The sequence below is a fragment of the Methylocapsa sp. S129 genome (genome assembly GCF_009765995.1).
In the GTDB taxonomy this organism is placed as follows: domain Bacteria; phylum Pseudomonadota; class Alphaproteobacteria; order Rhizobiales; family Beijerinckiaceae; genus Roseiarcus.
In genome coordinates this window covers 156581-213435 of the sequence record NZ_LMUI01000059.1, presented here as the reverse complement: position 1 = coordinate 213435, position 56855 = coordinate 156581, and the positions used below count along the sequence as shown (strand labels likewise).

Below are 56855 nucleotides of genomic sequence, written 5' to 3'. Positions count from 1 at the left end.
GCTAGCCGAATGCGCCGCTATCTTTCGGGACAGTTCCGTCACGCGCGAGAAGGTCGCCTATGTCGAATGATCCGCTCCTTCAGCCGTATCAACTGAAGCATCTCACGTTGAAAAACCGGATCATGACCACCGCTCATGAACCGGCCTATCCGGAAGATGGAATGCCGAAGGAGCGCTATCGCGCCTATCACGCCGAGCGGGCGAAGGGTGGAATCGCCTTGACGATGACGGCGGGATCGGCGGCGGTGTCGCGCGACAGTCCACCCGCGTTCAACAATATCCTCGCTTATAAAGACGAGGTGGTGCCGTGGATGAAGGAACTGGCCGACGCCTGCCACGAACACGGCGCGGCCGTGATGATTCAACTGACCCATCTGGGTCGGCGCACGCGCTGGGACAATGGCGATTGGCTGCCGGTCGTATCTCCCTCGCATAAAAGAGAGACGGCTCATCGCGCCTTTCCAAAGAAGATCGAAGATTGGGATATTGAGCGCATCATTGAGGACTATGCGAACGCAGCGGAACGGATGAAGGCCGGGGGCCTCGATGGGATCGAGTTGGAGGCCTATGGGCATCTGATGGACCAGTTCTGGTCGCCGCTGACCAATGAGCTGGATGCGCCCTATGGCGGCTCCCTGGACAATCGGCTGCGCTTTACATTTGAGGTTCTGGCGGCGATCCGCAGACGTGTCGGGTCCGATTTCATCGTTGGCGTACGCTACACGGCCGATGAAGTTCTCGACGGCGGCTTGACCAAACAGGATGGCTTCGAGATCTCGCGAAGACTGAAAGAAAGCGGCCTGGTCGATTTTCTCAACGTCATTCGCGGCCACATCGATACCGACGCCGGACTGACCGATGTCATTCCGGTTCAGGGAATGGCGAGTTCGCCACACCTCGATTTCGCAGGCGAAATTCGCGAGGCGACGAAGTTCCCGACATTCCACGCCGCCAAGATCGCCGATGTCGCGACAGCGCGGCACGCGATCGCGGCGGGCAAGCTCGACATGGTGGGGATGACGCGCGCGCACATGACCGATCCGCATATTGTGCGAAAGATCGTCGAGGGGCGCGAAGGCGATATCCGCCCTTGCGTCGGCGCGAATTATTGCCTCGATCGAATCTATCAGGGCGGCGCCGCCTATTGCATTCACAATCCCGCGACCGGCCGCGAAACGACGATGCCGCACGACATCGCCAAAGCCAATGTCAGGCGCAAGGTCGTCATCGTCGGCGCCGGCCCGGCTGGTCTGGAGGCGGCGCGAGTCGCAGCCGAGCGGGGCCACGAGGTCGTCGTCTTCGAGGCGGCGAGCAGACCTGGCGGTCAAGTGCGGCTCACCGCGCAAAGCCCTCGGCGCCGCGACATGATGGGCATTATCGATTGGCGCATGGCGCAATGCGAAGCGCGAGGAGTCGCTTTCCGCTTCGACACCTGGGCGGAGGCGAGTGTGGCGCTCGCCGAAAATCCCGATGTCGTGATCGTCGCGACGGGCGGCTTCCCTGACACGGAGAGCCTGGCTTCCGGCAATGACCTCGTCGTATCGACCTGGGACATCATATCGGGGGATGTGAAACCCGGCATGAATGTCCTGCTGTTTGACGACGCGGGCGATCATGCGGCAATGCAGGCGGCGGAGGTCATCGCGAGAAGTGGCGCAAAGCTGGAGGTGATGACGCCGGACCGCGCTTTCGCGCCGGAAGTCATGGCCATGAATCTGGTGCCCTATATGCGCAGCTTGCAAAAGCTCGACGTGACGTTCACCGTGACCTATAGGGTTGAAACCGTGCGTCGCGGCGGCAACGAGTTGATCGCTCTGATCGGCAGCGACTATGGCGGCGTGCGAAAGGAACGGCGTTTCGATCAGATTGTCGTCAATCATGGAACGATCCCGATGGACGCGCTCTATTTCGAGCTGAAGCCGCTCTCCCGCAATCTCGGGGCGATCGACTACGACGACCTCGTCGCTGGCCGCGCGCAAAAAAGCGCCCGCAATTCCGATGGCGAATTCGAACTCTTTCGCATCGGAGATGCGGTTTCCGCCCGCAACACTCATGCCGCCATCTACGACGCCTTGAGGCTTGTAAAGGATCTGTGATCGCGCAACGCCGAGCCGTTTGCTCGCGGAGGGGCGGGGCCTCGCCTGAAACGCGTTCGATGAATCAGGCTTGAATTCGCCTGCCGGGCTTCCTCTGCAATTTTGAGCTTGCGTCCATATCTCGAATGCGTTGGCGTCCCCAAGCGCCGAGGCATAGACTGTTGCGCATCGGCTCCGTTCGATTCAGAAAAATGAAAAAGGGAGGATGCTTTGGGCGACAACCGCGGTTTGGTTTATCTCGGACCTGGCAAGGTCGAGGTGCAAAACATCGACGATCCGAAGTTTGAAGATCCGCATGGGCGAAAGATTGACCATGGCGTCATTCTCAAAGTCGTCTCGACCAACATCTGCGGGTCGGACCAGCATATGGTGCGCGGCCGCACGACCGCGCAGCCGGGCCTGGTGCTCGGGCACGAGATTACCGGCGAGGTGATTGAAACGGGGTCGGACGTCGAACTCCTGCGCAAAGGCGATATCGTCTCGGTGCCGTTCAACGTCGCCTGCGGCCGTTGCCGAACCTGCAAGTCGGGCGATACCGGCGTTTGCCTCCACGTCAATGATGCGCGCGCCGGCGGCGCCTATGGCTATGTCGACATGGGCGGCTGGATCGGCGGACAGGCGCGCTATGTGATGGTCCCTTACGCGGACTTCAATCTGTTGAAATTTCCCGATCGCGATCAGGCCATGGCGAAAATCCGCGATCTCACTATGCTGTCGGATATCCTGCCGACCGGCTTTCATGGCGCGGTCAGGGCAGGGGTGGGCGTCGGTTCCGTCGTCTATGTCGCCGGCGCTGGGCCAGTCGGCATGGCCGCGGCCGCCTCGTCTCGGATTTTGGGCGCGGCCGTGACGATGATCGGCGACTTCAACAAGGAGCGCCTCGCGCATGCGAGCAAGATGGGCTTCACGCCGATCGATCTTGGCAAGCATGATCGTCTGGGCGAGATGATCGCCGAAGTGGTTGGGGCGCCTGAGGTCGACGCGGCGATCGACGCGGTCGGTTTCGAGGCGCGCGGTCATTCGGGCGCCGAGCAGCCCGCCATCGTGCTGAACCAGATGATGGAAATCACGCGCGCGGCGGGCTCGATCGGCATACCGGGCCTTTATGTCACCGAGGATCCGGGCGGCGTCGACCCTGCGGCCCAGAAGGGGAGCCTCAGTCTGCGGCTCGGTCTGGGCTGGGCGAAAGCGCAGTCTTTCCATACCGGCCAGACGCCGGTGATCCGCTACAATCGCCAACTCATGATGGCGATCTTGCATGGGCGGCTCAATATCGCCGAAATCGTCAACGCCAAGGTGATTTCGCTCGAGGACGCTCCCAAGGGCTACGAGACCTTCGATCAGGGCGCGGCGGCGAAATTTGTCCTTGATCCACACGGCATCGTGTCCAAGGCCGCTTAACGCTGAATCATCGGCGACTTTGAGGGCGCGCAAGAGGGGCTTGCGCGCCAAGCGCGCCGTCTGGCGGCGCATCAAGGCCGCCGATCGCAATCATCATCTCAAAAAGCCGCGGCAGCGTTGATTTGGACATGCACGGCTTTCTCGGGTGGGTTCCCGAGCCCTTTGCAAATTGGCGATGTTGCGATGCAGCCATGGTCGCTTGCAAAGGGCACATGAAAGTGTCATAGCTTGTCCAGTCAACCATATGACTGGGCCCCGATGGCGCGTGCGAACTTCGCAACTTCTGAAGCTTCCTCTGACCGGCCGCTTTACTTGCAGTTGGTCGACAGCCTTCGCATCGATATCGCGAACAAGACGCCCGGCGACAGGATCGACAGCGAACCGCAGCTCTCAAGGCGTTTTGGCGTCAGTCGTTTTACCGTCACGCGCGCGATCGAAATTCTTGTCGACGAGGGCTTAATCAGCCGTCGCCAGGGGTTGGGGACTTTCGTCGCAGCTCCGGCGCTGAAGCGGGCGCCGTCTTATCTCTCAAGCTTTTCGGAGGCGGTTTCGTCCGCCAGACGCGTCGCGTCGCATCGCGTGCTCGCCTATGGGCCGACCCCTTGGCGCGAGAGCCTGCCTTATCGCGAGGACGAGCCCTTAATTTCGCTTGATCGTTTGCGTTTCGTCGATCGCGTGCCGACAGCAATTCATCGCTCAATCATTTCCGCCGCCATAGCCGAACGCATCGGTCTGACGTCCGACGTCGTCGCGAGCCCCAGTTTCTCGCTCTATCGCCGTTTTGACGAGACGGGCTTATTCGTCGACCGCGGCGTCGAGACATTGCGGGCGCGCGGCGCCAGCCTTGAGGAATCCAGGCTGCTGCGCCTCGACGACAGCCGGGTGGTCATGGCCGTCTGCCGATGCACTTTTGCGGCCGATGGAACAATTCTCGATGTCGTCGACGCTGTCTATGACGCCCGCCGCTACGCCTATGAGGCTGAAATCCGGCGCGCTCCTGGCTTGATCCCTTCCAACCGCCATCCTCAAACTTCACGGGAGAACGATAATGTTTCGCATGCGAATGGTGAGCAGAGTTTCGGTCCTCGTCTTGGGCCTTGGGGCGATGTCGACAGCGCTGGCGGCTGAAAAGCCCGTCGCGCTGATCATCGCGCAGGGCGGCCTCGGCGATCAATCCTATAACGACCTGGCCTATGCCGGTTTCAAGAAAGCGGTCGCCGAGGCCAAGCTTGAGGGCAAGCCGGTCGAATCGAAAGACGTGGTCGCTCAGGCCGCTGATATTCTTCGCCGCGCTTCGGACGCCGGCTTCGGCCTCGTGGTCGATCTTGAATATTCGCATGGCGATGCGTTGGCGACCGTGGCCAAGGATTACGCCGGCACCGATTACGTGATCCTCAACCAGGTGAAGCCGGGCGCCAATGTCGCCTCTGTCTTGTTCCAGGAGCAGGAAGGCTCCTATCTCGCCGGCGCTTTGGCCGCGCTTGTCGCGACCGACACGTCGGTCAAGGGCATGAACGGCAAGCCGATCATCGGCGTGATTGGCGGCACCAAATCGGTCGGCATCGACAAATTCATTGTCGGTTACATCCAGGGCGCCCGCGATATGAACCCGAAAGTCGAGGTCAAGGTCGCCTATTCCAACAATTTCGGCGATCCGGCAATTGGCCTGCAAATGGCCAAGGCGATGTATGACGGCGGCGCCAATGTCGTCTATCAGGTCGCAGGCGGCACGGGCCTTGGCGTCATCCAGGCAGCTAAGGAAACCGGCCATTACGCGATCGGCGTCGACACCGATCAGGATGGCGTCGCGCCCGGCGCCGTGCTGACCAGCATGATCAAGCGGACGGACGTTGCTGTCGAGACGGTCGTCAAGGACTATGCAGCGGGCAAGTTCCCAGGCGGCAAGACGGTGACGCTCGGCCTTGCCGAGGACGGCGTCGGCCTTTCCCCGATGAAATATACGCACGACCTCATTCCGGCAGCGACGCTGACCAAAATCGAGAGCGTTAAAAAGGACATTTTGTCGGGCAAAATCAAAGTCTGGAACGTGGTCGACCAAGGTTACCCGGATTTCTTCAAATGATGGATAGGGCCCGCGTCGCCATTCGACTCGGCGCCCGCAAAGTAACGCGCAGATTCGGTCCGGTCGTCGCAAACGATCAGATCGATCTCGCGGTGGCTCCCGGAACAATCCACGCTATTGTCGGGGGCAACGGTGCCGGAAAGTCGACGCTGATGCGTATTCTGCAAGGCGTCGATCAGCCCGACGAAGGCAGCGTCATTCTCGACGACGCGCCCGTCCGGTTGACAGGGCCGGCTGACGCCTTCGCACGCGGCATCGGCATGGTGCATCAGGAATTCATGCTGGCGCCCAATCTCACGCTTCTGGAAAATCTGATCCTCGCGCGCGAGCCCGTTGGCCGTGGCGGTCTGATCGACTGGCGCGTGGCGCAGGCGGAGGCCGACAGACTCGCGGCGCTCGCCGGCGTCGCGCTCGACTGGCGCGTCAAGGTGGCGGACGCGCCGGTGCATCAGCGCCAGATTCTCGAAATCCTGCGCCTGCTTTATCGCGGCGCCGACGTCCTCATCCTGGACGAGCCGACGGCCGTTCTTGCTCCCGCGCAGGTAACGGAATTGATCGCCCTGATGCGGCGCCTGAAGGCCGAGGGGCGCACGATTCTGTTCATCAGCCACAAGCTCGACGAAGTCATGAGCGTCGCCGACGTCATCACCGTCATCCGCGTTGGCCGGGTGGTTGCGACAACGACGCCGGCGCAGACGGACAAGGCGCAACTCGCCCAATTGATGGTCGGTGAAGCGGTCGCGATGGCGAAAGTCGCGCCTTATTCACGGCCGCCCGGCGCGCCGCTGTTCTCGGCGCGAGGCCTTGTCGCGCGCGACGGACGCGGCCTCAAACGACTGGGACCCATCGACCTCGATATTTTCGCGGGCGAAATCGTCGGCATCGCTGGCGTCGCGGGCAATGGTCAGGATGAACTTGTCGCGAGCGCCGCGGGGCTGGGGGCGATCGCGGAGGGCGCCATCTCGTTCGGCGGGCGTGATTTCACGCGCGCGCCGGCCAGCCGCTTCCGCGCGGCGGGGATCAGCTATCTCAGCGCCGACCGGTCCGAGGAGGGGCTCTGTCTGACCGCGTCGATCTCCGATAATTTCATCGCCGGCCGCGAGCAGGAATCGCCCTTCTCCCGCGGCGGCTTTCTGCGCCTCAAAATGATCAACGCCGGCGCCGAGAACGCGCTTGCGAAATTGTCGGTTCGCTATGGCCGCTTGACCGATGCGGTGCGCAGCCTGTCGGGCGGCAACCAGCAACGCGTGGCGATCGCGCGGGAGCTTGAGCGCGGTCCGCGGTTGCTCGTCGCAGCGCAACCGACGCGCGGCGTCGATATTGTGGGGATCGCCTTCATCCACGAGCAGATTGCGGCGTTCCGCGATCGGGGCGGCGCGGTGCTGCTGGTCTCCGAAGAACTCGAGGAGATATTGACGCTTTCCGACCGCATCGTCGGCCTCTATGGCGGACAAGTCACCGGCCAATTGCTTCGAAGCGAGGCGAGCGTCGAGAAAGTCGGGCGTCTGATGCTCGGCCAGAAGGCGGCGTAATGGGCGTCGCCATGCTTCCTGCTCTGTCGCGAGCCGCTGGCGTCGCTGCGCCTTTTGCCCTGGCGGTCGTGATCGGCGCCATCGTGCTCGCGGCGACGGGCCATGAACCGCTTGGGGTCTATGGACTGATGGCGTCCGAAGCTTTCGGCGGCGAGCGACGCATCGCGGCGACGCTGACAGCGGCGACGCCTTTGTTGCTGACGGGCCTTGCGGCGGCGGTCGCCTTTCGCTCCGGCATTTTCAATGTCGGCGCGGAAGGTTGCTTCTATCTAGGCGGCATGGTCGCCGCGGTGCTCGGCTTTGCGCTCGGCGATTGGCCGTCGGTCCTGCTGATTCCGGTCGCTCTTGTCGGCGCGGCGATCGTTGGCGGCCTCTGGCTGGTCGGTCCCGGCGTCCTGCGCGCGCGGCTTGGGGTCGACGAAGTCGTTACAACCCTGATGCTCAACTTCATCGCTGTCGACCTGACGAGTTGGCTCGTCAATGGTCCGTTGCTCGCCCGCGGTTCCGCCAATTCCGCGACGGCGCCGATCGCGGTCGGCGCCGAACTGCCGCGATTGCTGCCGCCGACAACGCTGCATCTGGGCTTCGTCATCAGCCTGGCTTTAGTCGCTCTCTACGGGCTTTGGAGTCGATTCACCGTCGCGGGCTTCCGTTCACGCATCGTTGGGTTGAACGCCCGATTTTCCCGCGCGGTTGGAATCCACGTCTCGTCAACTTTCCTGAGGATGATGGTTCTGTCGGGCCTGATCGGCGGTCTTGCGGGAGGCATTCACGCTTTGGGTCTCGTTCATCGTTTCGTGGCGGGCTTTTCGCCGGGTTACGGTTTCACCGGCATTGCGATCGCGCTGCTCGGACGCAATTCCGCGCTTGGAATCATTCTTGCCGCCATCGTCTTCGGCGCTCTCTCTTCGGCCGGCGCGACGATGCAGCTCTTCAGTGACGTGCCGATCGAGATCGTCGAGATCATGCAGGGCGCAGTGATGATTTTCGCGGTGGCCAAGTTCGGCTTTGGTCAGGCGAGGGGCGCGCGCGCATGATCGATCCATTCATCCAGGCCGCGCTGCTGATGACGACGCCGATCCTGCTCGCGGCGATCGGCGGCCTCGTCAATCGCATCGGCGGCCTCGTCAATATCGGTTTGGAATCCATGATGCTGGCAGGCGCTCTTGTCGCCGTTGAGGTATCGGCCGCGACTGGCAGCGTGATCGCGGCGCTGGCCGCCGCGGCGCTTATCGGCGGGTTGATCGGCCTGTCGATGTCGTTGGTCGTGACGCGTTTGCAGGCGAACGAAATCATTGTCGGCCTCGGCTTCAGCGTGGCTGTCGCGGGCCTCGTGCGCTTCGTTCTGAAGAGCGCCTACGGTGTCTCCGGCACGTTCAATCCGCCTGGCGTCGCCATGCTGCCGCGGATCAATATTCCTTTCGTCTCGGACATTCCTGTGCTCGGCGCCATCCTATCTGGCCAGGACGGCCTGACATGGTTCGCCTGGGCGATGGTTCCAGCGACTGCTTTCTTGCTCCATCGCACGCGCGCCGGCCTCAGGCTTCGCGCGACCGGGGCCGCCGAGGCGACGGTCCGCGCCGTTGGGCTCTCGCCATTGAGCATTCGCGACGCCTCCACAGTTTTCGCCGGCGCTATGGCGGGCCTCGCCGGCGCGCATTTATCGATCGGGGTGGTCGGATTGTTCAACGAGGGCATCACCGGCGGGCGAGGTTTCATCGCGCTCGCCGCCTTCTATTTTGGCCGCAGCGCCCCGTGGCGAACGGCGCTCGGCGCGCTGCTGTTCGGTCTGTTCGACGCCGCGCAGATTCGTCTGCAGGGGCATGGAGCGCCGGCTGAACTCGTTCAGATGCTCCCTTATCTCATCGTCATCATCGTGCTGACCGGCCTCGGCCTCGCCGACCGTAGCCGCGTCTCGGAAAGGGCGTTGTCATGACCGCTTCTCATCCGCAATCAGGCAATAAGTCTACGGCGTTGATTCTTGTCGACGTCACCAATTCGTTCTTCCTGGAGGGGATGCCCAATTATTACCCGGCCGCCGCGGAAGTCGTCGCGCCCCTGCGCCAGCTTCTGGCGCAAGCGCGCGCGGCGCAAAAAATCATCGTCCATGCGGTCGAGCAGCATTATCCTGGCTTCGACGATTACGAATGGCGGAAACTCCCGCGCCACCATTTCATCGGCGACCCCGACGCTGCGTTTTTTGCCGGTTTTGAACCCGCTGGCCCGCGCGAAATCGTCACCGCCAAACGGCGTTACAGCGCGTTCTTCGCCACCGATCTTGCGTTGTTCCTGCACGAGCAGAAGATCGAGCGCGTCGTCATCGCCGGCGTGAAGACCAATGTCTGCATCCGCGCCAGCGCGCAAGACGCTTTCGCCAGCGGCTTCGATGTGGTGGTGCCGAGGGAGGCGACGAATTCGAACCGGCCGCATCTCGCCGAAGCTTCGCTCGAAGACATCGACCGTTACATCGGCAAAGTGATCTCGCTCGACGCCGCGCTCGGGATGCTCGCATGACGAGGGTCGTCGTCACCGGCTACGCAAGCCTCGACTACGCCATGCGGCTGGACCGCGCGCCGCAACCCGATGCGACGGCGACCATTCTCGCGCGACCGCTGGAATGGCCGCGCCTCGGTGGCTCGCCGGCCTATATCGCCTGCGCGATGGTCGCGTCTGGGCTTGCCGACGTGAAGCCTTTGAGCTGGATTGGCGACGATGCGGACGGTCGCCTCTACCGCGCCGCGCTGACCGCTCGCAACGTTGCGGTCGACGGGATTGCGCTGCGGCCGGGCCGCACGCCGATCTGCATCCTCGCCTACCAACCTGACGGCGGCTGCCATTGCTTTTATGATCCAAGCCTGTCCGGGCCAAAGACGCTCGACGAAGGCCAGCGGCGGCTCGTCGCCGGCGCGGAATGGGTCTGCCTGACCGTGGGGCCGACCGAGGCGACCGCACAGGCGCTCGCGGCGGCAAAGCCTGAGGCCAAGCTCGTATGGGCGGTTAAGGCCGATCGCCGCGCCGTTCCTCCTGAACTTGCTGCGGCCATCGCCGCGCGCGCCGACGTCGTCGCCTATAGCCGCGGCGAGGCGCCCTTCGTCGCGGAAGCGTTTAAGGCCGCGGGGGAATCGAAGCGCCGCCGCCTGCTGATCGAGACGCGCGGCCGCGATGGCGTTTTGCTGTCCTTTGACGGGCACGAACAACTCATCGCCGCCGAGCCGCTTGCCTCCGAGGACACGACCGGCGCCGGCGATACTTTTCTGGGCGGCTTGCTCGCCGCCCTTGTGAACAACCCAGACAAACCGGCCGACGCCGTCGAGGCGGGCGGACGCGCCGCGCGCGCGATGCTCGTTGCGCGCGGTTAAGCAACGAAAGGAAACCCGAGGAATGACCCGTAGCGCCTGGTATATTGGCTGTCGTGAGGATGAAGTCGGCGAAGCCGCGATCCTGGTTGGCGATCGCGCCCGGATCGACAGGATCGCTGAGCATCTTGAGAGCCCTCATTTTGTTGAGGAGAATCGCGGCCTTCGCACCGTCACCGGCGTTCGCGCCGGCCGTCGCATCACGGTTTCCGCTTTCGGCATGGGCGGCCCCATTGCCGCGATCGTGCTGCATGAACTCTTCGACCTCGGCCTGCGCACATTTCTGCGTATCGGGACGGCGATGGTCATGCCGCCCGCCAAGCTCGGCGATTTCGTGCTCGCCGACGGCGGCGTCCGCGGTGAAAATACGTCGCGAACCTATGCGCCGATTGGCTATCCCGCCGTCGCCGACTTTGACCTCAGCGCCGCGTTGCGCGCCGCGCTAGTCAAACGCAAAGTGTCCTGGCGCGCCGGGATCTTCGGCACCTATGACGGTTTTTACACCGAGATGTTCGCTCTCTCGGCGGGCGAAAAACAGATGATCGACGGCCTGCGCGACGAGGTCCGCCGTCTCGGCCTGATTGCCACGGACATGGAGACCGCGACGTTGTTGACCGCTGGGCGCGTGCTCGGCGCGCGCACCGCGAGCCTTTGCCTCGGCACGGTCGACGGCCTCACGCAGGAGAAAATCGGCGCCGCCGAACTCGAGGCCCAAGAGCGCGCGATGTTCGAGATCGCTCTCGACGCGATCGTCGCCAGCCTTTCATCCTGATTTCTGGAGCTTTTCTTTGACCTCAATCATCGACCGCTATTTCGCGTCGCTCGCCGAGCGTCTTGAAACCGTCCGCACAACCCAGATCGAGGCGATCGGGCGCGCCGCGGAAGCTTGCGCGCAATCCATCGCGAACGATAAGCTCGCTTTCACTTTCGGCACCGGCCATGGCGCATTGCCGGCGCTTGAAAGCTTCCCCCGCACTGGAACGATCGTCGGGTTCCGTCCGATCGTCGAGAGCACCATGATCTCGTTTCACCATGTCTGGGGCGATATGGGCGCGCGCCAATATCGCTTCATTCACGCAGTCGAGGGTTATGGCAAAGCGATCCTGCGCTCTCATCAGCTTGACCCCGCCGATACGATGATCCTGTTTTCGCATTCAGGCGTCAATGCGGTGATCCTCGATATCGCGCTGGGCGCCAAGGCGCTTGGGATGCAGGTCGTCGGCGTAACGTCGCTGCCCCATTCCTCGGCGAGTCCGTCGCGCCATTCGTCAGGCAAGCGGCTTTTTGAGGTCGCGGACATCGTCATCGATACCGGCGTGCCGCTGGCCGACGCGTCGCTTCGCATCGATGGCTTGGAAGCGCCGGTCGGCGCCAATTCGACCAGCATCACGATCGCCATAGCGCATGCGATCGTTTCCGCCACGGCGGAAAAATTGGTGCAGCGAGGCATCGAGCCCTTCGTGATGGTCAATCCCAACACCGCCGGCAAAGCGTCCGCCAACGAGAAGAACGACCGCAATTACGACGAGCTATGGCGCCGGCTGAAAGCGCGTTGAGAAAGGTCGACATCATGCGTGAGCGAAATCTTTTCATTGACGGCGCATGGCGCCCGTCCGTCGCGGGCCGCCGCCTGGAGATCAAAGACCCTGCGACAGGAGATCTCGTGGGGACAACGGCGCTCGCCAACGCCGCCGACGTGGACGGCGCCGTCCAAGCCGCCGCGCGCGCTTTTCCCGCATGGGCGAATATGCATCCCGACGAGCGCGCCAGAATATTGAAGCGCGCAGCCGATCTGATCGAAGAGCGCGTTGCCGCAATTGCCGATTTGCTGACGCGTGAACAGGGCAAACCGATCCCGGATTCCGAGAAGGAAATTCGCTTCGGCGTCGAGGTCATTCGCTATTATGCGGAGGAGGGGAAGCGCGTTGGCGGTTCGCTGCGGCCCTCGTCCCGGCGCGATATCCGCAGCCTGGTCGTTTCCTCGCCGGTTGGCGTCGTCGGCGCGATCACGCCATGGAACTATCCGGTCGATATTTACGCCTGGAAAATCGGCCCCGCGCTGGCGGCGGGTTGCACGATCGTCGTCAAGCCGCCGCATGAGACGCCGCTGGCGATCGCCATGATTGTTCAATGCTTCGCCGACGCGGGGCTGCCGCCCGGCGTGCTGAACGATCTGCCGGGAACCGGCCCGGAAGCGGGCGCGGCTCTCGCCGCCCATCCTGGCGTCGCTATGATCACCGCGACGGCCTCGGTCGCCGCCGGGCAATCGATGATGCGGGCCGGCGCCGACAATATGAAGCGCCTGACATTGGAGCTTGGCGGTCAATGTCCCTTTGTCGTGCTTGACGATGCTGACGTTGTGGAGGCCGCCGCCGCGGCGGCGCGCCGCTCCTTCTCGAATATGGGTCAGATCTGCATCGCGGTGAATCGCATTCTTGTCGCCGACAGGGTGCATGATTCCTTCGTCGAGGCGCTTGTCGCCGAGACGCGGCGGATCAAGCTCGGCCATGGCGTTGAGCCGGGTGTGCAATACGGCCCGGTGCTGCATGAGGGCGTGCGCAGCCGCGCCGTCAGACATGCCGACGATGCCGTGCGTCGCGGTGGAAAGCTCCTCGTGGGCGGCGCGGCTCCGCGGAGTTCGGCCTATGACAAGGGTTTCTTTTTCGAGCCGACGCTGATCGACGATGCGCCGGACGCGGCGCTGGTCATGACCGAAGAAAGCTACGGGCCGATCGCCGGCATCCGCCGCGTTTGCGACGACGCTGAGGCGTTGGCGGTCGCCAACGCGCTACCGTTTGGGCTCGCCGCCTATGTCTATTCGCGCGATCTTGAGCGCGCCTGGTCCTTCGCCGAGCGTCTTGAGACCGGCGCGGTCGGCGTCAACATCAATGACACGACCGAACTTCAGGCGCCTTTCGGCGGCTGGAAATTGTCGGGCGTCGGCCGCGAGCTTGGCCCGGAAGGCCTGATGGCTTTTCGCGAGTCGAAGCATATCAAGATTCGCATGCGCCAGCGCGAGTAGCGTCTTCGCCACGTTCGAATCCGGCGACGTTGACGCGACCATCGCGGGCGACGATTGCGCCGCGCTTGAGGACGATACGGCGGGGTGGAAAGGAAGCCACCGCTTCGGGTACGTCGCCGGCGGCGACCGCGATGAGATCGGCGACGCCGCCGACTTCAACCGCGACAGGCGAAAGGCCCAAAACTTTTCTGGAGTTCGTGGTAATGAGTTCGAACGCCAGACGGAGCTGGCCGTCCATGCGGAGATTGGCGCGATAGGCGATCATCCGGGCGCGCTCAAGGAGATCGCCGCTGCCGAAGGGCGACCACGCGTCCCGGATATTGTCGGAACCGGCGAAGACGGTCACGCCCGCCTCGGCAAGACGGGCGACGGGTGGGATGGCGTCCGGCCCCGGACCGTTCGTCATGATGGCGACGCCGCCGCGCGCCAAAGCGGCAAGCGTCGTGCGGAGCTCCGATCCGTCGATCATGCCGAGCGCAAAGGCGTGACTGACCGCAACGCGCCCCTGCAGGCCAAGCGCGGCTGAACGATTGGCGATCTGGCGCAGCTCGAAGGCGCCGAGCGAGCCGGGATCGTGCAGATGAATATCCACGCGACAGTCGTGACGCTCCGCCAGTCCAAACACTGTGTCCAGATGGCCTTCGACATCGCCGTCAATGCCGGCGGGATCGAGGCCGCCGACGACCTCCGCGCCAAGCCGCAACGCCTCGTCCATGAGTTCAGCGACGCGCGAATTGATCCCGCTCTGCGGGAAAGCGACAAACTGGATGTCGACGAGATCGGCGTATTTTTGTCTGACGTCCAGCAAGGCTGCGAGATGCGCAAGGCCAATCTCTTCGCTCACATCGACATGCGATCGGAGCGCCAAAGTGCCCAAGCCGAGGATTCTTTCGATCAACAGGCCCGCGCGGCGCACGATCGGAACGCCGACCGATTGTCTTTGCCGCCGCTCCGCCTCTATGCGCTCGCCAATGCTGGCGCCGCTGATGTGCGGCATCCATTCCAGCCCCAAAAAGGTTTTGTCGAGATGGATATGGCCGTCGGTCAAGGCGGGCAGAAGCAGCAGCCCGTCGAGATTTTCGATCGGCGCGCCTTGCTGGGGCGAGGCCACGCCGGCCTCCGCGATGCTCTGAATGAACCCCTCGCGCACCGCGACGTCGAAGAGGCCATTCCGTCCCGCAAGCCGGCATCGCAGAAGATCGATCGAGGCTGGCTTCATGCGATCAAGCCGACGCGCCGAGCCGCAACGATGCGATAAAGCGGGTCGCCCGTGCGGTCGAACTCCTGAAACGCGGAAAACACCAGGCTGTGGTCATGCTCATCATCGGAGGCGACAGCCGCCGCCGCGATCGCCGCCGCCGGCGGCGGAACAAGGCGCCGCCATTCCTCAAGCTGCGCTTCATCAGGAGCGGCGGGCATGCCTATTTTGGGATAGATCGACAGAATCGCCTGCCAGAAGTGCCGGATCAGCGGCGTCGGATCGTCCATATGCGGGGCGACGAGCCGAAGCCAGTGGCTGCCGGTGACGGCATGCAGAGCCTCAAAGCTCATCGAGCCGGCGTAAAGCGATAGAGACGCCTGCGCGATGCGGTCAAGCGTGCCGGGGCCGACCGCCAACCGGTCGATCATGGCGCCGAAGGCCGGCATGTGGCCCACGCCATCTATCCAATGCCAAAGCATGGGAGAATTGATCTCGACGCGGGCGAATGCGGGATCGGCGCGCATATGGTCGAGCGTCTCCAGGGGATCGTCGGTCGACGCGGCAGCGCCGGAGGGTTCAGGCAGGGGAAGAAAGGTCGTCGCCCAATAGCCAAGCGCCGCGCCGATCTCCGCTTCGTCGCCTCGCAATGCGCCATAGGCAAGACGCATCAGGCCATGCAGCGCGCTTGCGCCGACGCCCCGCGACAATTCGGGGACATAGAGACGAATGGCCGCCGAACCGCCGAGCCGCCGCGCTTCATCCACGAAAAACCGGCGATAGTCGGCCTCCCTGGTCCGATCGCCGAGCGCGCCGCGCCAATTATCCCGCTCGATTGATTTTTTCGCCGGCCGGAGAGCCGGGACCGCATGGAATTTGTCGTAATGGGCGGCATAGGCCGCCATCCGGTCCGGCGAGGCGCCGAGGCGGAACAACGCTTCGATCACCATCGGCAGGTGGTTCGCCAAATCCACCGGGAATTCGGCGCTCTGGCGACGCGTGTCGGCAATCAACCGGTCGGCGATCGTTCGCGCCTCCGCCCGGTCGCCATCATCGGCGGCCGGCGTTTCCCTGCGCAAACCGTTGATGCGGTCCGCCGAGCCATCGAACATCCGATCGTCGAACGCCAGCAGCTTGTCGTAATGCATGTCGGCGTCCTCCAGGAACAGGTCGCGGGTTATCGCGTCGACGACCCTTGGCGTCCCATATTTAAGCCCTGTGACGCCGTTGCACACCGGGCCGACGCTCGGCACAGCGCCGGCGTTGAACAGATGGATATTGCCCAGCAGCTCGGCGGCGGCGGGATTTTTCGACTGCAGTTGAAAGCCGGCGCCGAGATAAGGGTGGCGGCCGAGCTCTTCGTCGTCCTCTCCGGGCGGGGGAACAAAACGGTCGCGCCAGAGACAAATTTCGTCGCGCACGCCAGCCAATTCGGGACGAAGCGACAGGTCTGTCCGAAATCCCGTCGCGACCAGAATGCGATCGAAGCGTCGGGGCGCCCCGTTGGCGACGAGCACAATCTCATCGCCCTCCATGCGCGCGCTGTCGAGCCGATGGCCCAGCTTGAGTTCGAAGCGGGGATCGAGCGCGGCGCGATCGAACATCGTCTGCGTCGGTGGCGGTTGCAGGTCCCGCATGCGGCGCATGAAATTCCATCGCAGCCGATCGGGGAGATCGGCAAAGCTTGTCAGGAAGCCGGGGAAGTTCGACCAGGCTAACACCTCGACATGGGGCAACGTCGTCCGGCGCGCATAGAGCGCGACCTGCGCGGCGCCGTGCTGCAGCGCATGGACCGCGCAATCGAACGCGGAGGCGCCGGCGCCCAAAATGGCGATGCGTCGCCCTGCTAGACCTGGGCCGTCGATCGAATCCGCATTATGGCTCCAGACTGATCTGGGCAGCGCCGCGATTTCTTCTGGCGCATAGGGCGCGCCGGCGCCGTCGATGCCCGTGGCGAGCACCAGCTTGCGCGCATAGATCGTGCGGGCGCCCTCGGGAGAGGCGAGCGTCAGCGCGAGCCAATCGTCCTGCGATGCGATCCCCTCAAGCGAAGTTTCGTTGCGGACCGGCAAAGCGAGCAAGTCGCGATACCAGACGAGATAGGCCATCCAATCGCGGCGATCGATCTTGTCGAGGCGATCCCATGAGAGGCTTCCATATCTCGCCTCATGCCACGACCGGTACGTGAGGTTGGGAATGCCAAAGTCGGGGCCGGACAGAGTCTTGGGCGATCTGAGGACGTCCATACGGGCATGCGTGACCCAGGGGCCCTCTTTGCCCGCAGGGCTCCGGTCAATCACCAGGATGTTGGAGACGCGTCGCCGCATCAATCCAAAAGCGATCGAGAGACCGCTGAGGCCCGCTCCGACCACCAGAACGTCGAGGGCCGGAACGCCATCCGGCCCGATGCGAGGGGGAACCCAGGCGCGCGGCGGATATTCGATTTTCTCAAGGTCGGCCCTGACATGAGCCGCCAGGCGGTCCAAAGGCCCGCTTTCCAGACGCCGGCGCGCGGGCCGGCTACGGCTAGGCCTCGGCGCCGCCGCCTCTTTTTTGGTCTTTTGCCCAGCCTTTAGCATCGAGTCTCTGTCTCTTGCGCAGCGCCTGTTGCTATCGCTCGTTGTCTAGAAATGTTTGACTATGTTTGACCAAGTTCGATCCTGTTGCAAGTGGCATGTGACTTGCTTTATGTTTTCAACGCAGGTCGGGATAACCCCCTTAGAGGAGGCGCGTGGAAGATGAAAATGCTCCGATATCGCAGAACCGCATGGATCGCTCTTTCGACCGTCGCTCTCCTTGGCTTCCAGGCGGCGGGCGCCGCGGCGGCGGACATCACCCTCAACATCGCGTCGATGAACGACCCCTTCGGGGCCGCCATGGCCAAGCTCGCCGATCGCGCCAAAAAAGACACCGGCGTCGGCATCAAGGTCGACATCATGAACTACGGCGAGCTGATGACCAAGACCACCGCCGATTTCATCGGCCATACCGCAGGCTACGACATCATCACGATGGACAATGTCCTATCGGGTCAATATGCGACGGGCGGCCATGTGATCGCGCTCGATGCGCTCATCAAGCGCGACAAGGACGAAATCAAACCCGACGACATCTATCCCGTAGTGATGAACTCCCTTGGCAATTACAAGGGCGTTCAGATCGCCATGCCGTTCTCCGGCTACGCCAATGTGCTGGTCTATCGCAAGGACCTGTTCGACGCCGCCGGATTGGCGGCGCCGGCGACCATGGAGGAATTGCAGGCGGACGCCGAGAAACTGACCGATCGCAAGAAGGGCCAATATGGTTGGGTCGCCAATGGCCAGAAAGGGCCGGCCGTCGCTCAGGACTGGATGCAGTATAACGCGGAACTGGGCGGATCCATTCTCGACAAGGACGGAAAGCCCGCGATCAATTCCCCCTCCAACATCAAGAGTCTCACCGTCTACAAGGCTCTGTTCGACAAGGCTGCGCCTCCAGGCGCGGTGGATTATGATTGGGGCGGGCGCGAGGAATCCTTCCGTCAGGGCATTTCCGCCACGATGCAGACCTGGTCGGTCGGCGCCTCGAGCTACGGCGATCCCGACAAGTCCAAAATTGTCGGCAAATTCGCCGTCGTAAAGGCCCCGCCAGGTCAAGGCGCGCCGCAGCAATACGGCATCGGCGGCTGGGGATTGTCGATCAACGGCGACATAACCAAGGATCGCCAGGAGGCGGCCTGGAAGGTCATCAAATGGCTGACGAGCGCGGAGATCCAGAAGGAGCTCGCGAAGCTTGGCGGCGGCGGCTACATTCGAAAGAGCAGCATCAAGGACGCCGAGCTGAACGCCATGTTCCCGTTCCTGCCGGTGATCGGCGAATCCTTCGAAAAGGGCAACGGCGACTTCCGTCCCCGCGTCCCTGAATATCCAGAGATCCAGGACATTCTGGGCTCGGCCGTCAATGCGGTGCTGGCCGGCAATTCCGACCCGAAAGCCGCTCTTGACGATGCGCAGAGCCGGGCGTTGGCTGTCTTCAAAGAGTGACGGAGTCCGGATTTTCTTCCTCCGGCCCGCCGAAGCGGCCGGCGACGGCTCTCGCTGTCGCTGGCCCCTTCGATTGGTTTGGATTGCGCGCGCGCCTCCTGCCGCCCGGAGAGCCCCTCGAAGCGCGGCGCCGGCTGTTCTTCTTCTGCCTAACGGCGCCGGTGATCCTCTATGTGCTCGCCTGCGCGGTTTGGCCGGCGGTCGTCGGCCTGAGCTATAGCCTGTTCCGCTACAATCTGTTGCGCCCGCAGCGAACCGCGTTTGTGGGTCTTGAGAATTATGTCGCGCTCTGGACCGATCCCAGCACCAGAACCGCCATCTTCAATACGCTTGCCTTCGTCGCCGGCGCGGTGATCCTCGAGTTCGTCGCGGGATTTGCGCTTGCGCTGTTGCTGTGGCGCGACCGGCTCATCAACCGCGTCAGCCTCGCCTTGCTTCTCGTGCCGGTGACCGTGACGCCTCTGGCCACCGGCCTGATTTTTCGCGCGCTTCTGACGCCCGATTATGGCCCGATCGGCTATTGGGCGCGCGTGCTTGGAATTTCCAGCGAGCGAGGCTTCCTCGGCTCGCCGCAGACCGCGCTGGCGACCATCGTCGCGATGGATGTCTGGCAATGGACCCCGCTGATGATGCTCATTCTGCTCGCCGGCCTGAAGTCCATCCCGTCCAGCTTTCTGGAGGCGGCGGAGGTGGACGGCGCCACTGCCTGGCAGCGGTTTACGACCATCATCGTCCCCGTCATGACGCCGACGATTCTTCTCGCCCTCCTGTTGCGCGTCATCGACGCGTCGATGGTGTTCGACACGATTTATGTGACCACCAACGGCGGCCCGGGCGACGCGACAAACGTTCTGATGATCCGCGCCGTCAAGGAGGGTCTGGAATTCTTCAATATCGGAACCGCCAGCGCGATTTCCGCTCTAATGCTGGCGCTTGTCGCAGTCATGGCCAGCGTCTTTTTCGTTCTGATCAACCGCTATGACAGGAAGGCGGCGCCATGAATCGAACGATCGTCGGGCGCTTGAGTTCAGCGGCCCAGAGCGCCGCCGTCGCGCTGGCGGTCGTCGCATTCCTGGCGCCGGTCGTCTGGCTGGCCGCGACCGCTTACAAACCCGCCGTCGACATATTCAGCTTGCCGCCGAAACTTTTCTTCACCCCTACGCTTGAAAATTTTCGAGTTCTGTTCAGCCTGTTCGACATTTCCAAGCTTGTCTACAACAGCCTCGCGATCAGCCTGGGCGCGACCGCTTTGGCGCTCGTGCTCGGCGTTCCCGGCGGCTACGCCCTCGCGCGCAGTCGATCGCGTCATGCAATCACTATCGCCTATTGTCTTCTCGCCGTGAGGATGATGCCGCGCGTCGTCACGCTTATGCCCTTTTATCTGATCATGCGCGACGTCGGGCTCCTCGGGACCGTTTGGTCGGTGGTCCTGCTGGATGCGACGCTCAGCTCCGGCTTCGTCGTGTGGATGATGTTTTCCTATTTTCGCGCCGTCCCGCCAGAAGCCGAATATGCGGCGCAACTCGACGGGCGCACCGCTTTCGGGGCCTTCTTCTTCGTGGGCATTCCGCTCGTCATGCCGGGCGTCATCGCCAGCGCCTTGTTCAGCATCATGCTCGCCTGGAACGATTTTCTCACGCCCGCCTTCATGACCACCGGGGATTCGAAACCGCTTTCGGTCGCGCTTCTATCGGCCTATGGCACCAAGGACGTCTCCTGGGGCACGATGGGAGCGCTCGCGCATTTCTCGACCCTGCCGATCATCCTGATGGCGCTGCTGCTCAACCGCTATTTCGTCCAGGGCCTGACCAAAGGCATGAGCTGATCTGAAGCCGAGGCCAGGCGTTTGTCCTACGCGGCCGCCAGGGCGGGGTCGAATTCCACGCGTCGACCCGTCTTGGGTTCAAACAGATGAACCGGCGCCTCGACGCTGAGCAGGACGTTGGCGTCATGGAGCAAAGTTCCGGAGACGCCTTGCGCGAGAACTTCGACGGCGCCGACCTGGACATGGTGGATCGCATGGGGGCCGAGTTCTTCGGTAAAGACGACCGTTCCGCGAAGGGTTCCCGTCTCCGGCCCCGCGACCCGTACGGCCTCGGCGCGCAAGCCGACGACGACAGGGCGGCCGCGCTCGTCAGGCGGCGCCGTGAAGCCCAACGGAATCGACCCGGCTCCGGGAATCTCGAGGCCGCCGCCGTCACTGGATAGGAAGCCGTCGAGAAAGCTCATCGGCTGCGCGCCGACGAAGGACGCGACATAGCGGCTGGCTGGCCTTCGGTAGACTTCGGTCGGCGGCCCCACCTGTTCGATCCGCCCCGCGTTCATGACGACGATCCGATCGGCGAGCGTCATCGCTTCCACCTGATCATGGGTGACGAAGACCGAGGTGACGCCGAGTCGTTCCTGCAACTGACGAATTTCCGCGCGCATCTGAACTCTGAGCTTGGCGTCCAGGTTGGACAGCGGTTCGTCGAACAGAAACAATTTCGGCTTGCGGACGATGGCGCGTCCCATCGCGACGCGCTGACGCTGACCGCCAGAGAGTTGCGAGGGTTTGCGGTCGAGATAATCGCCAAGGCTGACGATCCGCGCGACCTCGATGACGCGCGCCTTGATCTCGCTTTTGGCGACGCCCGCCACATGCAGGGGATAGCCAATATTGTCGCGAACGGTCAGATGGGGATAGAGCGCATAATTTTGAAACACCATCGCGCATTCCCGCCGGCGCGGCGGCAGATGCGTGACGATCTGGCCGGCGATCTCGATCTGGCCCGCCGACACGTCCTCAAGGCCGGCGATCATGCGCAAAAGGGTCGACTTGCCGCATCCCGACGGGCCGAGAATCACGACGAACTCGCCTTGCGAGACGTCGAGATCGACGCCGCAAACCACCTCCGCCTTGCCGTAAGACTTGCTCACCCCATCCAGGCGAAGACCCAGCATCGTTGCTTCCTTCGACTTAACAAAATTTATCATATAAAAACAATAAAGGACATTTGCTGACATTGAAACCCATGTTATGTCTGGCGGGCTTGAGTTTGAACACGCTCCCGTTCGCAAAGCCCCGGGACCCATGGCGCGACTGCTGCGGCGAGGTTGCGGACGGAAGGGAATGACGAAAAACGACGCGATAGCTGCCGGTTCTAATCCATCCAGCCAAGGCCGTATGCTCGCCGCCGTTCGGCATGCGCGGATCATGGCGGCGTTCGAGCGCAACGGATTCATTTCCGTCACGGATATGGCGCAGGAGATCGGCGTATCGGCGATGACGATCCGGCGAGATCTGGTGGTGCTCGCGCAGATGGGCCTTCTTACGCGCACACACGGGGGCGCCGTCGCGCCGTCAGAAAACGATCCTTCGAGTTTCGACGCCGACGAGCCGGTTTTTGAACAGCGCTTGCGGCAAAACACCGACGCCAAGATCGCGATCGCCCGGGCGGCGGCGGAACTCGTCGGCCCGCGCGAATCGATCGGCCTGGATGTCGGGACCTCGATCATCACGCTCGTCGACGAACTCGTCGCCCGCGACGACTTGATCCTGTTCACCAACAGCATGCATGCCGCGATGCGGCTCGCGGAAGCCAGAAGTCCCGTCTATATCCTGGGCGGCGAGGTGCGCATCCCGGAATTTTCCGTCGTCGGCGCCAACGCGACCAACTACCTCAAAAATCACTTTCTCGATCGCGCCTTCATCGGCGTTTCCGGCATCAACGCGGCCGGCCTTTACGACTATTCGCCCGAAGACACTGAAGTGAAGCGCGCCTTCATCGAAAGCGCCGATTGCGTCGTGGTGCTATGCGACGCCTCGAAATTCGGCCGCCGCGCTTTGTCGCGCATTGCGAGCCTGGATGCGGTGGACATTTTGGTCACCGATCAGCCGCCGCCGGCCGACCTCGCCGAAGCGCTTTCGGCGGCGGCGGTTCGCGTGATTGTGGCCGCGACATGAACCGCGCGCGAACCGCGACAGACGCAAAGCCGTGACGGGCGCGCGAAAATCTCTATGGCCGCGTACGGAGCCGGCGCATAACGCGAGGATCGCCCTTCTGATCATCGACATGCAGATCGATTTTTGCGCTCCCGGAGGATGGGTCGATCAGCTCGGCGAAGATGTCAGCAACACCCGGTCTGTGATTGAGCCGATCCGCGCCATATTGAATGTTGCGCGGGACGCCGGCCTGACCGTTTTTCACACGCGCGAGGGCCATAGACCGGATCTGTCCGACCTGCCCGCCAACAAGCAATGGCGGACCCGCGCGCATGGGTTGGGCATCGGCGATCGCGGCGCCACAGGACGTATCCTGGTGCGCGGCGAGCCCGGATGGCAAATCGTGCCGGAATTGGCGCCGATCGCTGGCGAACTCGTCATCGACAAGCCAGGCAAATCTTCGTTCCACGCGACCGATCTCGAAGATCAACTTCGCTCGCGCGGCCTGACCCATCTGGTCATAACGGGCGTCACTTCCGATTGCTGCGTTCAATCGACGATGCGCGATGCTTTCGAATGCGGTTTTGAATGCCTTTTGCTCGAAGATTGCACGGCGGCCGTGGAGACGCGCAATCACGTGGCGACGCTCGATATTCTCAAGGCGTTTGGCGGACGCTGGGGTTCGGTCGCGACTTCCGAGTCGCTTCTGCGCGCGTTGGGAGCCGACAGCCTTGTCTGAAGCGGGCGTCGAGAGTTGTTTTCCGCAAATTGCGGCCAATCCCTATCCCTGGCCTTTTGACGGGCGATGGTCGGTAGGGACGACCGCCTACCTGCTGTTTGGATTTCAGACCGAGGCCATCGCGACGCTGGACGCCGCGGAAGCGGCGGCGGTCGCCGGGCGCATTCTGGCGGCGGTTCGGTCGGCTAGGATTCGCGTGATCTTTTCCCGCCGCACGCTCGGCGCCGGCGCCAATCCTATGGCGTCGAGACACGGAGGCGAGAACGTACCGCCAAATAGCGGAATCGCTGACGCGCTTGCGCCGCGCCGCGGAGAGCCGATCGTCGATCATGCGGGCGACAATGCGTTTCTTCGGACCGATCTTGCCGCCCAATTGCGCGTCGCCGGCATCCGCAATCTCCTGATCGCGGGCCTGCCGACGGACGGTCTTATGCACGCCAGCATGCGCGCGGCCAACGATCATGGGTTTGAATGTCTGGCGATCGCCGACGCCTGCGCCGGGACGCAGATCGGATTTCATGAGGCGCAATTGCGCATCACTGCTTTCGGCAACGGATTGTTCGGCGCCGTCGCCGATAGCGCGGCTGTTCTTGCGGCGTTGAAAGCGCCGCCTTCCTCAAAAGGATAAGGCCTAGGCGATGGTTTGGTCCCATGAAACGGGCAGTCTTGATCTTTCGACGCTGCGCGACGCCTACTCCAAGGGATCGCTCAAGCCGAGCGCGGTCGTCGAAGCGATCTACGATCGCATTGCGCGTCGCGGCGAGGACAGCGTCTGGATCCATCTTGTCGCCAGGGAAAAGGCGCTGGCCGCGGCCAGGACGCTGGAGGCGGCGGGCTATGACGGCCGCCCGCTCTGGGGCGTCCCGTTTTCGGTGAAGGACTGCAACGATATTCCGGGCCTGCCGACGACCAACGGCCTGCCGGAAGGCGCCTATATCGCGCAATCGACCGGACAGGCGATCACGCGCCTGTTCGATGCTGGCGCTTTATTGATCGGCAAGACCAATATGGATCAATTCGGCATTGGTCTGGTGGGCATGCGCACGCCCTATGGCGCCTGTTCGTCTGTCTTTAGCGAAGACTATATTTCGGGTGGTTCAAGCTCGGGATCCGCGGTCTCCGTCGCTGCGGGCCTGTGCAGCTTCTCGATCGCCAATGACGCCGCGGGCTCGGGCCGGGTTCCCGCCGCCTTTAACAATATCGTCGGCGTGAAGCCGACGCCCGGTCTCGTCAGCAACGCCTGCGTCAGCGGCGGCGGCTGCGTCAAGACAATCGAGACGGTGTCGGTTTTTGCGCTGACCGTCGAAGACGGCATGGCGGTTCTTGAACGCATCGCGGGATTTGACGCGAGCTATCCGTTTTCCAGGCCCGAAGCGGATAAGGTTCGGCTCGATGTCGGAGCGCCGCCCGCGCATTTTCGCTTCGGCGTCCCCAAGGGAGACGCGCTTCGATTTTTTGGCGATATCGAGGCCGAGCGGTTGTTCGGCGAAGCCGTCGCTCGCATGGGCGAGATGGGCGGCGAGTTGGTGGAGGTGGATTTCGCGGCTTTCGAGGAAACGCAACGCATCCTCTACGATGGGCCCTGGATCGCGGAACGCGCGTTGACCCTTGACCCCGTGCTGGAGCGTCACCGAAGCCATATCCATCCCGTCACGCTCGCGATTCTGGAGCAGAGCGGACAATATTCCGCGAAGGATGCTTTTCGGGCCTTTCATCGGATCGCCGAGTTGAAATGCGCCGTGCGGCCGGTTTGGGAGCACATCGAGGTTCTGATGGTTCCCACGACGCCGACGATCTATCGCAAGGACGAAATATCGGCTGATCCGATCCGGCTGAATGCGCAGCTTGGAATCTATACCAATTTTGTGAATCTGATGGGGCTCTGCGGCGTCGCGGTTCCCAATGGATTTCGCGCCGATGGGTTGCCGCTCGGGGTTACCTTTTTGGCGCCTGGCTTTGCCGAGTCGCAAGCGGCTTCGATCGCGGCGAAATTCCACCGGCGTACCGGATTGACGCTCGGCGCCACAGGCCATTCCTATCCGCGCGTCAGCGCAGCGTCTCCACGACATTCATGAAGCGCTTGACGCGCTCGCCGTCGACCGCATTCCAGGTGTGGCCATCGATCTTGAAATGGGTGCCGATGACGACGCCGCTGGCGATGGCCAGCACGTCGCGGACATTGTCGATATTGACGCCTGTATTAGCGAAGACGGGGATGTCTTTGACGGTTGCGCAGACCTTTTGCAGATCGGATTGATCGGCGGGTTCGCCCGTTATCGGCCCTGACACCAGAATAGCGTCGGCGAGCGAGGAAAAGAGGGCGCTCCTGGCGCGCAATTCGATCGGACGCGCATCCAGCGAATGGGCGAATTCGGCGTTGATGTTGAAGAGCATCTTCATGTCGTCGCGGCCCAGATTATGGCGCAGACGCGATGCGGCGGCGCAATCGGGCTGCCAGACGCCCATGTCCGACGCAAAGACGCCGGTGAAAATCTCCCGTACGAATCTGGCGCCGGTCGCCGCCCCGATCGCGATGCTGGCGACGGGGTCCCAGAGGTAGTTGACGCCGAACGGCACGGTCAAAACGGGCTTGACGGCCTGGACCACCGCCGTCATGGCGGCGACGCCCTCCGGGGCGGCCTTGAAGACATAGGGGCGATCATTCTCATTGCCGAACATGACGGCGTCGACGCCTCCTTTTTGCAGGCGCTCGACATCCTTCAAAACGCCTTCGATCAACTTGTCGACGCCGCCGTCCGCGTCATAAAGCGGCGAGCCGGGCAGGGCGCCGATATGGGCCATGGCGATAACGGCCTTTTTCTTGGCGCCAAAGAAGTCGAAAATCATTGAATGCTCCATGCTGGAATTTCATAAGAGAATGAAAGAACGCGCCGCGATCGGGTATCCGTCCGTCGGCGGCGCGCGGGGCTAGCGCGTGCGCGAAAAGCGATCCCGCAGGCGCTGAAATCTGGACCGTCCGCTGAAGACGCAGGACGCGCGCGCTGCTGGTTGCATGGACCCGACCTGAAATCAGCGACCGCTCGCGCAAAAACACGCGCTGCGCTGCCCGAAATAGCACTTAAACGCACAATTTCAAACGAAACCGCTTCCGTCAAGATCGCGCTTGTTGATATGAATGTCAGGCATTCGCATGAAGGACTTCGCCATGGAGCATACAGGGCCGGCCAATCCGAAATTCCCCGAACTTGCGGGAGCGCGGGCGATCGTAACGGGCGGCGCGACCGGAATCGGACGCGCCATCGCGGCGGCGCTGTCGCGCCAGGAGGTGCGCGTCGCCATTGGCGACATCGATCAGAAGGCGGCGGAACGCGCGGCCGATGAACTTGGCGGCGGCGCTGTCGCCTTTGCCGTGGACGTGCGTCAAAGGGAATCGGTGCAGGCGGGATTCGACGGCGTCGCGCGGATGTTTGGCGGCTACGACATTTTGGTGGCGAACGCCGGCGTTTCCACGATGCGGCATGCGCTGGAATTGACGGATGAAGAGTGGGACTTCAATTTCGCCGTCAATACCCGCGGCGTCTTTCTTTCGAACCAGATCGCGGCTCGGCATTTTGTCGATTCGGGAAGCGGGACGATCGTCAATACCGCCTCGCTGGCGGCGAAAGTCGGCGCGCCGCTGCTCGCTCATTACTCGGCGAGCAAGTTTGCCGTGCTTGGCTGGACGCAGGCGCTGGCGCGCGAACTCGCGCCCAAAGGGATTCGCGTCAACGCCGTCTGTCCCGGCTTCGTGAAAACCAGCATGCAGACGCGCGAGGTCGAATGGGAAGCCAAACTGCGCGGGATCGCGCCCGAACAGGTGATCAAGGAATATATTGCCCAGACGCCGTTAGGCCGGCTGGAAGCGCCCGAAGATGTGGCGGATGTGGTTGTATTCCTGTGCTCCAATTCGGCGCGCTTCATGACAGGGCAGGGCGTCAATGTGACGGGCGGCGTTTATACGACGTGAATCATGCGACCGCGCTTTTCGATCTGATTGGCCAGCCCGCGTTTTAAGACCGGTTTATTCAAGCGGCGTTCAAACGGTCTTTTCTCTAAATAATTGATATCATTGGTGCCGGATGAGGGAATCGAACCCCCGACCTTCGGTTTACAAAACCGCTGCACTACCGCTGTGCTAATCCGGCATTTCCCAATATCAGGCTGCGCGTCGCGCGCTTTGTCGCCGCCAGCAGCGGACAAATAGGACGCGGGACGGCGGCGGACAAGGAAAACTTCCGCACCCGGCGCCGCCATCGTTGTTCGCCGCCGTCAGATGGTGTGCAGCATCGCTTTGACGACGCCGACGAAGGCGCCCACCCAGAGCAGGGCCGCGGCGATCGCCTGGATGTAAAAACCGCGGCCGCGCTTTTCGGCGGCTTCGGCATAGTCGCGCGCGTAGAGGAAGCGCCCGGCGATCCAGACCACGCCAAGCGCCGCCGCGCCGGGATCGCTGATATAAATGGCGGCGAGCCAGAGCGCGGGCAGGAAGATCGGCAGCCATTCCAGCGTATTGGCCTGGACGCGCACCGCCCGTTCGAAAGCGGGATCGCCGACCATGCTCGGCGCCTTGATGCCCGCTTTGACGCGGGCCTGGCTCACGGGGACGCTGAGGAGCGCGTAAAACAGCACGGCGAGCAATGTCGCCAAAGCGGTGAAATGAGGCATGGGGGATCCGATTCTGCGGGATGGCGGCGGACCGTAGCGAGCGGGACGCCGATTGCCTAGGCGTCCCGCTTTAATCGTCGCGCCTTGAACCGCCTCAGACGGTCGCCGCCCAATGGCCCTCGACGCGCTCGGCCTCCTCTGCGCCCGGCCAGGGAGGCATGGTGATGGCGAGGAAGGTCAGGGGCGCCTCGCCGGTCGCCCGGAACTGAAAGGCCGTTCCCAGCGGAATCGTCAGCGAAACGCCGGGCTCGACATCGATGAGGCTTTCCTGCGCGCCGAACCGGCGCCAGATCTGGCCGCGGCCGCCGAGAAAAAACCAGATTTCCTCGACGCTCTTATGCGTCACCGCATGCGAGACGGCGCCGGCCGGCAGTTCGAAATGAGCGAGGCTGCCGCCCGCCAGCGTGGGCAGCAGGCGCACCAGCGTTCCGTCGGGCGCGGTCGCGTCGGGTTTTTCGGGCAGGCGGATGGATTCGAGTTCGCGCATCGGGCGGCTCCGGCATTGGCGTTGCAAGAATCCTGCGCATGAGATCGGGCGATGCGCAATGGCGGGCTTTGGCGCCAACGCGTCGCCTGCTATGAAGGCGCATGGCCGAATCCGAAATCCTGACCGAAACCGAAGTCCTCGACGAATTCCGCGCGGCGGGCGCCTTGCTTGAAGGGCATTTCATTCTGTCCTCGGGGCTGCATTCGCCCGTCTTTCTGCAAAAGATGTTCATCTTTCAGGACCCGGCGCGCACCGAGCGCCTGTGCCGCGCGCTCGCCCTCAAGGCGCGCGGGGCGTTCGGCAAAATCGACGTCGTCGTCTCGCCTGCTTTGGGCGGCATCGTGCCGGGCTATGAGACGGCGCGCTGGCTCGGCGCCAAGGCGATCTTCGTCGAGCGCGAGGCGGGCGTGTTCAAGCTGCGCCGCGGCTTTGAGATCGCGCCGGGCGCGCGCGTTCTGATGGTCGAGGACATCATCACCACGGGTCTTTCTTCGCGCGAATGTCTCGCCGCCATCGCCGAACATCCTGGCGTCATCATCGGCGCCGCCTGTCTCATCGATCGCTCGGGGGGCAAGGCCGATATCGGGGTGCGGCGAGTTTCTCTCGCCACCCTCGACATTCCCAATTATGCGCCCGACGCGCTGCCGCCCGATCTTGCCGCAACCCCGGCTATCAAGCCGGGCAGCCGGGCGAGCGTCGGCGCGGTGTAAGCAGGCGCGCGGATTTGGATCGCCGCGAGAATTGAAAGGACCGCCGCGTGGCTCCCCTTCGACTTGGCGTCAATATCGATCACGTCGCCACCGTGCGCAATGCGCGGGGCGGCGCATTGCCCGATCCCGTACGCGCCGCGCTGATCGCCATTGAGGCGGGCGCCGACGGCATCACCGCCCATTTGCGCGAGGATCGCCGGCATATTCACGACGACGATATGATCCGCCTGAAGCGCGAGATTTCGAAACCGCTGAATTTTGAAATGGCGGCGACCGAGCAGATGCTCGACATCGCGCTGCGCCTCAAGCCGCATGCCTGCTGCCTGGTGCCGGAAAAGCGCACCGAGCGCACGACGGAGGGCGGGCTCGATGTTTTGGGCGGCCACAATCACTTAAAGCCTTTCGTCGCCGAGCTGAAACGCGCCGGCATTCGCGTGTCGATGTTCATCGAGCCTTCGGGCGAGGCGCTCGAGGCTTCCGCGTCGGCGGGCGCGCCGGTCGTCGAATTGCACACCGGCGCCTGGTGCGATGCGCTCGCGCAAGGGGAGGCCGCGCGCGCCGCGCATGAGTTTGAGCGCCTGCGCGCCGCCGCGGCGCAAACGGCGGCGCTTGGGCTCGAATGCCACGCCGGCCATGGCCTCGACTTCGACAGCGCGCGCACGATCGCCGCGCTGCCGCAGATTGTGGAGCTGAATATCGGGCATTTCCTGATCGGCGAGGCGATCTTCGTCGGCCTCGCCCATAGCGTGAAGGCGATGCGCATCGCGATGACCGAGGGGCGCGCCCATGCCGGTTGAACGGCTGTGATTGTCGGCATCGGCGCTGACCTCTGCGACATCAACCGGATCGAGGAGACGCTTGCCCGCTTTGGCGAGCGCTTCGTGGCGCGTTGCTTCACCGATATCGAGCGCAGGCGCTCCGAGCGCCGGGCGACCCGCGCCGCTTCCTACGCCAAGCGTTTCGCGGCCAAGGAAGCCTGCGCCAAGGCGCTCGGCACGGGCCTGCGCCATGGCGTGTTCTGGCGCGATATGGGGGTGGTCAACCTGCCATCGGGGCAGCCGACAATGCGCCTGACGGGCGGCGCAGCAGCGCGGCTGGCGGCGATCATGCCGGCCGGCTGTGAACCTTTCATTCACCTGACGATCACGGATGAGCATCCGCTGGCGCAGGCTTTTGTGGTGATCGAGGCGCGGCCGAAATAACTCCCTTCTCCCGCTTCGCGGGAGAAGGTGGCCCGACGAAGTCGGGTCGGATGAGGGCCCGGAAGCTGGGCGCGACGGAAAAAGGGCCATCACGCCGAGAGGCCCTCATCCGGCGCTGCGCGCCACCTTCTCCCGCGAAGCGGGAGAAGGGGTTCCACGTTCATAACCGACCTTGCCCCGACTCAGCTCCTCGTCTACCCCTCCCGCCATGGCCAAAGCCGCTCCCCCTCCCGCGCCCCTGGCGCCCGTCAATGTCAATCTGCGCGACGCGCTCGAAGAGCGCTATCTCGCCTATGCGCTCTCGACCATTATGGGCCGCGCTCTGCCCGACGCGCGGGACGGGCTGAAGCCCGTCCATCGCCGCATTCTCTACGGGATGCATATTCTCAAGCTCGATCCCGGCACGGCGTTCAAGAAATGCGCCAAAATCGTCGGCGATGTGATGGGCTCGTTCCATCCCCATGGCGACCAGGCGATTTACGACGCGTTGGTGCGGCTCGCCCAGGATTTCTCCTCGCGCTACCCCCTTGTCGAAGGCCAGGGCAATTTCGGCAATATCGACGGCGATAACGCCGCCGCCTATCGCTATACCGAAGCGCGGATGACCGATGTCGCGGGCCTGCTGCTCGAGGGGATCGATGAGGATTCGATCGACTGGCGCGACAATTATTCAGGCGACGCCAAAGAGCCGATCGTCCTGCCCGCCGCCATTCCCAATCTGCTCGCCAATGGATCGCAGGGCATTGCGGTGGGCATGGCGACGTCGATCCCGCCGCATAATGTGGCGGAGCTTTGCGATGCGGCGCTCTATCTGATCGCCCATCCCAAGGCGGGATCGGAGCAATTGATGGCCTTCGTGCCTGGCCCGGATTTCCCGACTGGCGGCATCATCATCGACGAGCGGCCGGCGATCGCGGAGACCTATCGCACCGGGCGCGGTTCGTTCCGGGTGCGCGCGCGCTGGACCAAGGAGGAGACGGGGCGGGGCGGCTGGGTCGCGATCGTCACGGAAATTCCCTATGGCGTGCAGAAGTCGCGGTTGATCGAACAGCTCGCCAATCTGCTCAATGAGCGCAAGGCGCTGCTGCTGGGCGACGTGCGCGACGAATCGACCGAAGACGTGCGTATCGTGCTGGAGCCCAAGAGCCGCACGGTCGAGCCCGCCACGCTGATGGAATCCCTGTTCAAGCTTTCCGAGCTTGAGACGCGCATTCCGATGAATATGAATGTCCTTGTCGATGGCATCACGCCGCGCGTGGTGAGCCTCGCCGAGGCCTTGCAGCAATGGCTCGACCATCGCCGCGAGGTGCTGCTGCGCCGCTCCAGGCATCGTCTCGCCGCGATCGAACGCCGGCTCGAAATGCTGGCGGGCATGATCATCGTCTTCCTCAATCTCGACGAGGTGATCCGCATCATCCGCGAGGAGGACGAGCCGAAGGACGTTCTGAAAGCGCGCTTTTCGCTGAGCGAGGCGCAGGTCAATTACGTCCTCGACACGCGCCTGCGCGCCCTGCGCCGGCTCGAAGAAATGGCGCTGAAAAAGGAGCAGGCCGATCTTCTCAAGGAGAAGGCCGACATCGAAAAGCTGCTCGGCGACGAAAAGAAGCAATGGCAGACGATCGCCTATCAGATCCGCGACACCAAGAAGAAATACGGTCCCGAGACCAAGCTCGGCAAGCGGCGCACTTCGTTCGAAGCCGCGCCCGATGTCGTCGTCGCCGATCTCGCCGAGGCGATGATCGAGCGCGAGCCGGTGACGGTGCTGGTTTCGCAAAAGGGCTGGATACGCGCGCTGAAAGGCCATCTGACCGACCTGTCGACACTGGCCTTCAAAGGCGACGACGCGCTGAAAATCTCGTTCTTCGCCGAGACGACATCGAAAATCCTGGTGCTCGCCAGCAATGGCAAGGCGTTCACGCTGGAAGCCTCCAAACTGCCGGGCGGGCGCGGGCAGGGCGAGCCGATCCGCCTAATGGCCGACCTTGACGAGGGCTCTGACATCGTCGCCGTCTGGCCGCATAGACCGGGCGCCAAAATGCTGGTGGCGTCGAGCGACGGGCGCGGCTTTGTCGTCGCGCAGGACGAAATGCTGTCCTCGACGCGCAAGGGCAGGGCGCTCCTCAATGTCGATGCGCCGGCGACGGCGAGCGTCGCGACGCCGGCCGACGGCGACCATGTCGCCGTCATCGGCGACAATCGCAAGCTGCTGGTTTTCCCGCTCGCCCAGGCGCCCGAAATGGCGCGCGGCAAGGGGGTGCGCCTGCAGCGCTACAAGGACGGCGGTCTTGCCGATGCGCGCGTGTTCGCGCTGAAAGAGGGGCTGACCTGGCGCGATTCCTCGCAGCGCAACTGGACGGTCGCCGCCGCCGAGCTCAAGGATTGGATCGGCAATCGCGCCGAAGCGGGGCGTCTGCCGCCGAAGGGATTTCCCAGGAACAATCGGTTCGGGTGAAGGCGCGGCGACGTATCCTGGAGGCGTCCGGCTGCGTAGTGGTCGCTATGAACAATCCATTCGATCTTGACTCGACCGGCCTTTTCGAAGCGCGCTATGTCGCGTTTCTGGAAACGATCGTTCACTTGCGCCCGCGGCTGCATCGCTATTGCGCGCGCATGACCGGCTCCGCGCTCGATGGCGAAGACGTGATGCAGGAGGCCTTGTTCGAGGCCTATCGCAAGCTCGATACATTCGACGACAGCCGGCCGCTCAGCCCGTGGCTGTTCCGGATCGTCCACAATCGCTGCATCGATTTCCTGCGCCGGCGCGAGGTGCGGCAGGAGGCCGAAGCCGCCGCCGCGGCCCCCGATTCCGTGATGCCGGTTGACCTCCCTGGCCGCGAGGTCGACCGCGCAGTCGAGCGTCTGGTGGTCAATCTGCCGCCCAAAGAGCGCGCCTGTGTGCTGCTGAAGGACGTCTTCGACTATTCGCTCGACGAAATCGCCGATCTCGTCGACTCTACCGTTGGCGGCGTGAAAGCGGCGCTCAGCCGCGGGCGCGCCAAACTGGCGACGCTGACCGACGCGCCGCGCGCCGAGCCCGCGGCGAATGCGGAGCTTGTGGAATTGCTTCGCCTCTATGTCGAGCGCTTCAATCGGCGCGACTGGGACGGCGTGCGCGAACTCGCGAGCGCCGATGCGCGGCTGCGCGTCGCCGATTGTTTCGCCGGACGCCTCGCCGACTCGCCTTATTTCGTCGAATATGAGCGCCCGATCATCCCCTGGCGCATGGCGCTCGGCGAGGTGGATGGCGAAACGGCCGTCATCATCATGCGCGACGACGCCGATGGCTTGACGCCATTCTCGGTGATCCGCCTTGGCGTGGCCGGCGACCGCGTCGTGCGCATCGTCGACTACATCAAATGTCCCTGGCTTCTTGAAGCGGCCGCCTCCGTCGCGGTGGCTTAGGCGGGCTGCCGCGTGGCGGACAGAGGAACCCGGTCTTCGCGTATCTCGCGGCGCTCGGGGCACGTAATAGGAGCGCAACCTCGTCGAGCCGGGTTTCGACGACAAAGGAGAAGGCTCCAATATGACTTTGAAAACACATTCGGGCGCTTGCCATTGCGGCGCGGTTCGCTTCGAAGCGGATGTCGACATCGCCGAGGGAACAATAAAGTGCAATTGTTCGAGCTGTACGAAAGCGCGATCCTGGCTGGTATTCACGCCGGCCGCTCGCTTCCGGCTCACAGCGGGCGTCGATTCCCAGGCGGATTATCAATGGACGCCGCCGGGGCGCGAGCGGCCGACAATTCTCTTTCACTTTTGCAAGACTTGCGGCGTTCGCACGCCTGGGCGCGGCGAGATCGAAGCCCTGGGCGGCGCCTTTTACGCCGTCCAGGTTTCCTTGCTCAACGATGTCGACCCCGACGAGTTGGCGGCGGCGCCGATCCGCTATGTCGATGGCCGCCATGATCGTTTCGACCGGCCGCCGGCTGACATTCGTTTTCTATAGTATCCAGGCGACGGGGGCCTGCGGCTTGATCCCCTCTTAACGCATTCGGCGCTCGCAAGACAGGTCTTGCGAGCGCCGAGATTGACTTGTCGCGGTTTGGTCGCCCGCCGGGATCAGCCCCAGCAGAGCTTGGCGCCTTCCGCGGTGTCGATCGACTTCACGCCAGCGGCGGGATGGTCGGTGATGAGCGTGGCGCCGGTGTCGACAAAGTCGCTGCCGGGCGTGTTGGCGGGCTTCTTGCCGCTCTTGGCGAATTCGACGATCGCCTCGACGCCCTTTGAGGCCATCAGCAGCGGATATTGCTGAGACGTGGCGCCGATGACGCCCTCCTTGACGCTTTTGACGCCCGGGCAGCCGCCGTCGATGGCGACGACCAGCACGCCCTTTTCGCGGCCTGCCGCCTTTAGCGCGGCATAGCCGCCCGTCGCCGCCGGTTCGTTGATCGCGTAAACGACGTTGATCTCCGAGGCCTTCTGCAGAATGTTCTCCATCGCCTTGCGGCCGCCTTCCTCCGAACCTTCGGTGACGTCGGAGCCGGCGATCTGCGGGCTGTCGCTCACGGCGAAATGTTTCGGGTTCTTGACCGGAATGCCAAAGCCGGTGAGGAAGCCATTGTGGCGGAGATAGTCGACCGACGGCTCATTGGCTTCCGCGTCCAGCGTCGCGATCTTCGCGGTCGCCGCCTTGTCGCCGAGCTGCGCCTTCGCCCATTGTCCGATCAGCATGCCCGCCTTGAAATTGTCCGTTGCGAAAGTCGCGTCGGCGGCGGTGATCGGGTCGAGCGGCGTATCGAGCGCGATGACCAGCAGACCCGCCTTGCGCGCCTTCTCGACGGACGGCACGATCGCCGCCGAATCGGCGGGCGTGATCATAAAACCCTTGGCGCCGGCGGCGATCAGGGATTCGATGGCGGCGACCTGGCTGTCATTGTCGCCGTCCGCCTTGCCGGCATAGGCCTGCAATCTGACGCCGAGCTCCTTGGCTTTGGCTTCCGCGCCTTGCTTCATCTTGACGAAGAAAGGGTTGGTGTCGGTCTTGGTGATGAGGCCGATGAGCGGCTGATCCGTCATCGCGGACGCCCCGCTGAAGGCGGTGAGCAATGCCGAGCAGATGAGAGCGCGTATAGGCGTTTTGTTGAACATCTCATTTCTCTCCCTATAGTTTTCGACGATGAGCAGGTTTGCCTGCTGTTCTGTTTTGTCTTGCCTGGTTACAGCCAGACGACGATTTTATGTTGGATAAATGGGCGGGCGCGGTGAGCGCAGACCATTCAGGCGCATAAAGACAACCATCGATTTTCTGATGTGTCAATAGATAAGTCGGAATGATTTATTTATTGACTCGCTGGAGTCGATGCGCTTATGTCGCGTCTCTATCGGCCCGGGAGGACGCCTGTTGAAACAAGTCCGCGACATCGACAGGATCGCGTCCGTCAGACCCGCGCGTCCTAGCGCGGCCTGCCGCATCGCGGCCGCGCCGGTGCGATTCCGGGCGGCCTCGTAAGGCGAACCGGGAGGCTCCATGCCAAGCGATATCAGCGCGGTTGCGCATGAAGGGAGCGACGACGGCCTGCCGACGCGCGGCACCAATCAGTCTGGCGTCAAGCTCTACAATGAGCGCCTCATTCTGTCGTTGGTCAGAACGCGCGGCGGGCTCTCCAAAGTCGAGATCGCACGCATCACCGGGCTTTCGCCGCAGACGAGCTCGGTGATCATGAAGCAGCTCGAAAGCGACGGCTTGCTGCTGAAGCAGAAACCGCAGCGGGGCAAGGTCGGCCAGCCGTCCGTGCCCTTATCGCTCAATCCGGAAGGTTCATTCTCGATCGGCTTCAAGTTCGGACGCCGAAGCGCCGATCTCGTTCTGATGGATTTCGTCGGCGCGGTGCGGCGGGTCGTTCGATCGACCTATGCCTATCCCGAACCGCGCCAGCTCGAACGTTTCGTTCGCTCGGGCGTCGAGGAGATCACGGCGCCGCTGACGGAGGCGCAAAAGGCGCGCATATGCGGGCTCGGCATCGCGGCGCCGTTCGAAATGTGGAGTTGGGAGGCCGAGGTCGGCACGCCGCATGCGGTGATGGAAGCGTGGCGCCATTACGATATCGCCGGCGAAGTGCGCAAGATCGTACCTTGGCCGGTGCATTTCTGCAAGGACGCCACCGCGGCATGCGCCGCCGAACTCTCATTCGGCCGCCGCACCCGTTACGCGAACTTTCTCTATGTGTTCGTCGCCACGCTGATTGGTGGCGGCGTCGTGCTGAACGGCAGCCTCTATCCCGGCCGCGCCGGCTACGCCGGCTCGCTCGGATCGGTGCTGATTCCCGATTTCGCCTCTGAAAGCCGCGCCGCCCGGCGGCTCATTCACAGCGCGTCGCTCTATGTCCTCGAGAACATGATCCGGCGCGACGGAAAGGATCCGGCGATCCTCAGTCAGGCCGACGACTGGAGCAGCCTCGGCGCGCCGCTGGAAGCATGGATCGAGCAGGTTTCCGACAGCTTGAGCATGGCGATCGGTTCGGCGATCGCGGTCATCGATTTCGAGGCGATTGTCATCGACGGCGCCTTCCCCGCGGCGGTTCGCGCCGAAATCGTCAAGAGGACGCGCGAAAAAATGCAAGGGATCGACATGCAGGGCGTGGCGCCGATCGACATCGTCGAAGGCAGCATGGGCCGCGACGCCCGCGTGCTGGGCGCCGCCAGTCTGCCGCTGCTCGCCAGCTTCTCTCATGATCGCGATCTCCTGTTCCGGATGGATGCATAAGACGGCGGAACGGGCGATTTCCGCGCGAGGCAACATGCAAGAGGATGCAATGCTGATCGGCATCGATTGGGGCGGCACGAAAATCGAAGGCGTAGCGTTGACGCCCGCTGGCAAAGAGCTTGTCAGGGTGCGCGAGGATACGCCGCGCCATGATTATCATGGATGCATTCGCCTCATCGGCGACCTGATCGCGCGCATCGAGACAGAGACGGGCCAGTCCGGGCCCGTCGGCATCGGCATTCCCGGCTCGCTTGAACCAAAGTCGCGCCTCGGCAAGGGCGCCAGTTCGACCTGGCTGCTCGGCCAACCCGTCGAGAAGGATCTGCGCGCGGCGCTGAAGCGCGAGATCCGCGTCGAGAACGACGCCGATTGTCTGGCCGCTTCCGAGGCGGTCGATGGCGCAGGGGTGGGGTTCAATGTCGTTTTCGCGGTGATTCTGGGCAGCGGCGCCGGCGCTGGAATCGCGGTCGGGGGCAGGGCGCATCACGGACCCAACAATAGCGCGGGCGACTGGGGCCATAATCCGCTACCGTTCCCGGCCGTCAGCGAGATTCCTGGCGCGCCTTGCTATTGCGGAAAATATGGCTGCATGGAGACCTGGGTGTCGGGACGCGCGTTTCAGGCCGACTTCGCCAGGCATAGCCAGCAGGACCTGAGCGCCGCGGAAATCGTCGCGAAAATGCGGGCGGGCGATCCGCTGGCGCGCCTCGTCTGGCGCCGCTACGTCGACCGCGTCGCGCGAGGCCTGTCGATCGTCGTCAACACGCTGGACCCCGATATTTTCGTGATGGGCGGCGGGATGTCCAATATCGACGAACTCTATGTCGATCTTCCCGGCGCTCTCGCCAGCTACACCTTCTCGCCGGTCTTCGAGACGCCGATCCGCAAGGCGGCGCATGGGGATTCGAGCGGCGTACGCGGCGCCGCCTGGCTCTGGAAAGACGCCTGACCCCCCTTCAACCGCGATACGCTCAGGACAACACGATGGACGCCGCTTCTCTCCAGCATCGCTTCGCCTTCGCTTCCGGTCTGATCGAGGAAGCGGGCGCGCTGGCGCTCGGCTATTTCCGCGATCTCGGATCGCTTCACGTCGAGAGCAAAGGCCAGCAGGACATGGCGAGCGAGGCGGACGTCAATACCGAAATCCTGATCCGCGATCGTTTGAAGCAAATGTTTCCAGAAGACGGCTTCCTCGGAGAGGAGACCGGCCGGGACGATCTGCAGGCTTTTGAAGCCATCTGGGTCGTCGATCCGATCGATGGCACGCAACCCTTTGTCAGTGGAATGAGCGGATGGTGCGTTTCGATCGCGCTCGTCGTCAATGGCGTGCTGGAAATGGGCTTCGTCTCCAGCCCGGCGCGCGATGAATTGTTCATCGGCCGCCGCGGCGGGCAGGCGACTCTCAACGGCAAGCCGATCCGCGTCAGCGGCGCGTCGAGGCTGGACGATGGCATCGTCGGCGTCGGCTATTCGCCGCGCGTGCGTCCCGATGCGTTCCTGCCTCTGTTCAGCCGACTGTTGCGTGAAGGCGCGATGTTCTATCGCGATGGCTCAGGGGCGTTGACGCTGTGTTACATCGCCTGTGGCCGGCTGATCGGCTATGTCGAACCGCACATCAATTCCTGGGACTGTCTCGGCGCTCTCGCCATCATCGAGGCCGCCGGCGGCAAGGTCAGCGACTTTCTCGCTGAGGACGGCCTATGGAAGGGCAATCGCCTGATCGCCGGCCCGCCGAGCCTTTATCCAGCGCTCCTGGCTCTGTTCGACGAGGCGCGATAGTTGCCGGTTCTTCAACGAGCAGGTACGTCAGAAGTTTGGCGCCGTGACGCAGCGGGTTTGACGCCGCCTTCGAAAAAGCCGCGATCGGCGTCCCGGCAAAGCCGCGGGCGCCGATCGCGGCGCGGTTTCAATGACGGCGAACGGCTTATTGCGCTTGCTTGATCAGTTCGTCGTATGTGCCGCAGATCTTGTCCCAATCGACGGCGCCGCCGGCCGTCATCTGAGCCTGGTAGGATTGCATGACCGGCTGCATCTTCACCATCAGCGCCTGTCCCTGTGTCGGGTCTTTCGCCATCTTGGCCTGAAGCAATTGGCTGAGCTGTCCGCCCTTCGCCATCACGTCTTGCTGCGTGCATGCGGCATGGGCAAGCCCGGGCGCAACGGCCAGAGTCGTCAGAACGACAGCAGTCACGATTTTTTGAACGATCATCCTACGTTTTCTCCTTTGAGTCGGCAGTAAATCTATCCACCGACGAGACGCCGGCGGTTTCGAAACGACCGAGAATGCGGCGGATTAAGCTGCAGTCTCCGCCGAGGGGGCCAATCTGCGCCGCCCGTTCGCGCCATTACTTGATCATTCGCCCGTGTTCCAGCGAATAAGATCAACGATCGAGGTCTGGTTTATCGTTTCGATTTTGGATCGCGATGCGGATATATTTCCGTCGCAAAAGTCAGCTAAAGGCCGCGATTCTCGCGCGGCAATTTCGCGACGACATATCGGAGCGCCGCTCGGCGCCTTTTAGCTAGGAGATCGCGGCGGACCGTCTCGCCGCTCTATTCATCCTCCGCTCGCGCCTTGAGCGCATCGAGAACGCGGCTGAGTACGACGCCGGCCTCGCGCAGACGATTCTCGCCGAGCTCGGCGCCCAGAGCGTTCGCCCATACGGCTTGGCGCGCCTTGATGGCGTCGAGGACCTTGCGCCCCTTGGGCGTCAGCACCAGAAGTTTGGCGCGCAGATGCGCGGGATTGTCCTCGTACCTCGCCAGGCCATCCGCTTCGATGAGGTCGGCAAGGCGCTGCACGCCCTGGCGCGCGAGACCGAGGGCGCGCGCGATCTGCGCCACCGACATATTCGCATGGTCCGCGGCGGCCAGCACCTGCCAGCGGGCGCTCGTCTGGCCAGCAGGCTTGGCGAGCGCGTCGCCCGCTATCGTCAGATGGCCGGCAAGCTGGAGAACGCCGATCGCCAGCGCGGCGAAGGCGTCGCCGGCGGGCGAACGGCCAGGCTTGGCTGCGCCGCTATTGACAACATGTTGTCGTTTCGCTAGATCTTTGCTCATGACAACATGTTGTCATATGGCGCGTCGCGGCGCAATGGGGCGGCCGCGTAAACCGAGGGATTGGCGGATGATGAAAACTTACAAGGGCGGCTGCCATTGCGGCAAAGTTCATTTCGAGGCCGACATCGATCTGGCCGCGGGAACGGGCAAATGCAATTGCTCGATCTGCGCCAAGAAACGCAACTGGGGCGTCATCGTAAAACCAGACGCTTTCCGGCTGCTGAGCGGCGAGGACGATTTGTCGGATTATCAGTTCGGCACGAATTCCATGCATCACCTGTTCTGCAAGCGATGCGGCATCCATTCATTCGGGCGCGGTCATCTCGACATCCTGGGCGGCGATTTTTACGGGGTTAATCTTAGCTGTCTCGACGACGCCGATCCCGCCGAACTCGCCAGCGCCCCCGTGCGCTATTCCGACGGGCGTCACAACAATTGGGGGGCGACTCCTGAAGAGACCAGGCATCTCTGAAGGCGACCTGGCGATTTCGCGCCTGCCGCGCGCCGGCTTGACCTCCGGCCCGTCGCTCGGCTTGCGCAAACAAAAGCCCCGGGAAACAGATGTTTCCCGGGGCTTCTCTATGAAAAGCGATTGAAATCAGGTCTCTCCCAATCGCTCCTCATCGGCCTTTCGGGCCCCCCAGCCCCCAGGCGCGTTCGTCGTAGGGCTTTATTTCCAGCCCGATTCCTTGTCGCAAGCCGCCATTTCCGTCGGATGGGTCTTTTCCCAAGCGGTGACCGAGAGCGTTTCGCTCGATGACATCTTGCCGTTCATGCAGGAGCAATAGGCGGCGACCACTTCGGGCGTCGCGCCTTCCCGCTTGTTGTCGTTGACGCATTTCTTGATCCAGGCGGCGTCGTCGCCATCGGCGAAGGCGGGGCTGACGGCGGAGAGCGAAACGAAAGAGGTAGCGATCAACAACACGGCGGCGGCGAGTTTCATGACAGGCTCCAGTGAAGGGACGCGGATGCGGCCCGAAAGGCAGGCGAGGCGAAAGAAACCTCGGGGCCGGCTGCGATATGCGCGGAACACAACGATCTCGAACAAACCGATTGGCTTTACGCGTGAGATCATTTCGAAGTTGAGCAGGTCGTGATGGGCGCCGAGACGGATCCGCGAGGCGTTTGCGGCTTCGATCCCGACGAGAATCCCCCCTGCGCTTCCAGAATTCCTGAATATTACAAAGCGACGCCGATGTTTTTACTTCACGAATATAAGAAAAATGTGCAGAAAAGGCAATCGAAATTCGTTAAGGCGGGCTAACTTTTATTGGGAGGGGTTTGCGCCGGTTCCGGGCGCCGCGCCCAGAGGCGGGCTCGCGCCAAAAAGACGGTCTGTCCGCCGGGCGCGGCGCCCGGGCGGCGCCGGCCTCGAAGCTCCACCGGGATCGTGGGCGGAGGCGGGAAGGGGCGTTTAGGCGCCGCTTGCCATGGGCGGGATGGCCGCTTCCCAGTCGCCAAAAACGGCGCTGTGTCGCGTCCCGGGGCGATCCGAACTGACGCGCATGGCGGCGGCGCAGGCGCTAGACGCCGCCGAACAAACGGATCGCCCCAAGTCTTTCGCTTACGCTCAGGCGGCGGCGCTCGCCACGCCATCGAGCGCCTTCAGCGCATCGTCCGGCAGATCGAGTTCGGCCGCGGCGAGGTTCTCACGCAGATGCGCGAGGGACGACGTCCCGGGGATCAGCAGGATGTTCGGCGCGCGGCGCAGCAGCCAGGCGAGCGCGACCTGCATCGGCGTGGCGCCGAGGCGCGCGGCGACGTCGGACAAGGTCGACGATTGCAGGGGGGTGAACCCGCCGAGCGGGAAGAACGGGACATAGGCGGTGCCGTCGCGGGCGAGCTGGTCGATCAGGGAATCGTCGGCCCGCTGCGCCAGATTATACTGGTTCTGCACGCAGACGATCTCGGCGATGCGGCGTCCCTCCGCAATCTGGGTGGACGTGACATTGCTCAGCCCGATGTGACGCACCAGACCCTGCCGCTGCAGTCCAGCCAGAACCGTAAGCGGCGCCTCGATCGACCCTTCGGCGGGGCCGTGGACGCTGAACATGATCCGAAGATTGACAACATCCAGCACGTCGAGCCCGAGATTGCGCAGATTGTCGTGCACCGCCTGGGTCAGGGCTTCGGGCGAGAAGGCCGGGAGCCATGAGCCGCCCTCGCCGCGCCGGGCGCCGATCTTGGTGACGATGACGAGATCGTCGCGATAGGGATGGAGCGCTTCGCGGATGCTCTCGTTGGTGACATGCGGGCCATAGAAATCGCTCGTGTCGATGTGGTTGACGCCGCTGGCGACCGCTTCGCGCAGCACCGCCAACGCCGCGGCGTGATCCTTAGGCGGCCCGTACACGCCCGGTCCCGCGAGCTGCATGGCGCCGTAGCCGAGCCGCTTCACGCTGCAGCCGCCGAGGGGGAACGCGCCGGACTGGTCGATATTGGACATGATGGCTCTCCTTTGAAGGCGAAGCGAAGATAGTGGGCGCCGGCGCTCGCGATAATGGGCTACAATCCGCACAGGTTGTGCGGAGCAGCGAACAATGAAGGCCGATCTGGGCGATCTGAACGCCTTTGTGGCGGCGCATGAGCCGGCGCCCATCGGCGCGTTGTCAGTTCGCGCGCCGGAGCCGTTCGTAGTTGCGTCGGAATAGCGCGATGGCGGCGGCGGGACCGATGGTCTGGACGTCCTCGCATACCCAGCCCCGCTGGTAATGGAACGGGCGGGCCAGGCGTTCGGCGATCAAAGCCTTGCCGAGGCTTGGGCTCGTCGCGAGATGGAGCGCGCCATCGAGATGGATATGACCGAGTTCCTCTTCGCCGAAGTAGAAGTCGATCCCATCGACCCGCGATGGGTGGAACAGATCCCAATGCACGGTCGCAATCACCCCAGGCCAGCCGGCGATGGCGTCCGCCACCGTCCTGAGCGGCCCGTCGAGCGCCGGCGGCGGTTTCACCGGCCCCTTGTCGGCTCGCGCGAGTGTCCCAAGCGCACGCTCAGTCATGGGCAAACTCCCTTTCATGAATGCCATCCGTAGCAATCTTCCCGATATCCGGCGGGCGCATCAGCTCAATACCGCCGGTTTCAGCACGTCCTCGCACCATTGCCGGAAGCTGGTCGGCGTGGTCGATTGCGGGGCGCGCGGCTCGGCATTGTCGAGGCCTTGGTTTTTGGCTTCCAGCATGTCGACCATGGCCTGCGCCATCGCCTCGGAATAGCCGTTGCCCAGCAGCCTTGAACGAACGGCCTCGCCGGGAATTTGCTGGAAGCGCACAGGTTTGCCCAGCACGTCGGACATGATTTGCGCCATGTCGTTGAACGACAGGTCCTCGGGGCCGAGCACGGGCGCAATGGCCTGGCCGCTCCAAGACGGATCGACGAGGAGCTTGGCGGCGACCGCGGCGATGTCCCGCGTGGCGCAGGTCGGGGCCTTGCGGTCCCCGGCGATCGGCCAGAAGAATAGGCCCTGGTTCCTGATCGGCTCCACCTGGCGAAGCATGTTGTCCATGAATCCAGGCATCGTCAGCGCCCGGAAGCTCACGCCCGTGCTCGCGATCAGGTCGTCCATTTTCAAGGAGGCTGTCACATGTCCGGCGTTCCTGGCCAATGCGGTCCCGCGACCGAGGGCCGAGATTCCGACCACCCGCTTGATCCCATGGCTCTGGAAAGCGGCGCATGCGGGCCGGCTGAAGTCGACATAGGCGGCCTCGACGCTCTCGGCCCGAGGGTCCGCGGAAACGAGCCAGAACACCGCGTCGGCGCCAGCAAACGCCCGGTTGACGACATCGCTGTCGCCATGGGAGCCCTGCACGACCTCAACGCGGTCGCGTATTTCCGGAGACAGGCGAGAGGGGTCGCGCGCGATCACGCGAATCGGTTCGCCGCTGGGAAGGATGTTCTGGAGCACCTGCCGGCCGATAGCGCCCGTGGGTGTGGTGACGACGATCATGACATTCTATCTCTTGGTGAATCGAGAAGTAAACTATACCGTACCGTATACTTTTTGTCAAACAGACAGATACAGGCGACAATCGGACATGGCGAGACGCGGCGATCAGCTTCGGGAACATATTCTGTGGACCGCCAAGGAGGTGTTCCTCGAATTGGGTTTCGAGCGGGCGTCGATGGATGTGGTCGCCGCCCGCGCGGCAACCTCGAAGCGATCGCTGTATGCGCATTTCGAAAGCAAGGAGAAGCTGTTCCTCGCCGTCATCGAACTCGTGCGCGGACTGTTCCTCCGCAGATTGCGGATGCCGGGCGACTATCCAGGCCCGCCGGCGGAAGCCCTGGTCATGTTTTGCGGCCGATATCTCGAGACGCTGCTTTACGAGAGCTCGATCCAGATGATTCGCTTAAGCGTGGCGGAGACCACGCGGTTTCCGGCCGGCGCCGCGCAATATTTCGACGTCATATTTATTGAGGCGCACACGCGTCTGAGCGCCTATCTGAAGACAATGTTTGGATTGTCCGCCGCGCTTAGCGAAGAGATGGCGCAAAAGCTTCTCGGCCAGATTCTCCACCCGCGATTGGCGCGGGCGCTCTTCGGCTTGGACCCATTGGCCAAGACCTTCGACCGTGAGTCGCCGTCGCCGGACTTTGACCTGAGACAAATCCGTGAGGCTGTGGCGGATGTGATGCGCGCCCTGGAGCGACATTCACCCACAGGGGCGAGCGGGGTCGCGGCGCGCCCGCTGGCGCATTCTGGTCGGAAGGCGCGGTGACGCGCCTTCCGTCAAATCAGCAAAGGCGCCGCCGCCGACGCTCGCGATAATATGGTATAATCCGTACAGGTTGTGCGGAGCGGCGAACAATGAAGGCTGACCTGGGCGATCTGAACGCCTTTGTGGCGGTGGCGCGCGCCGGCGGGTTTCGCGAGGGCGCGCGCGCCAGCGGCGCCAGCGCGTCCGGGCTCAGCGAAGCGGTGCGTCGTCTCGAGGCGCAGCTCGGCGTCAGGCTGCTTAACCGGACGACGCGCAGCGTCGTCCCGACCGAAGCCGGTGAGGGCCTGCTGGAGCGGCTCGGTCCGGCCTTGACCGAGGTGGAGGCGGCCCTCGACGTGGTCAACGGCTTTCGCGACAGGCCGGCGGGCGCGTTGCGCCTCAATGTGCCGGTCAGCGCGGCGCGGCTGGTGCTGCCCCGCATCGTTCCGCCGTTCCTCGCCGCCTATCCCGACATCCGGCTGGAGGTGATCGCCGAGGAAAGTTTTGTCGACGTGCTCGCTGCCGGCTGCGACGCCGGCATCCGCTATGACGAGCGGCTGGAGCAGGACATGATCGCCGTGCCGATCGGGCCGCGCGTCCAGCGCCTGGCCGCCGCCGCCTCTCCGGCCTATCTGGATCGCCGCGGCCGGCCGGTGCACCCCCGCGAGCTGCTCGGCCATGCCTGTCTGCGCGGCCGCTTTCCCAGCGGCGCGATGACGCTGTGGGAGTTCGAGCGCGACGGCGAGGCGGTGCGGGTCGATCCGACCGGGCCGCTGATCGTGACCGCTGGCGGCGCGATCGATCTCGCCGTCGACGCCGCGATCGCCGGCGCCGGAATCATCTCCCTCTTCGAGGACTGGCTGCGCCCGCATTTTGACAGCGGCGCCCTCGAACCCGTTCTGGAACCCTGGTGGGAGAGCTTCTCGGGGCCGTTCCTGTACTATCCCGGGCGGCGGCTGATGCCTGCGCCGCTGCGGGCGTTTGTGGACTTCATCAAGGCGGCGGCTGACCAAGCTTGACGCCCGCCGTGATAGGCCGATCTCAGTGAGGTCGACGCGCGGCCCTGTTGCATGGGGTTTTACGCCGTCATAAAACTTCGGCTGCTGGTGTGATCTCGATTGATGAGCCCAGCCGCCGCCGAGCACCGCTTGCATTCGACCCCCACACGTCAAAAACATTTGGTAGCTTGGGGTCCACCATACTGACGAATGTACATAACGAGTGTATACGCCCTCGCACTCAGTCCTGGGGTCAGGAACTGGGTGGCGGCGGCTCGAACGTCGTCTGGAAATCGCCCATCGTAACTTTCTAAATACCGGCAAATCGGAAACGCATGACCGGCGAAGAAGATCATATCCCGGTCGCTACCGTGAACAATCGCTCTCGCCGCGTCCAACAAATAGGGCTGCTGCTGCACTCGCGTCAAATATCGCGCAAGACTGAACGCAGCCATAAGTCCCTCAGGCGATCCTGAGCTGATGTAGGATGCCGTGGTAGCGGATATTTGCTGAGTCAGTTCCTCGCGAGGCGAAGCCAAGACGTCGGTGGCGGTGTTTAGCGCTCCCTGACGAAGAGATACCCCTGTCTCGTAAACGCTTCGGGCTTCATGTCGGATATGGCTGTCCGAATCAAATATATATCCCTTGGAAACATTCATAAGACGAGCCCCATCCTTGGGTTCAGACTGCGCCTTCGAGAAATCAGCGAGCCCCACGGCTGCCATAACCGATGCCGCGTAGCCCAAGCCGGCGTCTGGACGGTCGGCAGGCAAGTGCGGGAACGTTTCCCCTTCGAAATTCGCGCCGGTAAATATCAGCTCTTCCTCGCCCTTCGAGACGCGATAGACCTTGATCTGAGTGAAATTCAGAGAGTCGAACTCCGGCCGAATAAACTTTCCCAATATCGTTTCGGAAGAGATCAGGAAGTGATCGGATGATTGATCAAGGGGAGCCGCTGCGTCGCATTGGTCAAACGCGCCGACCGATGCGTACGACAGCATCGAAATGATCTCGTCTCTTTCAAGACATGACGTACCTGTGACGAGGCTAAGGAGCTCAAGGGGGTGTTCCTTATCCGGAACTCTTCCACTCAGCAATCCCAGTGGCCGGTCCAAGGCTGCGAGCCATATGCTTTTAGCGGAGGCGTCATAAGGTCCAAATCCTTTGACGACAATCGGGATACTTGCTTCCGCCAATTGTGGATATGACTTGGAAGCGCTTTGCGACAGGAACAGCCTCATGTCTTTGCGACCGGCTTCCAACCGAATTGTTTCACTTGCCAACTTGGCCGCGAGAACGCGGCGGTTGTAAGCGCCCACCGACGGGATCAGAACCGTGGCTGCAACAAATAAGACAACAAATAAGATTAGCAGGCCCGGTCGCCCATTCGCGGCAAAGACAATCGCCGCGATTGCCGTAAGAATAGAACCGATAATTAGGATCGGGAGCAGGCCGGCCACACCGATTGCGGCGGCGGTTGGATCGATCCGATGGTTTCCCCCAAGAAACGCAATGAACAACGCGTATAGGAAGCATAGGCCAAGAAGGCCAAACAACATGTCCAGCGCAATTTTGGACATGAAGGACATTCTGGCGGGCTCACTCATGGAAGCGTCTCTTTGCGGGCATGTCGCGAGAAATATCCTCGAAGGCGCCTCATGTCCTGTTCGTTGACAGGGGCGCATTCAAAGAACCACTTCCCCATCGGTTTCCACATTTGCGCAAGAAAGGATTTTTGAATTCCGAAGACGCCTGGCAGCACCTAGCTCGCTTGGGGGGATTGGTTAGGGCCGACATAATATCTCGAATAGACTTTTCAGGACCGGTCATTGAGCCGGCACGCGATGGCTCGGCCGGGCAAGTTGCTGTTGTGGCTCGCTGATCCTTCCGCAGCCTGACGTCGTGATTTCTTGGAGCCGCGAATTAGATTCGGAACCAGCGAATGGCTCTTTGGTGGGCGGTTCATGACGAAATCGGAATTTAGCCAATCGCGCGGTGCTCGGAAGCGATCTGTAGGCGACTTTTGGGAGCTTCGTTAAGGTGCGGCCACGGCGACGGCGTTGAACTACAACGAAGCAGCCGCCGCTTTGATGCGGTTGCTCATCTCGGCGCGGCCGGCGACCATCGTCGACCAGCCTCTCGTCACGCTCGTCATGCCGCCATCGATGATCAGATCCTGTCCGTTGACAAAGCTCGATCCATCGCTGGCGAGATAGACGGCGGCTCTGGCGATATCGTCGGTCGCGCCGGCGCGCGGGATCGGCTGCACCGTGGCGAATCGCTCTTTCACCAAATCCGTCACTTTGTCGGCCTTGGAAGCCTCGACGCCGGCGAGCTTGCCAAAAATTCCTGTGACGATGGCGCCCGGCGAAATGCTGTTGACGCGAATGCCCTTCTCCCCGAGTTCGGCGGCGGCCGACCTTGTAAACGCGAGCACCGCGCCCTTCGAAGCGGTGTAGATGTGGCCCGACATGCCGCCGCGATGGGCCGCGACGCTGGCGATATTGACGATGCTGCCGCTTTCCTGGGACAGCATCACGGGCGCCGCATGTTTGACGGCCAGCATGACGCCGCGGACATTGACGGCCAATATCTGGTCGATCGTCGCGGCCTCCATTTCGGCGACGCCGGTAATGGGGGCGGGGACGGCGGCGTTGTTGATCAGACAATCCACCCGGCCAAACGATTGCAATGCGGCTTCGACCATCGCCTTCACATCGGCTTCGGACGACATATCCGTACGGATGAAGCGGACGCCGAGGCGCTTCTCGAGAGCCTGGCCCTCGGCGTCGCGGCGCGCGGCGACAACGACTTTGGCCCCTTCCTCGACGAAGAGTTCGACAATTCTTTCGCCAATGCCGCTTGTTCCGCCCGTGACGATGGCGACTTTACCGTTGAGAGCGCCCATTTTCGTTTCCTCTGTCATGCCTGCGGACTCAATACTCCATGGCCCTGGAAACGAGAACCACGCCGGAAATGTTCTGAACGTCGTTCTGTCTGTCGTAGGTCATCCTTTGGGATAACCTGTCACAGAAATTACCGTGTCTCACTTACGGGGTGCAGTCCACACCTGTCACCGTAATTCGAGAGGCATGGCGTCAATGTCGTGAAGCGACCATTAGCCGCCACTCGGGACTGCTCGGCCTTTGTGTTATTGTGCATCGTGTCTGGAGGGGCACGATGGTCGAGACCCGCAAGATCGCCGCGATCCTGGCCGCCGATGTCGTCGGCTTCAGCCGTATGGCCAGCGCCGACGAGGATCGCACGCTGGCGCGGTTGCGGGCGCTGCGCTCCGACCTCATCGATCCCACCGTCGCCGGCCAGAACGGCCGCGTGTTCAAGCGCACCGGCGACGGGGCTCTGGTCGAATTTCGCAGCGTCGTCGAAGCCGTGCGGTGCGCCATTACAATTCAGAACGCGATGATCGAACGCAACGTCGGCATGCCGGCCGATCAGCGCATCGACTTTCGTATCGGCATTCATCTCGGCGACGTGGTCGAGGAGAGCGACGGCGACTTGATGGGCGATGGCGTCAATATCGCGGCGAGGCTGGAGGGGATCGCCCAACCCGGCGCGATCTGTCTTTCCGAGGACGCCTACCGGCAAGTGAAGGGACGGCTCGATCTCGCGGTGACGGACCTCGGACCGACCGTGCTGAAAAACATCGCCGAGCCGGTGCGGGCATATTCATTGCAAGTCGGCATGCCCGCGGTGGCGCGGCTCGCGACGCAAGCCAGGGCGCCCGAGCCGAAGAAACGATCGATGCTGGCCCCGCTCGTCGCCGGGATTGGCGCGCTCATCGTTGTCGTCGGCGGAGCCTGGTATTTCCTCGCCGGAAGCCGCCCTGCGGCCGCAGCGCACCTTTCCGTTGTTGTGCTGCCCTTCATAAATCTCTCGGGCGACCCCGCGCAGGACTATTTCGCCGATGGCATCACGGAGAACCTGACGACCGATCTGTCTCGCATCCGCGATAGCTTCGTGATCGCGCGCAATACGGCGTTCACATTCAAGGGAAAGAGCGTCGACGCCAAGGAGATCGGCAAGGAGCTTGGCGTTCGTTACGTGCTCGAAGGGTCAGTGCAACGCGATCAGAACCGGGTGCGCGTCAACGCGCAACTGATCGACGCGGAAACCGGCGCGCATCTCTGGGCCGACCGGTTCGAGGAAGACATGGCCGACCTGTTCAAGCTGCAAGATCAGGTGGTCGCGCGATTAGCCAATGCGTTGAATTACCAACTCATCCGGGCAGACGCGGAGACGGGACCTCACTCCAAAAACCCAGACGCTATCGACCTCGACATGCGCGGCAACGCAGCGATCTGGCGGTTTTCGCAGCAACCGACGAAGGATAACGCCATGGCCATTCGCGCCTTGTTCGAACAGGCGTTGAAGATTGATCCTGATGACGCGCAGGCGTTGGCCGGCGACGCGGTGGCCTATCAGTTCGAGCAGTCTTTGGGTTGGGGGAACAAAGAGACCGATTATGAGGCAAAGATAATCGGGCAAGCCGACCGAGCCATCGCGATCGCGCCCGATACGATGTTCGCTTATACGGCAAAAAGCCAATACTTGTCGCACACGGGCCGCGTGAATGAAGCGCTCCGCGTCGCCGACGCCCAGATCGCGGCCAATTCAAACTACCCCTCGGGATATGCAAATCGTGGTCAAGCCGAGATCTATTTGGGTCAGTTCGAACAAGCAATATCCGACTTGCAGCAACCCATGCGTCTCAGTCCACGCGATCCGAGAATCGGCTGGTATCACGATTTGACGGCGCATGCCGAACTTGGCCTTGGACATTTCGACGCGACGATCGAAGAAGACAACAAGGCGATCGACGCCGGATACAAGACCTTTTGGCCTTACCTCAATTTCGCTACCGCGCACGTGCTCAAAGGCGAGATGGACGACGCAAAGACAGCGGTTGCCGAAGCGCTTCGCCTCAATCCCAAGCTCAGCATCAAATTCTTGCTGGGGCTCGGTATACGGGCGCAGTTGATCGACGCGCTGCGCAAGGCGGGGCTGCCGGAGGAGTGAACGCGCCGCCGCTTACGGGCGAAGCTGACGATGATCCTCGCCGTGTCGACGAGGGGTGGACGAACGTCTGCAATCCCCCAACAGCAGCCGACCCACCAGTTGATCTGAACTATGGTTGTAGCCTTTACCGGTAGGGCGCATCGAATCCGCCTTGCGACGGCGTCGATGACCAAACAACCTTACCAAGGCGGAGCCGCCGCGGAGAAAGGTCGGCGCCGCATGCAATCTTTATCATATAGCGAATCTGGGTTTTGTCGGAATCGCAATGGCGTTAGCCGCCGATTTAGGGTGCAGCCGGAAGCATCGGCTCGAGGCCTTTGGCTTTCAGGACGGCCCGTGAAGCAGGGTCAGTTAGCGTGTCAATGAATCTCTTGGCCGCTTCCGGGTTTTGGGAATGGATACTCACCCCCGCGGCGAACACGGTGTTCAACTGCAATTCCCGCGGAAACGGGCCGAGAAAAACGGTCCCTTCGACCGGCAACAGCTCAGGAATTTGCTGCACCCCTATCGCAATTTCGCCGCGCGCGACGAATTCGGCGACACGGCCACTCGGTCCCAACGTGGTCTTCGCTCGTATCGCGTCGGCGATTCCAAGCCGTTCCATCAAGCTCTCGAAATAGAGTCCGCTCGTACCCTCAGTTGATCGGATGATCGATTTGGCGCCGAGCAAGGCCTGTTTGAAGCCCTCTTCGGTACTAATATCCGGCTGGGGAGCGCCCCTGCGCACGACGAGCCCAAGCCCGGAACTCGCGAGAACGGCCTGTGTTTCAGGCACGATCTTGCCCTATTTGATAAGGTCATCCAGCACGGCGCGGGTTACGATCGCAACGTCAAAAGGGGCTCCCGCCTCGATTTGCCGCTTAATGACGTTCGAAGGATCGAGACCGAATGTTACTTTGAACCCGCTCTCATTCTCGAAGGTCGGGGTGAGAGCTGTCAGTACTTCCAGGAAGGCGTGCGTGCTCACAACCCTTAGTTCCGCGGCTTCCGTTCGCACGGGCAGCATAGACGGGATCGTGAACCACAGAAATGCGACCGTGATTAGCGTACAGCCTTTCATGACGGCCCACCCCCTAACGGTGTATTGCGCCCTTTTACCGGGAATCTGAATTAAGTCGAATGTTCGGTTTGCGGGGACTTCCATTAGCCAGTGACGTCTCCTTTTATTCTTTATGATGCGGCATGATGGTGACAGGCGCCCATTTCTCCATTTTCTTCAAAAAAGGGAAATACGCACCTGTCACCGTAATTTGCACACGGCATTCAAGCCAACTCTTGTAACTAGAAATGCAACCGAAGTTTGGAATGGCTCAACGAAGCCATCTCTCTCACGCTGCACAATAAGAGTTCTGCGAATTGCGGCCTCAGTGGCACCAAGTCTCACACTCGCCGCGGTCGTGCGCCCTTCTGCTTTCACGGTCGACGGCGAATTGCCCAAATCAGGGCAGCAACCGCTGAGACCAGGATGGCGACGGCATTGATCCATTCGGGCGTCATCTTCAAACCTCTCTCCGGTGATGATTTGGAGTGAGGCCACATCTCTTGAGACTCCGCAGGGGATGACTATTGGATATCCCCCCTCGATCGGTGAATAATACCTACGAGTCCTTTCGCTTTGGACGATATTCCTTCCGAGACCCTCGTTGCTCGAACAACACCTTGATATGCTTCGCGATCCACTTGGGGTCGTCACCGCTTTTTCCCAGGTTCGGCTTTCCCCTGAATTCGTCAGCGACGAGACGAGCGCATTTGGTCAAGGAGATATCGCCTTCGGCCGCGATGATCTGACGCGCCATGTCGCGTATCGGCTCTGTGGCTAGAACACTTTTGGCATGACGAGCATTGGCCGCTTTTGCCTGATGTACCTTCGAAGCCTTCCCACGTATCGCTGATTCCATCAGCATGTTCTGGCCCTCTGCGCGCGCCATGATATAGCCAAACGCCGCGAACGCCGCTTCATTCCCGTCGCGCGAAGCCATCGTGAGCACCATGAAAGCTGTTTTGTAGTCGGGGTCGATGTTCGTGCGAGGCTCCGGCCACTCCGATACCGGCCTGTCGAGTAGACCGTCGATGTCGCTGACACCGAGGGCTTTTTCAAGCTTCGCAATCATGCTGTCGTAAGCAGCAGAATAGTTGCCTACATCGATCAACTGAGCCGTGGCACTCCGTGGGAGTAGGACGAGAGGGCGCGTCACCTCTTTCGTAACTCCACGCGCATCTCTTACGGACAGATATGCGCGCTTCCCTTCGCGCTCGCCGTCAAACGCGAAATCGGCATAAGGTGTCTTGAATTTGGCCGTTTCGATGCGCGCAATAGAGATCAGACATCCTGGCTTGGCCTCAACGATTTCGCTCTCACTGGCGAGAACTTCTTCCGCGAAGAGTTTCCTCCAATAAGATGGCGTCCAAGGAAACGCGATCTCCGGCCCATAAAGCGCTGCAACATGTCCGTGGAGTCCGAGAGGATAGACTGGTCGCCAAACGGACTTGTCAAGCTCGCACTGCATATTGAACATCACACCATCGACGGTGACGACTTCATTCACGTCGAAGGCCCTACCAAGCAGATAGGCGCGGCGGAACTGGGCGTCCGCCATTCGCGTCGAATGCACTGCGGGATGCCGTCTCACCGTCGAACGCCTGTTGGACTTTTCGTAAAGCCGTTGTTAGCGAGCCTTAGGTCGGTTGAGATTTCAGGCGTAAGGGTAACCGCAAAACCCGCGGTCGAGATCATATGGTCGCTACCCAACATATTCAATTTCCCAGAAGCATTCGACGCGAGACCGCGCGAGGGGGGCAATATGACAATTAGAGCCGAAATCACGCCTCGCCGGAAGGTCCTGGTGATTACCTAGCACGTGAAGCTGGGATCGATGTCAGCGGGTGGAATGATGTTAAGGGTGGTAAGGCGAAGGACGCAGCTAATCCCAAATATTGCTACGCAGCTTTCAGCGTGCCAAATTCAGTTGCGTTTCAGGAGAACATTCACCGCCCGCCTCGGTGGCGGAAAATGGCCCAACCAAGCCATTTTTTCTACGTCGCACAAGATAACTTCTGCGACTCAAGCGGCCTTGCGCGTGCTAGTGCACCTCACTCTACAAGCCCCAACGGGAGGACGCGGATGCGGCGGAACGACCACGGCCATGGCAGCTCAACCCGCCTCGCAACGAAATTCGCGTGGCTGGCTATCATAGCGATCTGTGTGATGGCGCTTGTCGGGGTTGCCGGGGTGGCGCTCGCTGACGATAATCCGCTGCTCGGCACTTGGAAGTTGAAGTCATTCGTGCGCCAGGACGCCGCGACCGGCGAACGCCGGCCCGCGCTCGGCGAGCATCCCGAGGGCTATCTCGGCTACGCGCCCGATGGGCGCATGTACGCGCTATTCGCCGCAGGAGGCCGCATAGTTCCCGCTGGCGACCAGCCAACCGACGCGGAGCGGGTCCAACTGCACAGGTCCATGGTTTCTTATGCCGGGACGTACACGATCGCCGGCGACAAGGTTGTCCATCACATCGATATTGCTTGGAACAACGCGCGCCTCGGGTCCGATCAGGTTCGATTCTTCAAGCTTGACGGCGACAGGCTGACCCTCACGACTGAGCGCAACAAGAGCCCCATCGATGGGAGCGAAGGGTTCGGCGTGCTTGAGTTCGAACGAGTCAAGTAACTCGCGCACCGTTACCGTAATTACGGTGACACGCCCGTCTTTACCTTATAACGCGCCTTCTGTTATCTGCTTTCTAATTAGTTAAATACGGGCGTGTCACCGTAACCTCGACTTCCGAAAAGCGTGAGTCCCGTAGCCGTCTTCGAGCGTGGCGCTCAACTTCTTCGACGAATTGATGCTCAATTCTGAGCAATCGTTGTTCAAATGAATCGCTTCCGGCATTGCAGCTCACGTGTTGAGATCGCGCATCGGTAGTCGCGAGCTATTGCGAAGCAGCGGTCGTGCGTGACAGAGGGGACGCTGACAGGTGGCTCGGTCATTCGGAACGTTCTCGACAAGATGGCCGCGTGACCACCCGATGCGCGATCGGGCAGGTCCGGGCGAAGAGAATGGAGATTTGCTGAAATGTCGCCGTGTGCTGTGGCACAGCGCGCACGATGAAAGTAGAACGCTGAATTGGTGAAATCAGTTCATGTCACCGTAATTCCGGAACAGTGAGGGCGAGTTACCCCGTTCGATCGACGCACAATTCCGAACATCAGCTATTAAAAAGGGGGCTTCCGTTAGGCGAGAGCAACGACCTAATAGCGGCTTAAGTTTGAAAAGCTTTAGATTTTGGCGCGGAATTCTGGAGTGGGCGTGGTGGCGGAATTGGCTAAGGTCTGGCGGGGGTGGTTGCGAAACGCCAACGGACCGTTTTTCATTGGATCATTCAGGGGCGGCAATTGTATCGTGGGCTCTGACGGTGCAGTAGCTTTCCCGGTCGGGGCGACGCGATGAGTGCCTTCAGCGAACCCTTGCCTGTCAGAGCCGCCAGCGAGCTTGAGCGGCGTAAGGCTCTAGGGCTTCCGCCCGCTGCATCTATGGGTCTGACACTCCAATCGCAGTTCTCTTCCGGCTTCGCCAATCGGTTGACGCGCCGCCGCAGCCACATCTATCAAACTGGCCATCTTCCGTTCGTCGGCGTATGCGCCGATGGATAGAACAATGCGAAAGAATTATGCACTTTACTGGTTCAGATTATTTTTGTGGCTAGCAATGCTGTATCCCGTTTTTGTACTATTTATGTTCTTGTTGGCAGATCCTCTTGGAGATTTTCTCGATACCTTATTTATTAACAAGCCCATTTCACATTTTGCATTTATAAATAGAGAATTTGGGGTATTTTCGAGTAAATACCCAGGCAATGGAGAACTGTTTTTGTTGTTTAGAATATTTGATTTTACATTTTCAATTTGCCTTGGTCTAACGATGATTAGGATAATTTATGGTCTGATAGTGATTAAATTTCTCGACAATATATTTGTACGTATGTTTTCTTATAACAAGACCGTCAAGCATATATTTACTATCGCTCAGCTTTTCGTGCTCAGCATAATTTTATTTGGATGGGGATTATTTCTTATGACGAACATTAATCTACAAATGAAAGTAGATACGCTCGTCAGCTTATCAAACTACTCGGCGAAATTTTATCTTATATTGCAATTATGCTGTATTTCTGTTTCGTTATGGTTTTTGTCAGATTTATTTATCAGAATCGTTTGGTTAATTTTTCGAAGGAACCTAGTGGGGTTACTAGTGGGGTTTAGTGGGGTTACGGTGACACGCCCGTATTTAACTAATTAGAAAGCAGATAACAGAAGGCGCGTTATAAGGTAAAGACGGGCGTGTCACCGTAATTCCGATCTCGCCCAAATGCCCGCGGATGCCGTTAAGCAATTGCGTGCGTTGCGCAACCAGCATCTCGCGCGCCTTGTGGCGCATCAATTGCGCCTGGTTCTCGATCGAGCGCACGGCGACAAACCGCATCGAAGGCCGTGTCGCCGCCTCACAAATCGCCGCCGCGTCCGCCGCGTCGTTCTTCTGCCGCCGCACGTAAGGCTTGACGTAGGCCGGCGGCATGATCCGCGCGTCATGGCCAAGCTTGATCAGTTTTCGCGCGCCCAATGATGGGAAGAGCCACAGGCCTCAAGCCCGACCAGGCAGGGCGGCAATGAAGCGAAGAACTCCAGAAGCTTGTTGCGTTTGATCGCCTTGGTCACGACCACGCGCCCCGACGCGTCGACGCAATGGACCTGAAAAACAAGCTTGGCCAAATCCAGCCCAACACTCGTGACAGAAGACAAATCGGTGATAGACTTTCCCATGGACGGCGCTCCTTCAAATGGTCGCTTCAACGACAACCATTTTGGCACGGCTCTCAATCGAGCCAGATGCCGGTGCGGGCGCCGTCCACACCATCACCGTAATT

Annotated in this window: 50 protein-coding genes, 1 tRNA gene and 2 pseudogenes; 34 read left to right on the top strand and 19 right to left on the bottom strand. The window is 62.1% G+C overall.

Annotated features, from left to right (window positions below; all coding sequences use genetic code 11):
• The first annotated feature begins 59 nt into the window (after positions 1-59).
• The 12 genes from GSQ90_RS29555 (at position 60) to GSQ90_RS29500 (ending at position 13490) form a co-directional block, all read left to right on the top strand.
• On the top strand, positions 60-2096 hold the full coding sequence (locus tag GSQ90_RS29555; RefSeq protein WP_158818571.1) for an NADH:flavin oxidoreductase: 2037 nt from the start codon (positions 60-62) through the stop codon (positions 2094-2096).
• Positions 2097-2306: 210 nt separating this feature from the next.
• Positions 2307-3497, top strand: coding sequence for a formaldehyde dehydrogenase, glutathione-independent (gene fdhA, locus GSQ90_RS29550; protein WP_158818570.1), 1191 nt, complete (start codon positions 2307-2309; stop codon positions 3495-3497).
• A gap of 258 nt (positions 3498-3755) precedes the next feature.
• Positions 3756-4625, top strand: coding sequence for a GntR family transcriptional regulator (locus tag GSQ90_RS29545; RefSeq protein WP_158818569.1), 870 nt, complete (start codon positions 3756-3758; stop codon positions 4623-4625).
• On the top strand, positions 4546-5580 hold the full coding sequence (locus GSQ90_RS29540) for a BMP family protein (protein WP_158818568.1): 1035 nt from the start codon (positions 4546-4548) through the stop codon (positions 5578-5580). Before GSQ90_RS29545 ends, GSQ90_RS29540 begins: the two co-directional genes overlap by 80 nt.
• The gene (locus GSQ90_RS29535) at positions 5577-7112 is read left to right on the top strand and encodes an ABC transporter ATP-binding protein (protein WP_158818567.1); all 1536 of its coding nucleotides are present in this window, start codon (positions 5577-5579) and stop codon (positions 7110-7112) included. The genes GSQ90_RS29540 and GSQ90_RS29535 overlap by 4 nt, the downstream gene beginning before the upstream one ends.
• Positions 7112-8149 carry an ABC transporter permease gene (locus tag GSQ90_RS29530; protein WP_158818566.1) on the top strand — a complete coding sequence of 346 codons (1038 nt, stop codon included), beginning with the start codon at positions 7112-7114 and terminating at the stop codon, positions 8147-8149. The genes GSQ90_RS29535 and GSQ90_RS29530 overlap by 1 nt, the downstream gene beginning before the upstream one ends.
• Positions 8146-9048, top strand: coding sequence for an ABC transporter permease (locus tag GSQ90_RS29525; RefSeq protein ID WP_158818565.1), 903 nt, complete (start codon positions 8146-8148; stop codon positions 9046-9048). Before GSQ90_RS29530 ends, GSQ90_RS29525 begins: the two co-directional genes overlap by 4 nt.
• On the top strand, positions 9045-9626 hold the full coding sequence (locus GSQ90_RS29520; protein WP_158818564.1) for a cysteine hydrolase family protein: 582 nt from the start codon (positions 9045-9047) through the stop codon (positions 9624-9626). Before GSQ90_RS29525 ends, GSQ90_RS29520 begins: the two co-directional genes overlap by 4 nt.
• Positions 9623-10471 (top strand): carbohydrate kinase family protein, encoded by an 849-nt coding sequence (locus GSQ90_RS29515; protein ID WP_158818563.1) that lies wholly within the window; start codon positions 9623-9625, stop codon positions 10469-10471. The genes GSQ90_RS29520 and GSQ90_RS29515 overlap by 4 nt, the downstream gene beginning before the upstream one ends.
• A gap of 22 nt (positions 10472-10493) precedes the next feature.
• Entirely contained in the window at positions 10494-11240 is a 747-nt protein-coding gene (locus GSQ90_RS29510) for a nucleoside phosphorylase (protein WP_158818562.1), read from the top strand.
• Positions 11241-11256: 16 nt separating this feature from the next.
• Positions 11257-12024 (top strand): sugar isomerase domain-containing protein, encoded by a 768-nt coding sequence (locus GSQ90_RS29505; RefSeq protein WP_158818561.1) that lies wholly within the window; start codon positions 11257-11259, stop codon positions 12022-12024.
• A gap of 14 nt (positions 12025-12038) precedes the next feature.
• Positions 12039-13490 (top strand): aldehyde dehydrogenase, encoded by a 1452-nt coding sequence (locus tag GSQ90_RS29500; RefSeq protein ID WP_246731833.1) that lies wholly within the window; start codon positions 12039-12041, stop codon positions 13488-13490.
• On the opposite strand, the gene GSQ90_RS29495 is transcribed toward GSQ90_RS29500, so the two are convergent.
• The gene (locus GSQ90_RS29495) at positions 13462-14709 is read right to left on the bottom strand and encodes an amidohydrolase (RefSeq protein WP_158818559.1); all 1248 of its coding nucleotides are present in this window, start codon (positions 14707-14709) and stop codon (positions 13462-13464) included. The genes GSQ90_RS29500 and GSQ90_RS29495 overlap by 29 nt on opposite strands.
• The gene (locus GSQ90_RS29490) at positions 14706-17174 is read right to left on the bottom strand and encodes a questin oxidase family protein (RefSeq protein ID WP_158818558.1); all 2469 of its coding nucleotides are present in this window, start codon (positions 17172-17174) and stop codon (positions 14706-14708) included. Before GSQ90_RS29490 ends, GSQ90_RS29495 begins: the two co-directional genes overlap by 4 nt.
• A gap of 252 nt (positions 17175-17426) precedes the next feature.
• Between GSQ90_RS29490 and GSQ90_RS29485 the strand changes: the two genes are divergently transcribed.
• From GSQ90_RS29485 to GSQ90_RS29475, 3 genes are all read left to right on the top strand, one after another.
• On the top strand, positions 17427-18710 hold the full coding sequence (locus tag GSQ90_RS29485) for an extracellular solute-binding protein (protein ID WP_158818557.1): 1284 nt from the start codon (positions 17427-17429) through the stop codon (positions 18708-18710).
• Positions 18711-18793: 83 nt separating this feature from the next.
• On the top strand, positions 18794-19711 hold the full coding sequence (locus GSQ90_RS29480) for a carbohydrate ABC transporter permease (RefSeq protein WP_158818556.1): 918 nt from the start codon (positions 18794-18796) through the stop codon (positions 19709-19711).
• The gene (locus GSQ90_RS29475; protein WP_158818555.1) at positions 19708-20535 is read left to right on the top strand and encodes a carbohydrate ABC transporter permease; all 828 of its coding nucleotides are present in this window, start codon (positions 19708-19710) and stop codon (positions 20533-20535) included. Before GSQ90_RS29480 ends, GSQ90_RS29475 begins: the two co-directional genes overlap by 4 nt.
• Positions 20536-20561: 26 nt before the next feature.
• On the opposite strand, the gene GSQ90_RS29470 is transcribed toward GSQ90_RS29475, so the two are convergent.
• Positions 20562-21653: an ABC transporter ATP-binding protein gene (locus tag GSQ90_RS29470; RefSeq protein ID WP_158818554.1), complete on the bottom strand. Its 1092-nt coding sequence runs from the start codon at positions 21651-21653 to the stop codon at positions 20562-20564.
• A gap of 169 nt (positions 21654-21822) precedes the next feature.
• Here GSQ90_RS29470 and GSQ90_RS29465 point away from each other — a divergent pair, with 169 nt between their 5' ends.
• The 4 genes from GSQ90_RS29465 to GSQ90_RS29450 are packed head-to-tail and all read left to right on the top strand — an operon-like array spanning position 21823 to position 25449.
• The gene (locus GSQ90_RS29465) at positions 21823-22656 is read left to right on the top strand and encodes a DeoR/GlpR family DNA-binding transcription regulator (RefSeq protein WP_158818553.1); all 834 of its coding nucleotides are present in this window, start codon (positions 21823-21825) and stop codon (positions 22654-22656) included.
• A gap of 31 nt (positions 22657-22687) precedes the next feature.
• Complete coding sequence (locus tag GSQ90_RS29460) at positions 22688-23374, top strand: cysteine hydrolase family protein (RefSeq protein ID WP_256366638.1); 687 nt, start codon at positions 22688-22690, stop codon at positions 23372-23374.
• Positions 23367-24002, top strand: coding sequence for an isochorismatase family protein (locus GSQ90_RS29455; RefSeq protein ID WP_158818551.1), 636 nt, complete (start codon positions 23367-23369; stop codon positions 24000-24002). The genes GSQ90_RS29460 and GSQ90_RS29455 overlap by 8 nt, the downstream gene beginning before the upstream one ends.
• A gap of 10 nt (positions 24003-24012) precedes the next feature.
• Entirely contained in the window at positions 24013-25449 is a 1437-nt protein-coding gene (locus GSQ90_RS29450) for an allophanate hydrolase (RefSeq protein ID WP_158818550.1), read from the top strand.
• On the opposite strand, the gene GSQ90_RS29445 is transcribed toward GSQ90_RS29450, so the two are convergent.
• Entirely contained in the window at positions 25421-26221 is an 801-nt protein-coding gene (locus tag GSQ90_RS29445) for a BtpA/SgcQ family protein (RefSeq protein WP_158818549.1), read from the bottom strand. The genes GSQ90_RS29450 and GSQ90_RS29445 overlap by 29 nt on opposite strands.
• A 304-nt stretch (positions 26222-26525) precedes the next feature.
• Here GSQ90_RS29445 and GSQ90_RS29440 point away from each other — a divergent pair, with 304 nt between their 5' ends.
• Entirely contained in the window at positions 26526-27341 is an 816-nt protein-coding gene (locus GSQ90_RS29440; protein ID WP_246731832.1) for an SDR family NAD(P)-dependent oxidoreductase, read from the top strand.
• Positions 27342-27444: 103 nt separating this feature from the next.
• On the opposite strand, the gene GSQ90_RS29435 is transcribed toward GSQ90_RS29440, so the two are convergent.
• From GSQ90_RS29435 to GSQ90_RS29425, 3 genes are all read right to left on the bottom strand, one after another.
• Positions 27445-27519 (bottom strand) — tRNA-Thr (locus GSQ90_RS29435).
• A gap of 124 nt (positions 27520-27643) precedes the next feature.
• On the bottom strand, positions 27644-28039 hold the full coding sequence (locus GSQ90_RS29430) for an MAPEG family protein (protein WP_158818548.1): 396 nt from the start codon (positions 28037-28039) through the stop codon (positions 27644-27646).
• Between the two features lie 94 nt (positions 28040-28133).
• The gene (locus tag GSQ90_RS29425) at positions 28134-28526 is read right to left on the bottom strand and encodes a cupin domain-containing protein (RefSeq protein WP_210255011.1); all 393 of its coding nucleotides are present in this window, start codon (positions 28524-28526) and stop codon (positions 28134-28136) included.
• A gap of 119 nt (positions 28527-28645) precedes the next feature.
• Here GSQ90_RS29425 and pyrE point away from each other — a divergent pair, with 119 nt between their 5' ends.
• From pyrE to GSQ90_RS29395, 6 genes are all read left to right on the top strand, one after another.
• Positions 28646-29236, top strand: coding sequence for an orotate phosphoribosyltransferase (gene pyrE / locus GSQ90_RS29420; RefSeq protein WP_158818745.1), 591 nt, complete (start codon positions 28646-28648; stop codon positions 29234-29236).
• Between the two features lie 47 nt (positions 29237-29283).
• Positions 29284-30033, top strand: coding sequence for a pyridoxine 5'-phosphate synthase (locus GSQ90_RS29415; RefSeq protein ID WP_158818547.1), 750 nt, complete (start codon positions 29284-29286; stop codon positions 30031-30033).
• A 6-nt stretch (positions 30034-30039) separates the two neighbouring features.
• On the top strand, positions 30040-30438 hold the full coding sequence (gene acpS, locus GSQ90_RS29410) for a holo-ACP synthase (RefSeq protein WP_158818546.1): 399 nt from the start codon (positions 30040-30042) through the stop codon (positions 30436-30438).
• 208 nt (positions 30439-30646) lie between these two features.
• Positions 30647-32890: a DNA topoisomerase IV subunit A gene (gene parC, locus GSQ90_RS29405; RefSeq protein WP_158818545.1), complete on the top strand. Its 2244-nt coding sequence runs from the start codon at positions 30647-30649 to the stop codon at positions 32888-32890.
• Positions 32891-32937: 47 nt separating this feature from the next.
• A complete protein-coding gene (locus GSQ90_RS29400; RefSeq protein ID WP_158818544.1) occupies positions 32938-33840 on the top strand; it encodes an RNA polymerase sigma factor in 903 nt (300 codons plus the stop codon).
• Between the two features lie 121 nt (positions 33841-33961).
• Positions 33962-34384, top strand: a complete 423-nt coding sequence (locus GSQ90_RS29395; protein ID WP_158818543.1) for a GFA family protein — start codon at positions 33962-33964, stop codon at positions 34382-34384.
• A gap of 113 nt (positions 34385-34497) precedes the next feature.
• On the opposite strand, the gene GSQ90_RS29390 is transcribed toward GSQ90_RS29395, so the two are convergent.
• Complete coding sequence (locus GSQ90_RS29390; RefSeq protein ID WP_158818542.1) at positions 34498-35526, bottom strand: sugar ABC transporter substrate-binding protein; 1029 nt, start codon at positions 35524-35526, stop codon at positions 34498-34500.
• 379 nt (positions 35527-35905) lie between these two features.
• Here GSQ90_RS29390 and GSQ90_RS29385 point away from each other — a divergent pair, with 379 nt between their 5' ends.
• The 3 genes from GSQ90_RS29385 to GSQ90_RS29375 are packed head-to-tail and all read left to right on the top strand — an operon-like array spanning position 35906 to position 38920.
• The gene (locus GSQ90_RS29385; RefSeq protein ID WP_158818541.1) at positions 35906-37141 is read left to right on the top strand and encodes an ROK family transcriptional regulator; all 1236 of its coding nucleotides are present in this window, start codon (positions 35906-35908) and stop codon (positions 37139-37141) included.
• 34 nt (positions 37142-37175) lie between these two features.
• Positions 37176-38090: an ROK family protein gene (locus tag GSQ90_RS29380; RefSeq protein WP_246731831.1), complete on the top strand. Its 915-nt coding sequence runs from the start codon at positions 37176-37178 to the stop codon at positions 38088-38090.
• A gap of 35 nt (positions 38091-38125) precedes the next feature.
• Complete coding sequence (locus GSQ90_RS29375) at positions 38126-38920, top strand: inositol monophosphatase (RefSeq protein ID WP_158818540.1); 795 nt, start codon at positions 38126-38128, stop codon at positions 38918-38920.
• Positions 38921-39065: 145 nt separating this feature from the next.
• Here the strand turns inward: GSQ90_RS29375 and GSQ90_RS29370 are convergent, their stop codons facing one another.
• Positions 39066-39350 (bottom strand): hypothetical protein, encoded by a 285-nt coding sequence (locus GSQ90_RS29370; RefSeq protein WP_158818539.1) that lies wholly within the window; start codon positions 39348-39350, stop codon positions 39066-39068.
• 344 nt (positions 39351-39694) lie between these two features.
• Positions 39695-40201, bottom strand: a complete 507-nt coding sequence (locus tag GSQ90_RS29365) for a MarR family winged helix-turn-helix transcriptional regulator (RefSeq protein ID WP_158818538.1) — start codon at positions 40199-40201, stop codon at positions 39695-39697.
• A gap of 67 nt (positions 40202-40268) precedes the next feature.
• On the opposite strand from GSQ90_RS29365, the gene GSQ90_RS29360 reads away from it, so the two are divergent.
• Complete coding sequence (locus GSQ90_RS29360; RefSeq protein WP_158818537.1) at positions 40269-40673, top strand: GFA family protein; 405 nt, start codon at positions 40269-40271, stop codon at positions 40671-40673.
• Positions 40674-40871: 198 nt separating this feature from the next.
• Here GSQ90_RS29360 and GSQ90_RS29355 read toward each other — a convergent pair whose 3' ends face one another.
• The 4 genes from GSQ90_RS29355 to GSQ90_RS29340 form a co-directional block, all read right to left on the bottom strand.
• Positions 40872-41144 (bottom strand): hypothetical protein, encoded by a 273-nt coding sequence (locus tag GSQ90_RS29355; protein WP_158818536.1) that lies wholly within the window; start codon positions 41142-41144, stop codon positions 40872-40874.
• 627 nt (positions 41145-41771) lie between these two features.
• Positions 41772-42647 (bottom strand): aldo/keto reductase family oxidoreductase, encoded by an 876-nt coding sequence (locus GSQ90_RS29350; protein WP_158818535.1) that lies wholly within the window; start codon positions 42645-42647, stop codon positions 41772-41774.
• A gap of 163 nt (positions 42648-42810) precedes the next feature.
• On the bottom strand, positions 42811-43203 hold the full coding sequence (locus GSQ90_RS29345) for a luciferase family protein (RefSeq protein WP_158818534.1): 393 nt from the start codon (positions 43201-43203) through the stop codon (positions 42811-42813).
• A 60-nt stretch (positions 43204-43263) separates the two neighbouring features.
• A complete protein-coding gene (locus tag GSQ90_RS29340; protein WP_158818533.1) occupies positions 43264-44148 on the bottom strand; it encodes an NAD(P)H-binding protein in 885 nt (294 codons plus the stop codon).
• An 88-nt stretch (positions 44149-44236) separates the two neighbouring features.
• Here GSQ90_RS29340 and GSQ90_RS29335 point away from each other — a divergent pair, with 88 nt between their 5' ends.
• A complete protein-coding gene (locus GSQ90_RS29335; RefSeq protein ID WP_158818532.1) occupies positions 44237-44920 on the top strand; it encodes a TetR/AcrR family transcriptional regulator in 684 nt (227 codons plus the stop codon).
• Between the two features lie 89 nt (positions 44921-45009).
• Entirely contained in the window at positions 45010-45918 is a 909-nt protein-coding gene (locus tag GSQ90_RS29330; RefSeq protein ID WP_158818531.1) for a LysR family transcriptional regulator, read from the top strand.
• A 149-nt stretch (positions 45919-46067) separates the two neighbouring features.
• Here GSQ90_RS29330 and GSQ90_RS29325 read toward each other — a convergent pair whose 3' ends face one another.
• Both GSQ90_RS29325 and GSQ90_RS29320 read right to left on the bottom strand, forming a co-directional pair.
• Complete coding sequence (locus GSQ90_RS29325; RefSeq protein ID WP_158818530.1) at positions 46068-47504, bottom strand: hypothetical protein; 1437 nt, start codon at positions 47502-47504, stop codon at positions 46068-46070.
• A gap of 458 nt (positions 47505-47962) precedes the next feature.
• Complete coding sequence (locus GSQ90_RS29320; protein WP_158818529.1) at positions 47963-48805, bottom strand: SDR family NAD(P)-dependent oxidoreductase; 843 nt, start codon at positions 48803-48805, stop codon at positions 47963-47965.
• A gap of 272 nt (positions 48806-49077) precedes the next feature.
• Between GSQ90_RS29320 and GSQ90_RS32225 the strand changes: the two genes are divergently transcribed.
• Positions 49078-50934, top strand: coding sequence for an adenylate/guanylate cyclase domain-containing protein (locus GSQ90_RS32225; RefSeq protein WP_158818528.1), 1857 nt, complete (start codon positions 49078-49080; stop codon positions 50932-50934).
• Between the two features lie 283 nt (positions 50935-51217).
• Here GSQ90_RS32225 and GSQ90_RS29310 read toward each other — a convergent pair.
• Together GSQ90_RS29310 and GSQ90_RS29300 are read right to left on the bottom strand one after the other, a co-directional pair.
• Positions 51218-51901: pseudogene (locus GSQ90_RS29310) on the bottom strand (molybdate ABC transporter substrate-binding protein).
• A 631-nt stretch (positions 51902-52532) separates the two neighbouring features.
• Positions 52533-53531, bottom strand: coding sequence for a hypothetical protein (locus GSQ90_RS29300; RefSeq protein WP_158818525.1), 999 nt, complete (start codon positions 53529-53531; stop codon positions 52533-52535).
• Between the two features lie 524 nt (positions 53532-54055).
• On the opposite strand from GSQ90_RS29300, the gene GSQ90_RS29295 reads away from it, so the two are divergent.
• On the top strand, positions 54056-54601 hold the full coding sequence (locus GSQ90_RS29295; protein WP_158818524.1) for a lipocalin-like domain-containing protein: 546 nt from the start codon (positions 54056-54058) through the stop codon (positions 54599-54601).
• Between the two features lie 1668 nt (positions 54602-56269).
• Here the strand turns inward: GSQ90_RS29295 and GSQ90_RS29290 are convergent.
• A pseudogene (locus tag GSQ90_RS29290) lies at positions 56270-56751 on the bottom strand (IS110 family transposase); the annotation flags it as partial.
• Positions 56752-56855: the final 104 nt, after the last annotated feature.

Coding starts and splice junctions, on each gene's coding strand:
- GSQ90_RS29555 (WP_158818571.1), top strand. CDS start 60: ATGTCGAATGATCCGCTCCTTCAGCCGTATCAACTGAAGCATCTCACG.
- GSQ90_RS29540 (WP_158818568.1), top strand. CDS start 4,546: ATGTTTCGCATGCGAATGGTGAGCAGAGTTTCGGTCCTCGTCTTGGGC.
- GSQ90_RS29385 (WP_158818541.1), top strand. CDS start 35,906: ATGCCAAGCGATATCAGCGCGGTTGCGCATGAAGGGAGCGACGACGGC.
- GSQ90_RS29320 (WP_158818529.1), bottom strand. CDS start 48,805: ATGGGCGCTCTCAACGGTAAAGTCGCCATCGTCACGGGCGGAACAAGC.
- GSQ90_RS29400 (WP_158818544.1), top strand. CDS start 32,938: ATGAACAATCCATTCGATCTTGACTCGACCGGCCTTTTCGAAGCGCGC.
- GSQ90_RS29335 (WP_158818532.1), top strand. CDS start 44,237: ATGGCGAGACGCGGCGATCAGCTTCGGGAACATATTCTGTGGACCGCC.
- GSQ90_RS29425 (WP_210255011.1), bottom strand. CDS start 28,526: ATGCGCGAACTCGAATCCATCCGCCTGCCCGAAAAACCCGACGCGACC.
- GSQ90_RS29485 (WP_158818557.1), top strand. CDS start 17,427: ATGAAAATGCTCCGATATCGCAGAACCGCATGGATCGCTCTTTCGACC.
- GSQ90_RS32225 (WP_158818528.1), top strand. CDS start 49,078: ATGGTCGAGACCCGCAAGATCGCCGCGATCCTGGCCGCCGATGTCGTC.
- GSQ90_RS29440 (WP_246731832.1), top strand. CDS start 26,526: ATGAAGGACTTCGCCATGGAGCATACAGGGCCGGCCAATCCGAAATTC.
- GSQ90_RS29345 (WP_158818534.1), bottom strand. CDS start 43,203: ATGACTGAGCGTGCGCTTGGGACACTCGCGCGAGCCGACAAGGGGCCG.
- GSQ90_RS29390 (WP_158818542.1), bottom strand. CDS start 35,526: ATGTTCAACAAAACGCCTATACGCGCTCTCATCTGCTCGGCATTGCTC.
- GSQ90_RS29380 (WP_246731831.1), top strand. CDS start 37,176: ATGCAAGAGGATGCAATGCTGATCGGCATCGATTGGGGCGGCACGAAA.
- GSQ90_RS29530 (WP_158818566.1), top strand. CDS start 7,112: ATGGGCGTCGCCATGCTTCCTGCTCTGTCGCGAGCCGCTGGCGTCGCT.
- GSQ90_RS29355 (WP_158818536.1), bottom strand. CDS start 41,144: ATGAAACTCGCCGCCGCCGTGTTGTTGATCGCTACCTCTTTCGTTTCG.
- GSQ90_RS29525 (WP_158818565.1), top strand. CDS start 8,146: ATGATCGATCCATTCATCCAGGCCGCGCTGCTGATGACGACGCCGATC.
- GSQ90_RS29370 (WP_158818539.1), bottom strand. CDS start 39,350: ATGATCGTTCAAAAAATCGTGACTGCTGTCGTTCTGACGACTCTGGCC.
- GSQ90_RS29475 (WP_158818555.1), top strand. CDS start 19,708: ATGAATCGAACGATCGTCGGGCGCTTGAGTTCAGCGGCCCAGAGCGCC.
- GSQ90_RS29295 (WP_158818524.1), top strand. CDS start 54,056: ATGCGGCGGAACGACCACGGCCATGGCAGCTCAACCCGCCTCGCAACG.
- GSQ90_RS29340 (WP_158818533.1), bottom strand. CDS start 44,148: ATGATCGTCGTCACCACACCCACGGGCGCTATCGGCCGGCAGGTGCTC.
- GSQ90_RS29360 (WP_158818537.1), top strand. CDS start 40,269: ATGATGAAAACTTACAAGGGCGGCTGCCATTGCGGCAAAGTTCATTTC.
- GSQ90_RS29375 (WP_158818540.1), top strand. CDS start 38,126: ATGGACGCCGCTTCTCTCCAGCATCGCTTCGCCTTCGCTTCCGGTCTG.
- GSQ90_RS29325 (WP_158818530.1), bottom strand. CDS start 47,504: ATGAGTGAGCCCGCCAGAATGTCCTTCATGTCCAAAATTGCGCTGGAC.
- GSQ90_RS29545 (WP_158818569.1), top strand. CDS start 3,756: ATGGCGCGTGCGAACTTCGCAACTTCTGAAGCTTCCTCTGACCGGCCG.
- GSQ90_RS29515 (WP_158818563.1), top strand. CDS start 9,623: ATGACGAGGGTCGTCGTCACCGGCTACGCAAGCCTCGACTACGCCATG.
- GSQ90_RS29450 (WP_158818550.1), top strand. CDS start 24,013: ATGGTTTGGTCCCATGAAACGGGCAGTCTTGATCTTTCGACGCTGCGC.
- GSQ90_RS29330 (WP_158818531.1), top strand. CDS start 45,010: ATGAAGGCTGACCTGGGCGATCTGAACGCCTTTGTGGCGGTGGCGCGC.
- GSQ90_RS29500 (WP_246731833.1), top strand. CDS start 12,039: ATGCGTGAGCGAAATCTTTTCATTGACGGCGCATGGCGCCCGTCCGTC.
- GSQ90_RS29535 (WP_158818567.1), top strand. CDS start 5,577: ATGATGGATAGGGCCCGCGTCGCCATTCGACTCGGCGCCCGCAAAGTA.
- GSQ90_RS29365 (WP_158818538.1), bottom strand. CDS start 40,201: ATGAGCAAAGATCTAGCGAAACGACAACATGTTGTCAATAGCGGCGCA.
- GSQ90_RS29470 (WP_158818554.1), bottom strand. CDS start 21,653: ATGCTGGGTCTTCGCCTGGATGGGGTGAGCAAGTCTTACGGCAAGGCG.
- GSQ90_RS29510 (WP_158818562.1), top strand. CDS start 10,494: ATGACCCGTAGCGCCTGGTATATTGGCTGTCGTGAGGATGAAGTCGGC.
- GSQ90_RS29520 (WP_158818564.1), top strand. CDS start 9,045: ATGACCGCTTCTCATCCGCAATCAGGCAATAAGTCTACGGCGTTGATT.
- parC (WP_158818545.1), top strand. CDS start 30,647: ATGGCCAAAGCCGCTCCCCCTCCCGCGCCCCTGGCGCCCGTCAATGTC.
- GSQ90_RS29350 (WP_158818535.1), bottom strand. CDS start 42,647: ATGTCCAATATCGACCAGTCCGGCGCGTTCCCCCTCGGCGGCTGCAGC.
- GSQ90_RS29465 (WP_158818553.1), top strand. CDS start 21,823: ATGACGAAAAACGACGCGATAGCTGCCGGTTCTAATCCATCCAGCCAA.
- GSQ90_RS29395 (WP_158818543.1), top strand. CDS start 33,962: ATGACTTTGAAAACACATTCGGGCGCTTGCCATTGCGGCGCGGTTCGC.
- GSQ90_RS29300 (WP_158818525.1), bottom strand. CDS start 53,531: ATGGCGGACGCCCAGTTCCGCCGCGCCTATCTGCTTGGTAGGGCCTTC.
- GSQ90_RS29495 (WP_158818559.1), bottom strand. CDS start 14,709: ATGAAGCCAGCCTCGATCGATCTTCTGCGATGCCGGCTTGCGGGACGG.
- GSQ90_RS29445 (WP_158818549.1), bottom strand. CDS start 26,221: ATGATTTTCGACTTCTTTGGCGCCAAGAAAAAGGCCGTTATCGCCATG.
- GSQ90_RS29430 (WP_158818548.1), bottom strand. CDS start 28,039: ATGCCTCATTTCACCGCTTTGGCGACATTGCTCGCCGTGCTGTTTTAC.